Here is a 56013-nt window from a genome sequence, read left to right as displayed (position 1 = left end):
CAACCTCGGCCGCGATGCCGTACACACCATTGGGTGCGTTGGCATATATCGGGCTGCTATGCCGACTGCGGCTATGAAGAGTGTACTGCGGACCAGTGTCGTAGATGACCTTCAGTGTCCATCGCGGGCGCTCCAAACGGGAATCCTTGACAGGGATTGCATAAAGCGAAACGCGATGGCGCTCTTCTTCAAAAAGGATCATGGCAGCTTCTATCGATATGTATTTTGATTTACTGCTTTCTTCGTACAGATCGCTGTATTTCCGGATCGTTGAGTCTACTAGATCGTCAGTTGTGTCCGGATCACGGGAAGAGCGTCGCGTTGAAAAACCTGCGGTTGCAGTTTCCAAATATTGATCGTCATTCATTACACATACACCTCAGGCACACTTGTTAATTTACTCTGACCCAATCGAGCGTGGCGCATCCGTGCGCTTGATGGGCAATCCACGTTCACTCAGATCAGATCGAGGATTGAATGGCACAATCCCGGGCCGTCAAAACTACAAACTAGTTCCCCGAAACGATGAAGAACTGAGATGGTGGAAGACTAGTGCGTTAGAAGAGGGATGCATGAACAATTCGGCGACACAGAGCAAATCAACGCCCATAGCTTCAAAACACGTCACAAGTCCCAAAAAAATTGTGACGATGAAGAACCAAAACCGACTAGATTAAGCCTTTGATTACGATTCACCCGAATCCTTCTGATTCGGATATTGAGTACATTTTGAGTAGCTCAGTTTTTGCCCAATCTGAATTGTGGCGAGAGTACACTAATTAGTTAGTAATTGACAAGTTTTTGACATGAAGTGGAAGCCTTTGTTATACCTATGCGTGCTTTTTGCAGTTTCCGCTTATCACAGAGATTTTCCAGTGTACCCTTGAGATGCGAACAGTATCAAATAAGGGCGCACTCGTTCGGTTCTGAACTGAAGTTTCAAGATGTTTGTGCGTTACTGGAACTAGAAATGCAAAACGTAACTCAACGCCCGATAGTTTTTCCTGGCTTCTTGCGCGAGCAGTTTAGAAACCAGTTTGGCGACCGATTGAAAGACGACTTGCCAAAGCTCTCTGATCTTCAAAGCGATTTCACTTTAGATGAGGTATTCCATTATTTTGATGTAGCAGACCGAAAGATTGGAGAACATTGGCCATTGCTTGCGACCAACTTGTGGCGATACGGCGCGCACCAGCTGTGGACAACCTATACTGAAACCAGTGTAAACATCGTGACAGCGCTTCGAGACCTCTTCTCAAAAGAGACCGCCTACCTTCCAGTTTTCTCTGCCACCTACGAGCCGCTAGCGGAAGGCTTGATTGTGAGAGTTCGACCAACAATCGAATTTAAGGACCGGCACTGGCACATCCTAATGACACTGCTAATACTGGGGGAGACAGCATTCTACAAATGGCATCTTCCAGAAGAGGCCAAGCTAATCACATATAAAACAAGCCTACCCAAACAAAGTTTCTCTGAAACATTTCAAAAACTAACAACTGCTAACATCGAATTTGATTGCCCACCAGATGAAGGGTATGCCCTGTATCCATACTCACTCATTGGGCAAGGTGTTGGCGTTCGGAATGATCGCTTGAACAAAGTGCTGCTAGAAGAAGTTCATCGGACATCGCAACTACCCGCGGCTACTGATCAAGCTCTGCTCAACCTAAGAAAATTGGCTTCCGAATGCCTGCCGGCGGTTCTGTCAATTCATCAAGCGGCATCGAAACTGGGCATCTCACGAAGCACCTTGCTGCGACGCCTAAAGCAACAAAAAATGAGCTTCAGAAAGGTCGTGCTCAATGCGCGTAAGGAATATGTTCTGATCCGGCTATCTAACATGGACTACGGGGAACATTTGGCCGCAGAGCTGGGCTTTACGTCAATGCGCGCGCTAAGCGAATTTTGTCGCAAAAACACCGGATACACGCTTAAACAGCTCGCAAAAAAGTCCGTGTAGCACCCAATCGCGTGAGTTTCTCTGCAGTGGTTGGGGTCGAGTCCGGCTCGGGGCGAAATCGTATCATCTCATGAGCGTTTTTTGGTATTCCCGACACGATGAGACTACCCCGCTGGTGTGGGATGGTCAAAATTTGTAGCCTGTGCATGGCGCTGAAGACGTGCGTGTCGAACCGATGGTTATCATGCTCTCATCCGCGGGTTGGTTACCGCCTTACCTAATACGATGCGGGCTTACCTCTGTCTAAGGCCGGAGATTCATCCGATAGTACGCCGAGGGTTCCCCTATCAGTGGCCGCCGTCTCCAGCGTTCTGCACAGGCAGATGATGAGTCAGCCCAGGCGGGTAACGGTGTTCTCCGCGCAATATCCCAGATGAACCCGGCCAGTTCGCGAGCGATGGCCGACAACACCCGTGGTTGTGGTTTGCCTGCTCGACTGAGATGGCGGAACCGTTTGCATAGGCGGGTCTGAGCTTTCCAGCCGATGTCCCTGATCTCTTGTGGCAGATGGGCCGAGCGTTTCAGATAAGGATGCCCCTCATTCGGTGGGTGCCGGTAGGACCATCCTGCTTCGACCAGCATCGTGCGCGCCAGGGCGTTGCCGGTTTTCGTCAACCGGCCGCGCCTTGTGGTCGAGCCACTGGAATGTTCACTTGGAACCAAACCCAGCCAGGCCATCAGTTGACGCGGGTTGTCAAAGCGGGTGATATCGCCGATCTCGGCCACGACGGTTGCGGAGATCGTGGTGTTAACGCCGCGCAGGCCGCGCAAGGCATCAACAACAGGTGCGAAATACCACCCGGAGATTGCGTCTTCTATGGCCTTGTCCAGCGTCGCAACCCGGATTTCACATTGATCGATTGTGCGCTTCAGCTCTTCGAAAGCCAGTTGTTGATGCGGATAGGGAAATCGGCGCAACTCGGCCAGCCAGCGGCGGTGACGCATGGTCCAGTATTTACCGTTCTGATAGCGAAGCCCGTGACGTAACAAAAAACTGAGCAATTGTTGCTTGGCCACCTTCACTGCATCCTTGGCTTGTTTGCGTGTGCGGATCAGATCTCGCATCGCCTCCTGTTCCTCATCCGGCGTCCAGATTGTGGTCAATTCCCCCGCCCGCCAGAGCCGAGCCAGCATGATGGCATCGCGTCGGTCGGTCTTGATCCGATCTCCGGTCTTGCGTGGGATCATCGATGGCGCGACAACAGCGCATTCAAACCCGAGCTTTGTCAGCAACCGATGCAACCCATATCCGCAGGGACCGGCTTCATAGCAGAAACTGGGTGTCTTCCCGGTCTCAGTCAGGGTATTGGTCAACCGCCACCTCAATCGTGTCCTTATGCACGTCCAGACCCACGTAAAGCTCTTGGTTGTGTCGCAAACTTTTCGGCAGTCCAGAGGCTGCAATACACCGGACACACTTATCCTGCGATCTGAGCAAATAGTTGAAAGCCTGAGGTCGTAGGGCCGGGGAATTGGCGCTTTCGGATCATGTTAGCGACCTCGATGCCATCCAGAGTGGCCGAGGCGGATCTGAACGATTTGAACCCGCACATGTGCCGGACGCGACGCTTTATGAACCGATGGTCCTGCTCAATCATGTTATTCAAATACTTTGACCTGACCGTTTGGATTTTGGCTGGGCAGCCAAATCGATTGAGGATTTTGTTCACTTCTCGAATGCCCGCCGCGTTGGCTCCACTTTTGTCAATGACGATCTTGTTTGGAATTCCATTGGAAGACAGTGCTTTGGCGAAGAACCTGGATGCTGCTGGTCGATTTCTCCGCTCAGACAGCATGAAATCAAGGGTGTTCCCAACTTTGTCGACAGCCCGATAGAGGTACATCCACTTGCCGCGAACACGAACATATGTCTCGTCCATGCGCCAGGAACTCAGTGTTGAGCGCTTCTTCGATTGCGCTGTCGCAGCAATTATTGGCGAATACTTCACGACCCACCTGTTGAGAGTAGCGTGATCCACCTGCACGCCTCGTTCGGCCATGATCTCTTCCAAGTCCCGATACGACACTGTGTACCGCAAATAGAAGTACACAGCGTACAAAACTGCATCCTTGGGGAAATGGCAGCCCTTTAACGAGATCATGCTCAAATAACCTGTTCGAAATTTTTCGACCAGTACAAACCTCAGATCACGCAGGCTCGTCAACTAGACCCCATAGTTTGCGACACATCCCAAGCGTGAACCAGCCAAGTGCGGGCAATATTACCCTTCGCTGCAATTTCGCCAATGACCGGTTTCAACGGGGAGTTCTGATTGAGCCCATAAAAACGAAAAGGCGAGTCGATGGAGATATCGGGATCTCTAGCAAAAAAGCTAGCCCGAACAGATTTAACTGGAAAGGCTACGTTCCTTTGATAACCCCAATTGGACTCGGATGGTTGGATCTAGCCAAGCTCTCAGTGACTCAAGAATGTTCGCTATAGCTGCTCCAAACGCAGTTGTTTGGGGGTTATTCCAAACAGTGATTTGAATTGGGCTATGAAGTGGGACGTGCTTTCATATCCGATCTCAAAGCCTATTTCCGTGATCGATGTATCGGTTGATAACACGGCATCGTGGGCGCGCGTCAGGCGTTGTTCGATCAACCATTTGCTCGGGGCAACGCCATATTGTCGTTTGAATTCCCGGTTGAATGCCGACACGGACCGCCCTGACAAATGCGCATAGTCATATACGCTAAGGTTATAGGCGCAGTGTTCTCGCATCAGGTGGCGAATATTGCGTTTTCCACTGTCAGAACAATTTTCATGTAGAAATGATCTAAGGCGTTTGGGGTCATCTTCTGCTGCGATCAGGAACAGCACTTCCATCAGCTTGGTATGCAGCAATTCCCGCGTTCCATCGATGGATTTATAGATGTCAATCATCGAGCGCATGAATCCGCGAAAACTGTCATGTTGTTCAATCTTGTAAGCGCCAATACGAGACGTGGGATGAGTGGCCCGACCTGAGCTTTGCCGCTCAAACTCGCGGATCACGGCATCGTCAAAGAAGAACAACAACGCTTCCAACGGTCCATCCGTGCTTGAAAAATTGGACACCATGAATACGTCCCTCGGCAGCAAAACCATCTCACCGGCATGAACCGTGATCTCTTCACCTGCGGGGGTGAAAAACACCTCTTTGCCTTTGATGACATACCCCAGGCATGGGCAGCTGTTGTAAAACTCCACACCAAAGGCGTTGGACAGAATGCGTTTGTGAAAAATCGCCTTTTGCCCATGTTCCATGACAACTTGCGCATCTGCAAAATCATGTAATCCTTGTGGAATGACAAGGGCTTGCGTGCCATCCAGCCCAAGATTTGCCAATGTTTGATGTGTTCTGGATGCCATGCAGAGCTCGCTTATTTTTTACTTGCATGCCAATTTCTTGTCTATCACACCAGACGACAGATTGCCCCATATTGCGCGCGATTTCCGGCATTTTTGTGGTGTGGGGTGTATTTCCGAATTTTGTGTCGCCGTAAGAAACACGCACACAACGAAGGAGATCAACGTGAGTATTTGGGTAACATTGGAACTGGTCGTTCAGGACAACGCCTATGCCGATCTGCAGGTGTTTCTGGAGGAGAAGCTACCCGCAGTACGGGGATTCGAGGGGGCATTGTCTGTGTCGATCCTGTTTGATGAGGAGACCAATAAGCTGTTGATCCTTGAAGAATGGAAATCTCGTGCGCACCATCAGGCCTATATTGCGTCCATCACTGAGAATGGTGTCATGGAACAGCTTTTATCCTTCATGGCCGGCCCACCTGATGTGCAATATTACGACCGGGTTGCGATATGAAGACGCAGGAAAATTCTTTGCCCACTCGCCGGGATGCACTGACCATGATCGCAGCAAGCGCTGTGGTTTTGGTCACGCCGATTCAGGCGTTGGCGAAACCAGAAACCAAGATCGTCGTGACCGTGACCCGGTTTGGGGGTCACCTAACTGATCAACGCATAAAAACCATCACCGCGCGGCGCGCGCAACAAGGTTTCTTGTCACAAAAAGTTCTAGGGAACGAAGACAGCGTTGTATTGATCGAGGAGTGGCGCAAACCGATGGTACGGGGCACTGAGACCTACAGCCGCAAGGAAATCTGAGATGAAAAAAATCCAACTTGTCACTGGCATTGGTGCAGCGGCCCTTGCGGCGTTGCATACGTTTGTTGGCACGCCTGAGGTCGCGGATCCGCTTTTGGCCTCGGCGCTGGAGGCGCGCGCGAAGTACCTAAACTTCTTCTGCTGGCACATCGTGACCATTGTGCTGTGGGCCGTCGCTGCGGGCTATCTGTGGTCGGCAATTGTCAGACACTCGACCGAGCTGGTCGTTTTCCTAACAATCATGATGGCATGTATCGGGATCTGGGGTGTTCTCCTACCGCCAAGCGTTGGCTTGTCCTATGTGACCATGCCCCAGGGCTGGCTGTTTTTCCCAATCGTGGCACTCGCTATCTTTGGCCTGCGAAATGGAAAACAGAGGGCGGTTGAGGCAAGTGCCTAGGGTCTTGCAGATGCTGGGCAGATTCGGACAAACACTCTGGCCCAGCATTCCTGTTCACAGAAATCAGTGGCCGAACCCCACATAACATGCTTGAACAGTTCTTTCGAGCGCGTCACAGCACTAAGGGTTGCGCTGGAAGTCGGTTTTCCCAATGTCCTTCTCGATCGGCTGTAGTTGCACAAACCTCACCAAAAAAACACAGCTTATGAAACAGCCTCCCGAACGACACCCCGGAAAATAACTGGCATGGCAAACCCCAATGGTCCTGCCTGGCAAGTGCTTGTGCCAAACTCCGCGCAAGACGTTTTTGATGTAGAAGCAAGGAAGGTGTTCCGAATTCGAGCCCTTGATCTTCTGGGATAATCGAAAACCAATGCGACGGACGATGAGGAGGTGCGTATGCTCGCAACTTCAAATGGGATGGGTGTCGGTTCACACTCGGCAAGCGCCCTGCTCGCCGTACTCCTGGAATTTATCATCGCCTTTGCCCCGGTATTGGCTCCTCCGTCAAAGGATAAATGAATGCGTATCGCAATCGTGCTTTACACCGGTCTTACCGCATTGGACGCCCTTGGTCCGTATGAACTGCTGAAGTACCTGCCAAATGTGGATATTCGTTTTGTCGCACATCAGGTAGGACCGGTCCCTAATGATCGTGGTCTTCTGCTTATCGGGGCAACACATACCTTCGCAGAAACACCCGATGCGGATATTGTCCTTGTGCCCGGATCAGAGGCCAACACGCTGATTGCTGCTGCCGATAAGACGCTGACAGATTGGCTCCGGCAAGTCCATGCTGGCAGTAGGTTCACGACCTCTGTGTGTTCTGGGGCAGTCATCCTAGGGGCCGCTGGGCTTTTGAAAGGAAAATCCGCCACGACTCATTGGTCCGCGATGAACGGCATTAAACAACTTGGCGCAACGCCATGTCCAAGTGACCGGATTGTCCAAGATGGCAAGATCTGGACGGCAGCGGGTGTCTCAGCCGGGCTGGACCTTGCACTCGCTTTAATCGAGAAAATCGAAGGGCGTCCGACCGCCGAAAAAATCCAGCTGTTGATCGAATATGACCCGCAACCCACACTGGATGCTGGGCATATGTCAAAAGCAAGTGAGGCGGTCTCAAAGGCCGCGAAAGAAGATATAAAGCGCTTGTCGCGCAACCCAATGACCCCAATTGCTCTGTTCAAGTTGATCTGGCGCAAGGCGCTGTTAAGAGCACGCTCGAATAGCTGAGAGGGAACAGTAAGATTGTCCGGACGGTTCACGTCGAGGATTGGGCGGGCGCTCTACACCAATTGGGCGCCCATTAATGGCAACGTGCCGGGCGGGGCCGCGCCTTTCAACGACATTGCGGATGATCTGCTTAGCGACGCTCAGCGTGCCAGGGCACTGGGACTTGCCGAAAGACCGCTAGGCCCGGGCAAACTAGACTGGGTCACGGCGCGGGATGTCTATACCGCTGTTCTGGGTCAGGCCCCGACCCGGTGCGCATGCAGATGTCATTCGACGGCAACCTGCTGGCGGCACAACCGGGCACAGCGCGCGCCAAGGCTGCCTTGGAACAACTTGAATCCACGCGCGCACCGACTTTTTTCTGAATGAAACAGCAAAAATTCCAATATCGTTCTGCCCGCGCAACGTCCTGGGAGCGTTCGGAGCTCAGAACCGGCTTCGATGCCAGTCTTGAAGGGATGCGCCGCATCCAGCTTCGCCCCCAGCGAGCGCCCCGGTTGGAGAGGCCGGCGGTGACACAGAAATTGCACTGGTACTGGCGCAGCACCTTGGGTTGTTCGACGTGATATTTGACAGTGATGCGGACAAAAGCCACGCGCAAATTCTCGCGCCGTCAGGTTTAACACTGGATGAGCAAGAAGCCCAATGCGTTATGCAGTAAGTCGTCGTTCACGCCGCGGCGGTTTCAACGAGAGAGCCCCAAGCCGGAGAACCAGATGCTGCAACAGTCATGAAGATCGGTTTCGTAAGCGATCCGTACAACCGGCTCAAAGCGAAGCCATTCACGGAATCGGTTTTCTATGGCCTGTGGAACATCATGGCGTTTTATCTGCCGCCTATGTTGCGCCATCGTGTTTGGCAGTCAGCTTCGGGTTTGCAACTTGGGTGAAGTCCGAGCTCCACGCGTAAAGTTGTGAGAGAATGGAACATAAAGCCTGACCTTTCACCGTTAGCGAATAGCCAACCCGCCGCCTGGTCTCCGGTTTCTCGATACGCACAATCAAACCGCTTTGTTCGAAGTCCAACAATTGGGCGGCTAACACCTTTCGGCTGACGGTCATAAGCGTACGGTGCAACTCCAGAAAGTGCATCTCTCCGCTCATCAGGCAGTGAAGCACTTTTGGGCCATGCTTGCCCTTGAGGAGGCGCAACGTATCCGCCACGGGGCATTCATCCGTCTCAGGTGTGGCCCAAGGCCTGTCAGGTGGTGTCATGTGCTTATTCGGGAACCTCTGGTTACAAAAAAGTACCTAATTGCAGCCTAGTTAAACAGTCGTCATTCACAAGCTTGTTCCCCTACTGGATCTTTGAAAATGACAACAACATCCATCGAAATCATTCCTGTTTTGCCATTTGGCATGCTGAACGCCTATCTTATCGTTACGGGCGACAGTGCGGTGTTGGTTGATACGGGTCTGCCTAATTCGTGCGAGAAGGTTGAAAATGCGCTGTGGAAATACGAATTGGACTGGTCCAATCTTCGGTTGGTTGTCCTGACACATGCACATATCGATCACGCCGGGTCTGCGGTTGACATTCAAGCCCTCTCATCCGCACCAGTTCTCGCGCACAAAGCAGAAGTTCCTTATTGTCAGGGGAGGGCACCGCTGTTGCGGCCAAGTGGGATATTTGGTCGTGTGTTCAGAACGACCCGCGCAATTCAGCAGCCTTTTACATATTTTACACCGGACATCATCATGGGTAGTCAAGAAGTCGATCTTGAAACCTATGGGATCCCGGCACGCGTAACATATACGCCGGGTCACACGCCCGGATCGATTTCGGTTATCCTGAAGGATGGTCGCGTGATTGCCGGCGATTTGCTGGCCTCGGGTATTTTGCTTGGAGGCATAGCTTTTCGCAATAGACCGAAGCAACCTCCTTTTGAAGAAGATACACACGAAGTTGCAAGATCATTGGAAGGTTTGCTGAAAAGCAACTGCCATCATTTCTTTCTCGGGCACGGTGGTCCGCTCTTCGCCCCTATCGTTAAAAAGCATGTTCAGAAGCTTCGCAGCCTTTGATGAGCAGAAGTTAAGATAAAGCGCTAGAAATTCTGATGTTTGCCCGTCCAAACCTAGATGGCTCCAATTGGAGTTGCATTTGAAAGAAGAGACGTGATCGCGGGCCCTAATCTCGAGCGAATGGTTCTTTCGTTTCTTCATATTGGGTCGCCTCGCTCATCAGTCGACCCACCTTAACAACTGGTCCGAAATCCCGCGACCATCTCTGTTCTTCGCTAAAACGGCTTTTCTTCATCGCCTGCCTCCTTGTTGGAGAACAGACCACTCAAAACACCGGACTTTTTAGGGGAGCAGGTCATTTGAAGTGCAGAAGCAGAGCCCGGTCCACTGAATGGGCGTTGCAACCAGGTTAATGTCGGTTCAATGGATTTGCGTGTGCCCGTTTTGAAAAACCTAATGATCCCAACATCTCAGCTCGTGACATTCGGTTGTGCGGTGTGTCTATGTGACTTGAAATTTCTTCGACAAACCCCGTTCGGGGATACCTGCTTAGAACACTGTCGACTGTAAATGGCGACAAACGGTTATAGTGTGCTCCGACCACGTCCAAGTGAGCCCCGTGCGCCAGCATCTGTGCTTCGGCAAAAAACTCTGAGGACCGAACGTCCAAATTCAGATGCAAACTAATGGTCTCGAAAACCCGATCCGCCTTTTCCGGGGCCCATCCATGGGCCAATACAAAGGATTTGGCTTGGTGCGCCCCGGTTACAGCAAAACACGCGCAATCTGTCTTTTTAATATGTGGCTCAACCAGCCCTAAGTCGTGCAGCAGGCTCGCTACATAAAACAATTCGGGATCGAATTTGAGCCCCGCGTGTTTACCAAGCATAACGCCCCAAACATAGGTGCGGACGCAATGCAAGTGCAGCGCTTCCGAAGACACATCGCGCACCAATTCATCGGCTTGTTTGGCAATCGCGCTGTCAGGAAAAGTGACACTCTCAATATTTGTCAATAGAGGCGGTTTACCAACGACCCCCTTCTTCGCGAGCCATGCCTGAAACTCCTTTAATTGTAGTCTCAGCAGTTGAAAGTGAAGACTTAAGTACTCTGCCCGGGTCAAAATACCTTGATTCTTATGCGCCCATTGAGCAGTTCCAACTTTTACCAACTTTCTCTCCAATCCAAAAAATCATCCAAGGCCTGCGGGTGCGAATTTCAAAAACCCTCACCTGATAATTTTATTTTACTCAGCGACCAAGATTGGTTCGGGTGGCTCTTCGATAGGGTCAATTTGCAAGCCGGCAGTCTGATCAAACTTCATAACCGGTCGTTGCGGGTTGTTATTAAACAACAAACGCGTGACGTCAGGGCGCGCGTAATGTCCTGCCGGGTCTGCCGCGGCTTTGGCATAGGCGATCATTCCAAGATCAATATCCGCCAGAACCAATCCTTCTGCGTCATGGTCAATATTTGAACCAATCGATTGCCCATCCGGCGCGTATATCTTGCTGTATCCACCGCCGGTTGGGCAAAGAGCCATACGCTCGGGGTTTTCTTGACACAGGATATCTTGCTGTTCTTTGCTGACCAACGCACAAGGAGCAACAACAAAGCATCCACCTTCGACGGCGTAGACTTGACTGGCGGCATTGTTCACTTGATGCCCTAAGGCATAGGCCGTGCTTTCGTAGAGCGCGAGGTTGGGCCAAGCTGCACAGTGAATTTGTTCGTTCTGAGAATACATTGCGTATTTGGTCAGCGGCTGAATATGTTCCCAACAACACAGTTGGCCGATACTGCCTAAAGACGTATCGGCAACGTGCAAATCTGAACCATCACCATTGCCAAAAACCGTGCGTTCAACATGTGTCGGTTTCAATTTTCGTCGCCGCTTGATGATCTCGCCATCCTGATCATAGTGCCATTGCGCGATGTACAATGACCCTCCAGCACGCTCACTTAGTCCCATCGACACCTGGATATGGTTGTCTCGGGCAGCCTCCGCCAGCGCTTTGTCTTCCTCCGATCCGGCAACAAGTGAATTCTCAAAGTAGCGGCCAACAAACTGCATCTGCCAGGCAACAGGGCCAAGCCAGATGTGATTAGGGTACCCTGGCAACCAGGTTTCTGGAAACACCACTAATTTGGCCCCACTGGCAGCGGCCTGTTCGATAAAATGAATAGCCTTGTCGATTCCGGCCTTTAGGTCCAGAAAACAAGGGGCGGCCTGAACCGCGGCGACTGAAAATTGTTGTGACATGTTTGCCTCCCGAATGATGGATAGTTATGATCCAGCCTCGGATGACCTGCTTTGCAAATTGGGCAGAAAAACTTGTGTTTTTGAGTTGGCTGCACGGAACTGACCGAAAGTGAACCTAAATTGGAGGGGTTCCATTGCGATACAACACATCAGGCTTGACTTCAGCAGATCGCTTTGCCTACTGGCATGACGCTATTTGTGAGACCTACGTGCGATTGGGTTGCGACGCTCAAAATCGAGGGGACTTCAATGGATCGATCGAAATTGAACGGCATTCTTCGATCGAGATTTCGCGCATAACTGGAGCGACCCATTCAGTTATGCGGCGAAAACGGGACATTCAGTCCAGCTCCGATGAAGCATTTCTGTTCAGCCTTCAAACCGCAAAACATGCGCGGATCGGACAGCTCGGTAATGTTGCGCTCTTAGCGCCAGGCGACATGGCGCTTTACCTGACATCCGCTACTTACCAGTTGGACCTTACGGATCAGTTCTCGCAGCTTGTTGTGCGGGTTCCCGTTGGAAAATTGCTAGCGCGCCTGCCCAATGCGAGGGCGCTCTGTGGTAAACGTATTGATGGTCAAGCTCAAATAGGCCGGCTGATTGGGCAAAATTTACTCGCCTTCACAGAGCAATTCACGCCAAATAACTTGACGTTGAATGCGACGTTGCAGGACACAATGATTGATATGGTTGCCGCTGGCTTGGCCAGCCTGACCACGCAGAAAGTCGAGTTGTCTTCTCCAGAACAGATGACTCTGATCCGTGCAAAAAGCTTCATCCGTGAAAATTTAGACAATATTAACTTAAACCGGACTATTGTAGCAGGGGAGATCGGGCTGTCGGTTCGGAGGTTGGGCGAAATATTCAGCAAGGAAGACCAGTCAATTTCCGGTTTCATTCGAGCGCAGCGATTATCACAAGTTGCTGCAAACTTGCAGGACGTGCGGTTTTCCTCACTGACGATCAGCGAAATTGCGCTCCGCAATGGCTTCCAGAACTTTCAGCATTTCTCCACGCTGTTTCGCAAGGAATTTGGCCTTTCGCCCAGGGAATATCGCGCCAACAAGGTTCAGTCGCAAAGTTCTTAAAGGCCAAGCAGAAGGAGCCACTGGATGCAATTAAGCTGCGAGTGCAGCAAACTGCTTGAATGACGAAACGCATAGTTGGGCGTAAGGCTGCCTCTACGATGTCCTCAGCGTCAGGTGCATTGTTCTTTTGTCTTTTGATAAACGGCTTCACATAGGTGGGTGCAATCAATCGTACCGTATAGCCCAGATTCTCGATCTCGCGACCCCAGCATGAAGAAGAAAAGTAACAATTTGCGGCCAGCCAACAATCAAACTCCCTGCAGAATCATGGTGCTCCCTTGCCCAACCCCAACACACATTGATGCCAACCCATAATCTGAAGCGTTCTGAAGATCCATCGCGATGCTTCCAACTAGGCGCGCCCCGGACATGCCCAACGGGTGGCCAAGGGCAATAGCGCCGCCGTGGGGATTGATCCGTGGATCCTTTGCAGAAAGCTCAAGGCCCTGCAAACAAGCCAATGCCTGCGCTGCAAACGCTTCGTTAATTTCGATCCGTGCAAATTTGTCCAGCTCCAACCCCCGTCGTGCCAGGATTGTTTGAATGGCAGGGACTGGGCCATAGCCCATGACGCGCGGTGCCACGCCCATTGCCAATGCACTGTCAACACGCGCAATTGGAGTCAAACGATGGGTCTTTACGGCGGAGCTACTAGCCAGCAATAGCGCTGCGGCGCCGTCATTAACCCCAGAGCTATTGCCCGCTGTGACCGACCCGTCGGCGCGCACAACGCCCTTTAGCTTGCCAAGAGAAACCATAGTTACATCTGGCCGAGGATGTTCGTCTACCTCAACCAAATGGGTTCCGCGCCGCCCATCTGGTGCCGTTACTGGTGTGACTTCACGTGCCAGACGCCCACATGCGGCGGCCAAGTCTGCACGGGTTTGTGATTGCGCGGCAAATGCATCCTGATCGACGCGCGAAACACCATACTCTGCGGCAACATTTTCCGCGGTTTCTGGCATCGACTCTGTACCCCAAGCGGCGTGAAATTTTGGATTCACAAACCGCCAACCAATGGTCGTGTCATAAATTTTCGAACCGCGATCAAAGGCGCGACCGGCCTTGCCCATAACGAACGGTGCCCGCGACATCGATTCGACGCCGCCAGCAATCGCGACATCAATATCTCCACTTTTGATTGCACGCGCCGCAGCCGAAACAGCATCCAGCCCCGAGGCACATAAACGGTTAACGGTTATCCCTGGAACTGTCTCAGGAAGGCCGGCCAGCAAAGCAGCCATTCGGGCAACGTTGCGGTTATCTTCACCCGCTTGATTTGCACAGCCAAGGACAACTTCGTCGATCGCGGTCGGGTCGAAATCCGGCAATGAGTTTAGCAAGCCGACGATGGGTGCTGCCGCCAAATCATCTGTCCGCATGTGAGCCAACGCCCCGCCAAAACGGCCAATGGGTGTTCGTGTATAAGCGCAAATAAAGGCTTCAGGCACTATGAATTCTCCTGTTGGGCGTCGTAGTCTGCAAAGCGGATGTTTGCATCGATTAACTGACGCAATAGTGGCGGAATGGGTTGACCCATGGTACGTAAATCATCGCCGATTTTTGACAGGCCTACTGCGTCAGATGCGAATAGCGGACCGCCACGCCAGCGCGGAAACCCATAGCCATGAATAAGCACCAGATCGATATGCGCAGCGCGTTTGGCAATACCCTCGGCCAAAATGTCAGAGGCCTCTGCCGTGATAGCGGCAAGGGCACGCGCAACAATTACGTCGCTGGTCAACAACGGCCCCGAAGGCAGCATGCCGCGCACGAAGGATGATGGTTGCGGTGGTTTCTGCGCATAGTCATACCAGCCTTCGCCGGTCTTTCGGCCAAGATGCCCCACTGCAACAAGGTCATCGCCCAAGCATGGAGGCGCTTCTTGTGCCCGCCCAACAGATCGCAACCGTTCGCGATTGGCGAAACTAATGTCTAACCCTGACAAATCCTGCACCGCAAACGGCCCCAACGCGAATCCGAATTCCTGCAAAGCGGTATCGATGGCCCACGGTGTTGTTTGGTCAGTTATGATGGCTTCCATTGCGCTGCGATAACGTTTCAAAATACGGTTGCCAATGAAACCATCACAGATGCCTGTCCGGACTGGGATTTTGCCTAAACGTTTGGCAAGCCCGTAGGCTTTATGCACAACCTGACCCGAACTTTCTGGTGGCACGACCACCTCAAGAAGTTTCATGCGATGGGCGGGGGCAAAAAAATGCAGGCCGATAAACCGGTCGCGGTGTTTCAGGTTTTCCGACATTTGGGACAGGTTCAAATACGACGTGTTGGTCGCCAGAATTGCATCTGTCGGCAAGGCTGCTTCCAGCCGTTCAAGCACCGCGCGTTTGGCATCCATGTTTTCGTAGATCGCCTCAATGGCTAAACCAATGGCACTGGGGTTTTTGATTGTTTCAGCGACGTGAATTGCCGCAATCGCATCGGTGGCTTTGTCGACATCAAACCGCCCACTACGGGCCTCTGTTTGGGCGATTTCTTGTAGCTTTAGCCGCGCGCGCGCCACGGCATCCCCGTCAGTTTCGAGAATTTGAACCGGAATGCCCGCAGCAAAAAGCGTCCACGCAATGCCCACCCCCATAGTGCCACCGCCGATAACCAAAGCCGCCCGAAGGTTTGGTTTTTGAGAGGTCTTAACAGCCCGGCGTTCGGCAAAGAAAACATGCCGCAACGCTGTGGTTTCAGGTGAGGATTTTAGCTGCAAGAAAACCTCGCGCTCGGCCTGTAGCCCCTCAGCAAGAGGCAGCGAAAGGGCCCTTTCAACCAGATGAAGCGCCTTGAGAGGGGCCGCACCGGTATAGCGCCTTGCAAGTTTTTCCTTGATCTCAGACAAGGCTACCTCTGCGTTATCTGCTTCGGGGTTTTGGGCAGCGCGCGCAACGCCTTTTTGGGCCTTTATCCATGTTATTGCCTGCGAGACTGGATCGCTGGAAATAGCATCAATCAGGCCAATATTTTGGGCGCGGGTTGCATCAATTGGCTGACCACTGGTGATTATTTCAGCGGCCAGTGGTCGGCCAATCAAGCGCGGCAAAAGCTGCGTACCGCCAGCACCGGGAATAAGGCCCAGAGTGACCTCTGGCAAACCCACGCGTGCAGTTGCGGTAGCTATGCGCGCAGTACAGGCAAGCGCCAGTTCACATCCCCCACCTAATGCAAGACCATTCAGCGCCGCAACACTGGGTATGGGCAGATCACAGAGAGATTTGACAACATCGGGCAAGGTTGGTTGGACGTCGGGTTTGCCAAATTCACTTACATCGGCGCCCGCCACAAAGGTGTCGCCACTTGCGGTTAGGATCAGGCCGTCGACCGACAGGTCCGTCAGTATGGCAAGGCATGCTAAAACGTCCTGACGCAAGGTTGCAGAAATCAGATTTAGGCGGCCATTAGATAACGTTAGAATGGCGACATTCTGGTGAACAGTTAGCGAGGCTGTTTTGCCGGGGGCAACAAACACACCTTCCTCGTCCGCCACATCGGCTGTTTCCATTTGGATCATGATGGGGCTCATTTATTGTGGTGCCACAGGGTGTTAATCAAGAAACGTTGTATACTCACTGACGGGTAGTTTTCGCGCTATTGGGCCGTTCTCCGCGCCCTCAGGATCAGCAAATCCCAACGACAGGCCACACGCCAACAGCTCAGTATCGGCCATTGGCAGGTGCTTTCGGATCGTATTGTGATACCAACAAAAGACCGCCTGCCCGCAGGTATCTAGCCCCTCACTACGCGCTCCGATTAGGATGTTTTGAATGAACATGCCGATATCCATATAGGTTCCCGTGGACAGGCGACGATCAAACGTGACGAACATACCAATAGGCGCGCCAAAGAAGTCAAAGTTCTTGCGCATCTGCGCATCACGCCCTGCCTTGTCTTCGCGGGTAATACCAAGTGATTCATACAGCGCATAGCCAACCGCGCGACGGCGCCCCAGATATGGTTCGATCCATTCAGATGGATAATAATCAAATTCAGGTTGATGTTCTTCTGGGTCGCCATTTTTGACCACGTCAACGATATTGGCGGTCAGATTAGCCTTCGATTGCCCCGATACGACATACAATTTCCAGGGCTGGATATTATGCCCGGATGGCGCCCTACCCGCCCCTTCGATGATCCGCATGAGCGCGTCTTTGGGCACAGGTTTATCAAGATAACGACGCACCGAACGGCGGGTCATTATGGCAGAATGGGCATCGGTTACTGGGGGTTTCACTTCCATGGGAAAGATTCCTATCTTAGCATATTTGGTAAGCCGGTAGCGATTTGTGGCCAAAAAACAAGCAATCCAAGAACGAACAGCTCAAGAGCAAGAAACGGCAGGGCAGCCCGGTAAACCGCGCCAAGGGGCGTACCCTTTGGAGCCACGCCTTTCATAACAAACAGCAACAATCCAAACGGCGGGGTAAGTAGACTGATCTCCATTGCCAGTAACATGATGACCATCAACCAAAGCAAATCTATGCCGTTGGCCATCGCAAGTGGGACAAAAAATGGCAGTGTCAGAAGCATCATCGACACTTGGTCCATAAAAGCGCCAAACACCAAAAGGATGGCGATCATGATTAAAAGGGCCGTGATTGTTGTTAAATCCCATCCATCGAGCAAGCGCAGAAAGCCGGTTGTCGCCCCTGATATTTGCAGGACCTGGCTAAAAGTGTACGAACCCGAAATCACAAACAGGATCATCACCGTAACGCGCGCGGTTTCGCGCAGTGCAACAAGGAATGTCCGCACTTCGAACTGGCGATAGAATATGCAAGCAACAACAGAGGCGATACATCCAAGGGCTGCAGCCTCTTCCGGGGTGGCAATCCGGCCAATGATCGAGCCGACAACAACAACGAAAATGGACAAAAGCGGCAGAACATCGCGAATGACAGCACGCCAGGGGGATGGCCCTCCGGCAACGATAATGTCATCTTCGGGTGACGTAGGAGCCAGTTCAGGTGAAACCCAACACCGGATCACGATGTAGCCTGCGAAAGAAATTGCCATAAGAATGCCGGGGACAATGCCAGCCAACAGCAAATCTTTGATCGACCCCTCTGCGAGGCTGGCCAACAACACGGCCAAGGCTGACGGCGGGATCAACATGGCAATCCCCCCCACGGCCATAATTGGCCCCATTGAGATTGTTGGGTGGTATTTACGGCGCTGCATTTCCGGCAACATCACGCTGCCCATGATGGCCGTGTTGGCGATGGTTGAGCCGGTCAGTGCGGAAAACACAGTGCCGGATGCGATTGATACCACCGACAGGCGGCCGGGTACATTTTTGATCACAGGTTCAATCGCTTTGATCGCTCGTGCGGCCATTCCGGATTGAAACAATATCTCGCCCATAAGGATAAAAAGCGCGACGGGCACAAAACTAAACTTTGCGACGGAGTAGACAAACTCGATGGACATCGTGCTGAGGCCAATATCCCCTCGCAGAAAGACATAAACCCCCACAAGGTTTGCTGCAAAAAAAGCAAATGCAACGTAGGTACCTATCAGTAAAAGAACCATGACCAGACCGATCAACAGCCCAAACGCCAGATACCATTCGATCATAACCATCAGTTCATTCCTTGATCTGGGGTGTTGACCGGTCCAGGTCGGTGTTCTTGTCCGGTCAACAACATGCGCAGAAATTCAAATGCACAAAGCGTCATGCCGATCACAAAAATTGCTAACAACGACCATTCGTAAATGACAAAATATTGTCGTTGTGCCGAGTTGAGGACATAGCTGTCGATCAGGTTTCGAGACCCGTAATAGACAAGCGCAAGCGTTACAGTGAGGCCAATACCGCTTAGGAAACGTGCGAATTTTTTGCGCGCTCTTAGTGGCAGTATACCCGCAAGTATTTCGATGCGAATGTGCCCCCCAGTTCGCAGCACCCAAGGGGCACCCAAAAACACACATGCGAACAAGGTATACTCAACGACTTCCTGCACACCACCAATTGACCCGATGTTGAACCGGCGCAACCCAAGATCCGTAGATATCGCCAATGCAATTAAAGCAATCACAAGCCCGAGAAACGTGCCGAGACTGTGATAGAAACAATCAAGGAAAGTGGAAATTCGATTAGACGCTGGCATGTGCCCCCCTAGCTGTTTGGTTGGGTGCGCCAAGGCATTGCGGCCCTGATGCACATTTCCATCACTCGCTGGCGAATGTTTCACGCAAACGTTTGGCATGCTCGGGATCGATTTCCGAGATACCTGCCCAACCTGCGTTACGAGCCCCTGCAAGCCAATTTTCGGCTTTGTCGTCGCCAAGAGTAATGACTTCAAAGCCAAACCCTTCTTGCGCCCTTAAGGAGGCATCAATATCAACCGCGTCCAATCCGGCAGCTTCCCCTTCAAGTTCCAGCGCGATTTCCTCTAACAGAGTGCGTGCATCATCTGGCAAACCGTCCCATACTCTGGCATTCGCCACGATCTGGATATCAACATCGTAAAAACCCGGATCAACCCGATACTTGGTGACGGATTCCCAACCAGGGCGAAGGCCCGTGATCGGCCAACCGTACCCATCAATTGTACCGTTTTCCATCAGCGGAAAAATCTCGTTCGAGCTGGTCTGCTGGGTTGTGGCACCTTGCTCAAGGAAGAAATTCGTGTAAATCGGAACAACTCGCAACTTTAGCCCACTTAGGTCAGGGCTATCAATTGTGTGCCCGTCAGCCAGATAGAGATGGAAGGGAATTCCGGTATGCATACGTGCAACCGGCAGCAAGTTCACTTCACGGTGAAGGTCGACCATATAGTCCCATCCGCCATTGGCCCGCACTTCGGTCATGTCAACTTCGAGCAATTTGAATGCGTCCGCAATTGGCAATGTATTGAGGTAATATGCTCCGGAACATGATCCAATATCAAACGCACCACGAGAAATTCTTTGGCCCACTGTGAAGGGATCACCGATGGCCGGCGCTCCGCCCAGGTATTGGATTTTAACGACACCGTCTCCGCGATCATTTACGCGCCTGACAAACTCTTCAAACCTAGTTGAAAAATAAGTATTTTCCGGTAAGCAGCTAACACCTGTCAAGCTTGCTTCTGCGGACGCTTGGCCTGCGAAGTTGGCGGTGGCCATCGCGATAGCCATAATTGAGTTTTTCATCGTGCTCCTCCCATTGGGCTTTTAGAGCGTTGCATACATTCAATTTTATGTCAATATATTGCCATAAAATTAATTGTTGCACGACTCCGTCAGCTTGACTACCCAAGTATGTAAAGCTGCATGTGCAGCAAGGAGGGCAGTATTATGGGCCATGTTCACAATCCGAGTGAAGATATCGAAGCAGTGTTCTTACTTCGAAACCGTCTGCTCTTTCGGCTATTTAAGACAACGAACCTGATGCACCGTGTCGGCACGGCATGGACCGCCGACATTGATCTCACAACACAGCAATGGTCTGTTCTTGGGGGGTTGGCGCGATCGTCATCCAAAGATGGCTTGACCGTAAAAGAACTGATTAAGTTCCTCGAAATGACCCGGCAAAACGCAAATGGCGTCATTGAGCGGTTAGAGCGTGAAGGTTTAGTTGAACGAGTAAAAGACACAAGAGACGGACGTGCCCGATTGGTGCGCCTCACCGACAAAGGTTGGACCGTTTGGAGTGATCTAAAGCTACGTATTTCTGAATTTTATGGCGCGGCGCTTGCGGGTTTTTCAGAGGAAGAAACGACCCAGTTTCAACATTTACTGGACCGTCTCAGAAAGAACCTGATTGCTGCTGGCTAGCCAGCCCTCTGCTCAGGCGATAACATCTTTGCCATTTCCCGCAATTCGAACTTTTGGATTTTGCCCGTGGCCGTCATTGGCATCGTATCAACGATTTCCAGCCGCTCAGGCAAGAAGGATTTCGAAACGCCTAGGTTCAACAAGAACTTTTGAACATCCTGAAGGGTCAATTTATCCTTTGTGGCTAGTGTAGCAAACGCACATCCCCGTTCCCCAAGACGCGCATCGGGCATTGCCACAATCCCAACTTGGTGGATATTGGGGTGCTTGAACAAAAGGCCTTCTATCTCAACCACCGGGATATTTTCACCGCCCCGAATGATGATATCCTTACTGCGCCCGGTGATGCGGATGTAGCTGTCTTTGTCCATCCGCGCCAGATCGCCGGTATCAAACCACCCATCCTTTGGCGTGAAAAGCGCAGGCCGCTTTAGGTAACCGACACAAATTGTCGGTCCGCGCGCCTCAAGTCTGCCCTCAGCCCCGGTTGGAACAAGCGCCCCTTCGGAGTCGACAATCCGAATCTCCGCATGGCGCGTTGCGGCACCATCTGACCCCGACGCTTTTTCGTTTGGATCATCAAGGCGAACGGTTGTAATCGCCAAAACTTCGGTCATGCCCCAAACAGAAATGACCTTGGCGGCAAGATTCTCAACCCCATCTTCAACCAAAGCCGATGGAATTGGCGCGCCCCCTGAAACAAAGAGGCGAAAGGCGTCAATATCATGCGATTCAAGATCAGAATGCGTGGCAAGATCGGCAAGGAAAGGAGTTGCACCAACGCAAATTGTAGCCCGCTCTTTTTCGATAATTTCAAGAGCCTGATCTTTGCGCCACGCCTCTTGGAAAACAACCTGTGCACCCGAAAGACACGGCAAAAGAACACCAAAAAGAAAGCCCAATTGATGCGCCACCGGGGTTGGGCAATGAATGACATCTTGTTCATCAACCTCAAATCGACGTTGAAGTTGGACCACATTTGCCAACAGGGTGTTGGCCGTGTGCATGACCCCCTTTGGTTCGCCCGTGGTTCCCGATGTAAACATGATTTGGAAAAGTTCGTTGGGATCAGGAATCAGAGCGTTCCAATCCGGGTTCGTATTGTCGACGCCCGTGATGTCCACCTCAAACCCATGGGTGTTGAGGGTTTGTACATGTTTTAAGGTTGGAACATCACCTACAATTTCATGCGCCATCTTCGCAAAACCAAAGCCCCTAAATTCATTGGGTACATAAAGAATCGACGCCTCGGTTAGCTTTAGAATATGATCCAATTCGCGCTGGCGCAAAACCGGCATCAAAGGGTTAACCACCGCACCGATCCGCGCACAGGCAATACAAATCGCCAATGCTTCGTGTCGATTGGGCAATTGCATAGAAACGATGTCGCCCAAACCGATGCCTTTGGCAGTCAGATCACGGGCAATGTCCATCGACATCAATTGTAACTCGTGAAAGGTCAGCGAACGTCGCTTATTGTTTGACGAATCCGAATATGACACCACCGCAACGCGGTCGGGTGCTTTTTCAACCTGAACATCAAACACCTCTGCAAGTGTCTTGTTTAACCAAGCACCATCCGCGTTTGTCCGCTCAATGCGGTCCTGCGATAAGAAAACCGACCGTCCAGTATGCGACTTCATTTCTGTCTCCTCCCCTAGTTTTCTCTGATGTCAGACGGCTATGCGGCGCATGGCTTCGCGTGCTATAACAAGCTGCTGAATTTGTGTGGTTCCCTCGTAAATTCGAAATAGACGCACATCGCGATAAAACCTCTCAACCGCGTATTCCGAAATGTACCCAGCACCGCCATGCACCTGAACGGCTCGGTCCGCGACGCGCCCCACCATTTCGCTGGCGAACATCTTCGCCGCGGCGGCTTCGAGTTTGATATCTTTGCCGTCATCATAGTCACGCGCCACAGACAACATAAGCGCCTCGGCCGCCAGAGATTCAGTGATGGAATCGGAAATCAACGCCTGAACCAGTTGATGACCAATGATCGGCTTGCCAAATTGCTTGCGGTCGCTGCTGTAGTTCAGCGATTCCTGGATCAGCCGTTTGGCAACCCCGATACATACCGCCGAAATATGGATGCGCCCGCGGTCCAACACTTTCATCGCGGTTTTGAACCCCATACCCTCAACGCCCCCAATCAAGTTTTCAGTTGGGACAAAACAATCAGAAAAGATCACATCAGACACTTTTGTCCCTTGCTGACCCATCTTTTTTTCGGGCTTGCCAATGGTAATCCCATCACTTTTGGCATCAACGATAAACGCTGACACACCGCTGGCATCTGCAGTATCGGATGCTGTGCGGGCCATCACAGTAAAGGCATCGGCCAGTGGGGCGTTGGTGATGTAGCGTTTTGTGCCGCTGATCAGGTAACCGCCGTCGGTTGGCCGCGCTGCAGTTTTCACCGCCCCCGCGTCTGATCCGACATCCGGTTCCGTCAGTGCAAAAGAGCCAATTGTCTCGCCCGAGGCAAAGCGCGGCAACCAATAGGCCTTTTGTTCGGGCGTGCCATCAATCGAAATCGCTTGTGATCCGATCCCGACATTGGTGCCAAACACCGACCGGAAGGCAGGTGCAGTATGGCCAAATTCCATGGCGATGCGCACTTCTTCCTCAAGGGTAAACCCAAGCCCGCTATGTTCTTCGGCGATAGATATGCCAAAAAGCCCCATCTCTTTCATCTCGGTGACGACCTCGGCGGGGATCTGATCCTCATTGGACACCTGCTCTTCTAGCGGCACAAGCCGTTCGCGCACGTAACGGCGAACAGCATCGGTAAATTGGTCAAGCATTTCTGCATCGCGGATCATTTTGGTTTCTCCCTAAATCGCAAGTGCGGCGCGCACGCCCTGTTCAATTGCACGCATGGCATCAAGTTCAGCGGCCTTCTCAGCGCCGCCAATGATTTCGTGTTCGACACCGGCCAACGTCAGAGCATCAACCAAACCGCGTTCGGGAGATTGACCGGCGCATAAAATGACAGTGTCCGCCGCGATCACCTGGGTTTCACCTGCACGCGTAATATGAACGCCATCATCATTAATTTTGCGGTAATCTACCCCATCGAGCATCCGCACACCTGCCCGGTTCAACGTGTCGCGTTTGATCCAACTCGTGGTGATTGAAAGGGTTCGCCCCATGCGTCCCCCGCTGCGTTGCATCAGAGTTATGTCGTGATCGTTTTGCAGGTGCGGCGTGGCGGTGTTGTCGATACCTCCCTGCGCCTTGGGATCAGTTGACAACCCATAATGCGCCCGGAACGTTGCAATATCTGAGAACCGCGCATGGGCATCGACCAGAAACTCAGCGGCATCAAAACCAATGCCGCCTGCCCCAATAATGGCAACGCGTTGACCGGCTGTGCGCCGACGCGACAGGATATCCTCGTAGGTCACAACGGTGGAATGATTGATGCCATCAATTGCGGGTAATCGTGGCCGTACACCGGTTGCGATTATGACGTGATCATAGCCACTAACCAGGTCGACGGTGGCACGCGTGTTCAATTTGACGTTCACGCCGGCAGCCGCCGCGCGGGCTTTCATCGACGAAAGCAGAGTTTCAAATTCGCCTTTACCCGGGATCTGACTGGCCAAGTTCAGCAGTCCACCAAGGGATGATGACGCCTCATAAAGAGTAACATCATGACCGTTTGCAGCGGCCTCTATCGCTGCGGTCAACCCCGCCGCGCCGCCGCCAACAACAGCCACAGTTTTCGAGGCCGTGGTTTTTGCGGCAGAGAAGTCGATTTCACGCGCAGCGCGTGGATTAACAATGCAAGACGGAGCTTGCGCGACGAATATGCGATCCAAACAGGCCTGATTGCAGGCAACGCATGGTACTACTTGGGCCCCGCGCCCCTGTGCCGTTTTGCGCACAAAATCCGCATCTGCCAACAAGGGCCGGCACAGAGAAACAAGGTCGGCGGCGCTGCTTGCTAAAATTTCCTCGGCCAATTCAGGGGTGTTGATCCGATTGGACGCCATCACCGGAACTTGCACGGCTTGTTTAAGCTGTATAATCGCATCTGCAAATGCACCGCGTGGTGTAACCTGCGCCACTGTAGGTATCCGGCTTTCGTGCCAACCAATACCAGTGTTGAACACATCAATACCGGCGGCTTGCAAGTCATGCGCAAGGTCGAGAATTTCAACCTGCGTCATACCATGTTCGACAAGTTCCAGCGCAGAAATTCGAAAACTAAGCAGCTTGTTATCGCCGGTAATGCGTTTGACGGCACGCACGATTTCAACGGCAAATCGTTTGCGCCGTGTCCAATCCCCACCCCAAGCATCATCACGTTGGTTGCTTCGCGATGCAAGGAATTGATTGATCAGATAGCCCTCAGAGCCCATGATCTCAACACCGTCATAGCCACACTCAAGAGTTGTTTCGGCGGCCATCGCAAATCCATCAACAAGGCTTTCGACTTCGCTTGACGTTAACCCGCGTGGGGTTCTTTTGTTGATTGGGGCGGCAATCGGGCTTGGTGCAACAAGTTCGGGGATTTTAGCATAGCGCCCTGCATGTAAAAGCTGGGCGATAAACGGGCTGCCGGCATCGCGTACCGCAGTTGTGAGTTCTTTTTGATAGGCATGATCAAGATGTGATGTCGCCAAGGCACCCGGTTCAAACACGCCATCCTCGGATGGGGAAATACCACCTGAGATGATCAGCCCAACACCACCTTCGGCCCGCGACCGATAAAAAGCAATCTCACGCTCCAGCGCGTTGGGCTGTGTTTCCAATCGTGTGTGCATCGCCCCCATTACCACCCGGCTTTGCAATTCGAGCGGCCCAAGCTGAATTGGTGAAAGAAGCATTGGGAATTCTAGGATGGCTTCGGTTTCGGCTATCGCGGCATTCTTCATCAAGTCGGTTTCCCCTGTTGTAAGTAAATAAAATGCAAATATATTGCTATAAGTCAAGCGCGAGAATAAGGGAGACCAAAAAATGACAAATGTTAGGATTGACACGCGTAATGGTGTTGCGTCATTAACGTTGAACCGGCCAGAGAGACTTAACGGATTTACGGATTCACTTGCGCTTGAGTTGTGCGATGCAATCTGTGATGCCAGTGCCTCAGACGATGTACGCGTTTTGACCATCGGTGGATCAGGGCAGGCATTTTCCGCTGGAATGGACCTATCTAATTTGCTGCGAAACGGAATGGAAGCGGTCGATATTGGGCGCACATTGCGCCGTTTTTACAATCCCATTGCACTTGCCTTGACCGACGCGGACTGCACAACCATATGCCGGTTGCACGGCGTTGCCGCGGGCGGTGCTGCCTCGCTCGCATTGTCATGCGACTTTATGGTGGTCACAAAAGACGCACGTCTGGTTAGCGCATTTTCCCGCATTGGCCTTGTGCCTGACTGTGGCGGAACATGGGCGATGGTGCATAAACTTGGCCTAGTGCGTGCGCAACGGTTCGCGATGTTAGAGGAACAAATTGACGCCGCTGAATTGAAAACAATCGGGTTGGCGATAGAAGTAACAGAAGACCGAACCGAGCTTGATGCCGCGTGTGCGCGGTTGGCGGATCGGTTGATTACAGCGTCACCTGTTGCCGTGGCCAGCACACGACGCGCGCTGGCCGCCGCCGCGCATTCCAGCCTAGCAACGCAGTTGGAACACGAGACGCAGACGCAAATTCATGCTGTGCAATCCGCTGATTTCGCTGAAGGCGTCACCGCCTTTTTTGAGAAACGAAAACCGTCTTTCGAGTAGCCGGGATCAACGACCCATGAGGAACGCAGCGATGCGCGATTGCGTATCAGGGTTGGTCACAAGTTGAATGATTGCATCTGATTCACGCTGGTCATTCTGGCGAGTGTCTGTCTTACGGCAGGATTTGATCTGGGTGATTGCGGCGGTGGATAGCTCCGCAAAACGGGCAAGCAACGTGTCTACATCCGCATCATCGCTTGCAAGATAATCGACCAAACCAATATTGTAGGCCGCAGCTGAGGTTAGTTCATCGCCCGTCAAAAGTACCCGACGCGCATCGCCGCCCCCGATGGCACGTTCAAGTCGATGGGTGCCACCAGCCGCAGGCAAAAGGCCCAGCTTAACTTCGGGCAAGGCAAACCGCGCTTTGGGTCGTGCAACACGCAGATCAAAGGCAAGGGCCATTTCCAACCCGCCACCAAAGGCCGGCCCAACAACATCGCAAACCGTCAAGAATGGCAGATCTTCGATTTCGTTCAGCAAGCCCTGAAGGTCTTTGATGAAATCAGCAAGTGCCTTTTGCGGCGATGGATCTTGTATAATGGTGCGAATGTGATCGAGGTTTGCACCGGCGCAAAATATTTTCTCCGATGCGCTGCGCACCAAAAGAAATTGCGGATTTGCGCGGCGTGCCTCAGCAAACCCATCACGAAGCGCCTCAATCAACCCCGGTAAAAGAGCGTTTCCACCGGGCGCTGAAAAGGTCAGGCACATACCGTTTGCCAGCTGGGATACCTCAACATGACAAGTAACATCTCGGTGCGCGTTGCTCATTTTTTGTTGTCTCTTGCAGAGCGGAAATCAGGGGCGCGCTTTTCAAGGAATGCTGTGACGCCCTCGCGGGATTCAGCCGTGTCATAATAGAGCGCAAGCGCCTCCATCCCCATCGAAGAAATCCCACGAATATTCTCGGTGTCGGCATTAAATGACCGCTTTGCAAGGGCCAGAGCGGTTGGGCTTTTTTGCACAATTTCAGCACACCACTGAGCAACTTCCTGGTCTAGTTCACTGTCGGGTACGACCTTATTTACAAGGCCCATATCCGCCGCTTCTTGGGCTGTGTAACGGCGACACAAATACCAAATTTCACGTGCCTTTTTATCGCCAACAGACCGCGCGAGCAAAGCAGTGCCAAAGCCGGGATCAACCGACCCCATTTTGGGGCCAACCTGTCCGAGCTGTGCCGATTCCGCTGCGATTGAGAGATCGCAAATCGTCGCCAGAACATTACCACCGCCAATAGCAAAGCCATTGATTCGTGCAATTATCGGCACCGGAACGTCGCGAATCGTGCTTTGCAATTCTTCAATCGCAAGCCCAACCGTGCCACGGCCATCGTATTTTCCATCATGTGATTTTTGGTCCGCACCGACACAGAACGCGCGATCACCGGCACCCGTCAGAACAATAACCCCAACCGAGCGATCCCACCCGGTATCTTTGATGGCTTGGGTAAGCTCGTCAACGGTTTGTGGGCGAAACGCGTTGAGCTTCTTAGGGCGATTGATCATGATAGTGGCGACACCTTGGTCCTTGACGACCAGAAGATCTTCGTAATCCATTTGTTTTTTCCTAGCCTTGCATTGTCAGACCGCCAGACACGCTGATTGTCTGACCGGTGATGAAACTTGCGTCCTCGGATGCGAGGAACGTAACGATACCTGCGATGTCTGTGGGCTGGCCCAAGCGGCGCATAGGAATCGCGCGTTTAAGACCTTCATAGATCTTTTGCCCTGCCTCGCCGCCGCCTAGCTGTGCGTGCAGCAACGGCGTATCGGTCGGGCCGGGGCAAACTGTGTTACAGGTAAATCCGTCTCGCGCCAATTCACGTGCAAGCGTTTTGGCAAATGAAATCATCCCGCCCTTACAAGCCGAATAAACCGCTTCTCCGGATGACCCAACGCGGCCAGCGTCGGACGCAATGTTGATGATCCGCCCGTAACCCGTACTGCGCATTTGCGCGATAACACCGTGGGTCAAATTGACCGGACCGCGCAGGTTGATAGCAATAACTTTGTCCCAAAAATCTGGCGTGGTGTCGGTGAAGGGTATAATTTTGTCCCACCCAACATTGTTCACCAGAATTGAAACCGGCCCGAGCTTCTTTTCGGTCTCAATAAGCGCGGCGGAGGTGCTGGCATCGACGGAGACATCACAGTCAATCGCAATGGCGCATTCCCGGCCCTGAAAAGTGTTTATGTCGTCCACCAAGGCATTGGCGGCCTCCACATCAATGTCACCAATGGCGACGTTGCAACCGGCCGCAGCCATAGACCGCGAAATCTCAGCGCCGATACCTCCGGCACCGCCAGTTACGAAAGCTGTATGAACCATATGCAAACTCCTTGGCATAATTTTAAAACAATATATTGTCATAAAAATTTGCATGCAAGAGATTATTGAAATTGCCCAACTGGGGGTCGGGTGCGGCTGAGTGCCATCCTCAAAATCACAGGAGCAGAGCGGATCATCAACATCATTCAATCCAAATACCTTAACAACATCGGTGAGCAGGATCATCGCTTCATCAAGCGGACTACATGGCCAATGCTCGGCTTCAAGTCGTTCCATTCTGCTACTGCAACATTGGCCGGGATCGATGCGGCGCATATGATCCGCAAAGGCCATCTAGACCAAACCGGGGTCTCACCCTTCAAGCAGTTCGCGAACCTCCCAGCATAATTGTGTCCGCAGAAAATCCTTCTTCAGCTAGGTGAGAACTTTGCGATAGAACTTTCCACCTGTTTCTGTCGCAAACTTTTTGGATTGTTAGGGTCAGGATTGATAACCAGTACATAACGGTTGCCGCGAGTGCGATGGCTAAGAGGAAGACCTTGGGACAACGGTCGTAGCATGTCGCCACGCGCCTCCAATCCTTGAGCCTGCCGAACATGATCTCGATCCGGTTGCGGCGTTTGTACCTGCGCTTGTCGTATTTGACCGGTGTCTTGCGTTGTTTACGGCCTGGGATGGCGTCACAGGCAACGAAGAAGAATATGTTAAAGGAGCGCAGTTCATTGCAAATGCGGGATACGCGCCAGCCGTTGGAATGTTATCACCCGCGGCCTGACACCTTAACACGTCTCGCCCATGGTTATTCATGGGCGAGACAAATGCTCGCTACCGGTAAGCATAGAGATCGCTATTGAGATAGCGCAGGCCAGTATCGATCACCACTGTTACGACAGACTTTCTAGGACCAAGCTGCTTGGCACGCTGTAGTGCGGCCCAGACATTCGCCCCTGATGTGATTCCTCCAAGCACACCCTCCTGATTGGCCAATGCTTGCGCCGTCTCGTAGGCATCTTCATCACGGATGACCATGGTGTCATCAATCAGGTCGCGCCTCAAAATCGAGGGTAGAAACGACAACCCGATGCCCTCCAGTTTATGTGTCCCGCTGGTGTCACCGCCAGAGAGATTTCTAACGTGATAGGGTTCCAGACCGATGATACGTGTTTGAGCGTTTTGTTCTTTCAAAATCTCGGACACCCCCGAGATACATCCGCCCCGCCAACAACCATGACAAACTCATCAACGTCACGGTCTAATTGCTCTAGGATTTCGCGGCCCATTCCATGATACCCAAGCTTGTTGTTTGGGTTGTTTACTTGATCAGGCCAGAAAGTGCTTTCATCCTGTGCGAGCTCTTTGGCGCGCGCGATCATCATGTCGATCACACCCGCTGTCAAAACCCCGTTCTCAGCATGAACAATCTCAACCTCGGCACCATAAGCCCGCATGGTTTGGATCTTCTCTTTTGAAAACCCATTCGAGGAAACGAACTTGGTGCGGTAGCCTCGAGTCGCACAAACCATTGCAAGTGAACTGCCGGTGCTACCGCCTGTGTATTCAACAAGGCTGCCGCCCGGGTTTAACCGCCCTGCCCTCTCTGCGCCCTCGACAATCGACGGCGCCATCCGGTCTTTCATACTGCCGGTTGGGTTAGCCCCCTCCCATTTCACATAAACATCGGCACTGTCTTTTCCTGGGAGTCGAGAGAGCTTGATAAGCGGCGTGTTTCCTACAGCTTGCATGATTTTCTCCAAATCTTTCGCAAGGTTACTTCCATTTTTGAAGTTAGTACTGGATAGACTTCCATTTTTAAAGTGAGTCAAGTATATTTGAGACATGATCTGCTTTAGAGACGGCCAGAAAAGTTGACCGATCATGAATTTCGCTCCAAATGCTCTATCGCCCGGACACTCGAGATCTGTGGTGACAAATGGACCCTGCTTATCGTCCGGGATTTGCTCTGGCACCGGAAGCACACGTTTCAGGAACTTCAGCTGAGTTCCGAAGGCATGCCTGCGAACATCCTGTCGCAAAGGCTGAAAAGGCTCATGGCTTGGGGTTTGGTTATCCGCGAGCCCTATCAAAACAGGCCGACAAGGTACCGTTACGCGCTGACCGAACGAGGCAAGTCGCTTGAGCCTGTGCTTAAATCAATCATGACCTGGGGGCATGCCGAACTTGGCGGAGGTTTCTTCGTACCTGAAGATTTGAGACGTTCCGGTGAAGCTATCAGATCGCCGCACTCTTCCGACCCAAGCACAGCACACTCCTCGCAGAGTCCTGCCCCAAATCGCGCCATGCCTAACTTGAAATGAGGAACCGCTTAGCAAACGAAGCGTTTGCGTGACAGCAGGCCAAACGGCATCCTTGCACCTGTTGGAAGCAACCTGATAGTTTCGTGCCATAAACTCCCGTTTTGCGGCTATTGCGTAAACCTTGATAAGGATCTCTGGACCATTGAGAAAGCTGCCCCCCTTAAATTCTCTCAAGGCTTTTGACGCGGTTTTTCGCCAAGGCAACATGGCGCAGGCGGCCCGTGAACTCTCGGTAAGTGCCTCTGCGGTAAGCCAGCATGTTTCAACACTTGAGGATTGGCTCGCTGCGCCGCTGCTGCTGCGCAACGTAAATTCAACGCAGCTTACTCAACGAGGGCAGGAGCTTGGTCGAGATCTCTCCGAGATTTTTGATACTCTGGAACAGGTAGTCCATTCCGCTTCGAAAGACCGAAGAAAAAACAATCTTGATGTAACTGTTGTGCCATCTCTAGCGGCGCGGTGGTTGCTGAAGCGTCTTGTCGGGTTCTCAAGCAATCATAGCGAGTATCAGATTTCGATCGAGGCGTCCTTTGATAAACTTGACGTTCACAATAGAACATTTGATTTGGCTATCCGTTCGGGTCACGGTAAATATGCGGACGCTCGATCTCTCAAACTTTTTAATGAGTATGTCAGTCCAGTTTGCAGCCCCCAATATTTGGAAAGAGTAAATGTATCTCTGGAACGAATTGAAGACAACGTGCTCCTTGGAGATGAGACCTTTGGAAACGATTCAACAAATCTAAACTGGAATGTGTGGATGGCCCGACAGGGTATCAAAACCACACGCGCTTTGCAGCCCACACATCATTTCACGGACAGTAATCTAACCATTCAAGCCGCGGTCAATGGAGAAGGCATTATGCTGGGTCGGAGCATTCTGATCGCAGATGAAATAGAAGATGGATCGTTGATCTACCCGTTTAAAGAGCGTCAAATCTCTGACTGGCCCTATTTTATCGTATACCCAGAAAAGAAGCACCCGCCGAGAAAAGAAATTTCAAAGTTTATTGATTGGTTGTTGGCAGAAGCTTCAAGAACGAATGGTGCCGTGGCCCCTAAGTCGTCCCACCTATAACCTGAGTCATCAGCAAGAGGTGGCGCGCGCGGCGCTGATGTATTGCTCAGCGCTCCGCCAAAAGCTGTAACTCAGGTTTTTGGCGGAACGCTTTGATTTCGAGGGACCACAATAGTGTCAGAGGTGTTATTGCATTCCAGATACTGCAATCTTGCCAATCATTTTCCCGCTCTCGATAAGAGTGTGAGCCTCTGACAGAGTCTTGGTTGTCATCGCACCAAACTGTTTCGTCATAACATGATGCACTTTACCCGATGAGATCATGTCGGACAAACGGCTGAGTACGGCACCTTGAAGATGCATGGTTTCTGTCTGAAATAGAGAGCGTGTAAACATCAACTCGTAGTTAATCCTAACGCTTTTCTTCATAAACAGATCCAAATCCAACTTGGCCTTGGTACTTGAAACAAGACAGATCGAACCTTCGGGAGTGACAATTTCGCTCATCGTTTCCCAATAGGGAATGTTATTGCTGCAGTTCAGAATGTATGGAACGGTCTCAAATCCGATGTCTTTGATCTGAGCACACAAATCACCTGAGTGGTCAATGATATGGTGAGCCCCCAGCTCAAGACACCATGCTCGCGTTTCAGGTCGAGACGCTGTCGCAATTACAGTGCAGTCGGAGAATTGCCGCGCAAATTGAATCGCCATAGAGCCCAAGCCTCCCGCCGCGCCGATAATCAAGATTGCAGAAGATGTTTCAGACCCCGCAGCTGGAATCTCCAGTCTGTCGTATAGCGCCTCCCAGGCGGCCAAGGACGTCAATGGTAGAGTTGCAGCCTGTCGATCTGTCAATCCCGGAGGTTTCATCGCCGAAATCCGTTCGTCTACGAGTTGATACTCGGCATAGGATCCCTGCCGTGAGATATCGCCAGCTGAGATAACCTTATCACCCACCTTGAATTGCGACACCTTCTCGCCGGTCGCGATAACCTCTCCACACATATCCCAGCCCAGGATAAGTGGTGTGTCCCGCCTTCCGGCAATTTCCAAACGATCTTTTGCATCTGTTGGATTTACCGATATCGCATCAATGCGGACCAAAAGATCGTGACCCGATGCGACAGGTCGTTCTCGCTGAATTTCAACAAAGCAATCCGGGTCACTGCTGGGTAGCGCTTCAAACACTGCGAGAGCTTTCATCGTGGGCATATCTAACCTCCGGTTAAGGTGCGTGGGTGGGTGACGGTATGGGTCTGTGTGCCAAGGCCCGCTATGCCGAGATGTATATTGTCATTCTCAGTCATAAACTGAGGTGGTTTCAAACCTATGCCAACGCCTGCCGGTGTCCCGGTGGCGATGATATCCCCCGGCTGGAGGCTCATAAACTGGCTGCAATATGAAACGAGAAACGGCACCTTGAATGCCATCAGGCTGGTGTTGGACTCTTGGTATCGTGCCCCATTGACCTCGAGCCAAATCGATAGATCATGAACGCAATCTATCTCGTCCTTGGTAACCAACCATGGTCCAATTGGACCAAAGGAATCCAAACCTTTCCCTTTGTCCCAGTTACCGCCTCGTTTCAGTTGGAAGTCTCGTTCAGAGATATCATTGACAAGGCAATATCCTGCGATGGCCTCCATTGCGTCGTTTTCTGCGATGTTAGACCCTCCGTCGCCAATCACGACGCCAAGCTCAACCTCCCAGTCCGTCGCGATTGAACCTGATGGGATGAGAGTGTCGTCATCTGGGCCAGTGATCGAAGATGTCCATTTACTGAAAATTATGGGTTCCGGAGGAATGCGCTGGCCGACCTCTTCGGCGTGATCCAAGTAGTTAAGACCAATACCTACAAATTTCCCGACGTTACCCACGCAAGGGCCCAATCGAAAGTCAACCTGCGGGATGCCATCTATTTTTAAGAGTTTTTGAACATCAACTTGTTTTAGAAGATCAAGCTGATCAGCGGCTAGTGTATTGCCGTTAATGTCATCAACCCAACCGGTTAGATCGCGAACATAGCCATCCCGATCTAAAATGCCGGGTTTTTCCTTCCCCGGCGCACCATAGCGAACAAGTTTCATTCCGAGACTCCCAAATTTGACCTGGAGTGTGTTTCTTCAACAGGGTTCATGTGGATGCCAGAACTCGCGAATTGGTGAAGTCAGCAATCAAAGACGTGGCGGCTGTCAGGGCACCGCTCTCATGCGGAATATCGAGCGCCTTCAAGCCCGCATCAATCGCCCCTATAACCCCAAGTATCATATGGCCATTTACATGCCCCATGTGTCCAATACGGAAAAAATTCTCGCATTCCGGGTCGGCTATGCCAGCCATGCCAAGCCCACGTCCAAGCGTGAGCCCCAAATGTTCTTTGACCCATCTTTGCAGTCTGATGCCACCGCCATTGACAGCTTCAACGGAGGTGACAGCATGGCTGCGCGTTGTGGGGTCCGCAGCCGTCATCCTTAGCCCGTCTGGATGAGACCACATGTCAATCGCAGCCCATACGGCTTTGGCTAGTACTTCATGGCGCCGTAGCGCCATATCTAATCCTTCATCAAACAGCAACATATCAAGGGCTGCTCTTAGTCCAAAAACCTGCTGCGTTGGGGGTGTTCCAAAGAAACTTGGATAAATCTGGTCACTCATGGCTCTGGTGCGCCAGTCCCAATGTGCGTTGACCTGGCCGAGTGCACCACGGGCTTCATCAGCTTTTTTGTTGAAGAACAGAACCCCAATCCCAGCTGGTGTCATTAGGCCCTTTTGACAGGCTGCCACCGCCACATCGACGCCCCACTCATCCAACTCAACCAGATCACATCCCAGGCTCGCGATGATATCTGCACATAAAATGGCAGGATGACCAAGCTCATCAAGAACACAACGCAGCGCTGCAATGTCATTTCGAATTGAAGTCGCTGTATCGACATGAGGCGCCAATACCGCTTTGATTTTATGGCCTTTGTCACCTTTCAGAGAACTGCGTACCTTATGGGTGTCAATTGTCGCTCGATTTCCAAAGTCTAGTATTTGGACATTCACCCCCTGGCTTTTGGCAAGTTCCGCCCAATGCAAGGCAAATTGTCCTGTCGCTAGGACAAGAACTTTCTCGTCGCGGGCCGCGATGTTACCTAGCGCTGCGTCCCAAACTCCATGGCCATTTGTGGCATATAGCGCCACATCTCCTGATGTTCCTGCGATTGTCTTCAGGTCCATTTTCACAGAGTGAATAGTCTCGGCAAAGGGTCCTTCATAAATGTTGGGAGAGGGCTGATGCATCGCTTGACGAACCTTGTCGGGAATAACAGACGGGCCAGGGATTGCCAGATATTCACGACCAAATGAGAGCGACATTTTGGACTTCTTTCTCGACAGTTCACCACCCCAAATACTTCCACTTTCGGAAATACAGTTTGTCTGTCAGGCAGCTTCTTTGCTAAATATTTGCCAATCTTGGAGTGAGAAAAACCTATTGAAAAGCCACGTAAAATATACGGTAGCATTAGAAAAACTTGTTATGAAATGAAGCGTGGCAAAAGTTACTTGCATCGTCCGACCATGCTCTCAACATCTAAGTGAGGTCCGATCTGTAGTTTCAATTCTCCTGATCGAGCTGCCATTTCGGGCCCGTGCTAAGGCCCGTAAAGGTTACGAAAGTACCGTGCTCTGACGGTAGCCTAGCACATCCCACAGTCTTTGATGAGAATACCGGCGCAGCTACCGCGCGCATGAATCCGATTGCCAGGCATGCCCCTCGAAACACCGGTACTGTCCAAAAGCAGATGCGCGAGGTATCACCCGTGGACAGGACGAGGATGCGCGTTATTTTGCGCGCTCCATCCGCAAGACGAAGGCCTACAAGGTCAGCCATGACAAGTACCCGTCTTGATTAAGTAGGTTTAGCCGCCCATTTCCGACTGGTTTTGACAAGTGCGTTAGCGAATTCGAGAAACTTGCGCACTATAGCGGTCAGGGCTACCTTATTCGGTTTCAGGTGTGCACACATGTCTTTGTATTTTGCGGTCATGCCTTGGTTGAATCTGACAGCGAACAAGTCAGGTAATAACGCGCATCGCACAGGAACTCGCACCCGCCCTGAATGAACGCTTGACCACACCATTGGCCAGATTGCCGGGTCATCGGCCCAACGCCTGCCAAGCTGGCAATTTGTTTGCGCCCTAAAGCGTTTTGGGGAAAACTTGAATCGGGGGATTCCCATGTAGGTCAGTTTGTGATTCATCCTATTTGGGAGGATGGATTATGTCAGCACCTTTGCCATCAGCGCTTCGGGCACGGTTTCAGCGATATATTGAAGAAGGGCTTAGCGGGCGCGCGGCGGCGTTGCGTCTAAAGGTTTCGCCTGCGACGGGTGCCCGCTGGGCGCGGCAGGTCAAAACCCGAGGGGATGCCGAACCCGCGCCGCAAGGCCGCCCTCATAACACAGGCAAGCTGGCCCCATACCGGGCTTTCTTCGAAGAGCTGGTGAGGCCAGACCCAGACATCACACTCTTTGAACTGAGGGATGCCCTGGCCGATGCGGAAAGAGTGCAGGTGCATCATTCCTCCATCGCCGATCTGCTGTCCCGCCTCGGGTTCACGTACAAAAAAAGTCGTTGGTTGCCACCAAACGCCACCGCGCCAAGGTGAAACAGCAGCGCTCGGACTAGCTCGCACATCGCGCACCTGCCATCGCGGCTTTACCTGAACGCGTTGTCTTTATTGATGAAACCGCAGTGAAAACAAACCTCACCCGCCTGCGTGGTTGGGCCACGTGCGGCGAACGGCTGACGATGGACGCCCCTTTTGGAAGCTGGGGAACGCAAACCCTGATCGCGGGCCTGACCCAAGATGCACTGATCGCTCCGTGGGTCATCAAGGGCGCAATGGACGGTCCTGCCTTCGCCGCCTACATCCGCCAGGTGCTGATCCCTGAGATCGCGCCAGGCAGCGTGGTCATCCTCGACAATCTCGCCACGCATCGGAACAAAGAGGCGGCCCACGCCCTGCGCGAACACGGCTGCTGGTTCCTCTACCTGCCACCGTACTCACCCGACCTCAACCCAATCGAACAGGCCTTCTCAAAGCTCAAGGCTCACCTTCGACGGATCGGAGCGAGGACCTTCACTGAAGTGTTCGAAGCAATCGGCGAAATCTGCAATCTCTACGACCCCACCGAGTGCTGGAACTACTTCAAGGCTGCCGGGTATCCATTCAGGTCCTTTGCGAAGACGATGAGCGATCATACTCTAAAACGGTCCTGCGTGACCATGCGAATGATGATCCGACCACCGCCTCAGCACGCGATGATTGGCGTGGCGCCCTGAGCCCCTACATTCGCAGAGAGCCGCGGAAAGTCATATGATAAGCGGTTTGCGTTTAATTGGTTACATAGCCTGAAGCTTTGAAGAAGTTAAAGAACTCCGAAAAACTCCAACTATGAACAGGTTGCCCACTGTGCGATGGCAGCGTGGCCAGCAATTGTGCAACAAAGTTCTAGTCCCGTTCAATAGCATATCATAACAGACGACCGCTGGAGCGCCTGAACCACTACTGTCTGGCGTCGGTAGGATCGGCGATGTGGTTTTCGAGGTATTGCAGAACGATGTCCTCTGTGATTGCGCCGTTGGTGGTAGCGAAATATCCCCTGCCCCAGAACCGGCGCCCCCAATAGCACCTGCGCAGCGCGGGAAATTCCCGTCGCACCTTGTGTGACGAACGGCCCTTCATCCCGCGCACCAGATCGGAGATGGCAATCTTCGGCGGCACCGACACGAACATGTGCACGTGGTCGCTCGACAACACCCCGCGCAGAATGTCGACCTTGTTTTACCCGCAGATCTGACGGATGATTTCACGCACCCGCAGGCGCACCTCGCCGGTCAGCACCTTATAGCGATACTTCGTCGACCAGACGATATGGTAGAGATGATAGAAAACGCAGTGCTTGCCGGTGTCATACTGCATGACCTTATCCTCTGGAAAATAAGCCTTCCGACCGGCTTCGGCTCATTTTCCAGAGGGTAAGGTCATAGTACGATTCTTCGTGCTGAAGCAGGTCCGATTGGAAGTCGGAGGGTTTGCTCCAAGGCGTGGAAGCTAAAGATCAATGATGCATTGGATCAAGTTTGGGTGGTTTTCCCCGCGTTCCTCTGCAATTTGGAGATGAATCTCGCCGCAATGATGATAGCGCGTTTGTGCGTCCCTTTCCCGATTAAACCTGTTTCATCGCTTGCAGCGACTCTGAAGGCTAAGCTGCGACCTTCGACGGAATCGAGCTCAACCTGCACAGTTACTTCCGTACCTGGAAGTGTCGCGGCGATATGGCTAACGTCAATATGAGTACCCACGGAATGTTCGTCATCATGCAAATGAGGCGCAATCAATTCAATGCAGGTTGCTTCAATAAAGCCAACCATAAAAGCCGTTGCAAAAACGGGGGGCATATCCGCAAACGCGTTCAGTTTTGCCGATACGTTCGGAACGATTAAGCTGTCGTCCACGAAGAGCGTTGCCTCGTGCTTCAGGCCTTGCACCAGTGAGTCTTTCATATTTTTCCTTCTTCAGGTTTGGTTTATGGGTATGCGGTGCAACGCCGATTCCACTGATGCATTGCAGTTTTTTCATCTCTGTACCCACGTAGCCTTGACGCTCAATATACTTCTTCATATTCCTTTCCTGTATCGAACTTTCTGTCGTGCAGAGTACTCCCAATCTATAGGAACACTACTGTTCGCGTATCTCAGGCTGCGTGATCACCGCCGCCTCTTCGCTGTAGATGACCGCAAGAAACTTCGCGGGTTCGGTCTTGCTGGGATTCACAGTTAGGCTGTGCAGCGCATGGGCTGGTTCGGTCCAACTCTCCCCTGCTGTGTATTCGACAGGCTCTTCGCCGTCCATCTGGCTGACGATCCGCCCTTCGAGCAGATAGACATATACAAATCCGCCATGCCTGTGCGGACCAACTGCCACGCCGGGCGCCAACTCGACCGTGAGAGCGGTAACAATGTATCCAGGCAGGTCGGGCAATGGCGACCGGTTCAGCAACTCACGGTGTACTCCTGGCGCGCCTTGCGGCGCGTCATGTGCATAACCTGCGACGGGTGCAACTGCCCAAGTGCCTGCAGCAAACAGAATGGCATAGACCAGCACAGACGGATCCCATCTGATGACAGGGCCGCGATCTCTCAAGTCCGGTCGGTAACCGCGCTCTTTGGGTAAAATCATTGTATGGTCCTCTCGCCTCAAAGCCCGTTCAGGCCGTCATATTGGCGCCGACACCGACGCGATTCCACAGGTTCATGGTGCCTACGGCAATCGTCAGCGCCGCTAACTCCTGTTCGGTAAACTCTTCGCGCGCGCTCTCAAAATCTTCGTCGGAGACGCCAGATCCAGCAAGCGAAGTCAGTGTTTCCGCCCAGGAAAGAGCCGTTCGCTCGCGGGGGCTGAAAGCTTTGGCTTCACGCCAGACAGGCAGCATATTCAGGACGCTTTGCTCCACGCCATCTTCTAACGCTTCATTGGTATGCATGTTTACGCAGAATGCGCAGCCGTTGATTTGCGATACCCGAATTTTGATGAGGTGGATAAGACGCGTATCCGCACCTGACTTGGCAATGGCCGCATTCAGCGCCAGAAGGGATTTGTAGAGCTCGGGGGTGTCTGTAGCTATGTTAAAACGTGGGATCATTGTTCAGTTCCTTGTATTGTGCTCGTGAGTGGTGGTTGAAATCGAGTCGTGGATACAATATATCCACGATTATCGTTCTGCAACCGCAAAACCGATGATGCACGAAGGATTTGGAGGGAATGGGATGCGGCGATTGGGGGATGGGGTAGAGGCAGCGTTGCACTGCGCCCTTGTTCTGGCGGCTTTGCCAGCGAAAAAGGTTATGTCCGGAAAAGATCTTGCCCGGCTGCACGGGCTATCGGAAAGCTACCTGCTGAAACATCTTCGCGCCCTGACGGCGGCGGCTATCTCCGAGGCAGTGCCGGGCCCAAGAGGCGGCTACCGCCTGACGCGCCCGGCAGGGCAGGTCACGATGCTGGAAGTGGTTGAAGCTATTGATGGTGTGGGTCCGGCATACGTCTGTCGCGAAATCCGCCAGAAGGGAGATGTCACCACAAAAGTGAAATGCGCCTACAAAAAGGATTGCTTTATCAAGCGTCGGATGTTGGCTGCGGAACAGCTTTGGCGCGAGGCGTTGCGCGAACAAACGTTGCAGGATTTACTAGACGATGGCGAGGTTGAAATTGGTGACGAAAACAAAAGGACCGTCGGGCAATTCATCTCCGAAAACCAAAGATAAAGCATGGGCCAGTTTCACAATCTTACTAGACAAAAACATCACCGCTGGATCAGATGCTAACACCAAGCATCTTCACATAATTTTGGAAGAAATCGCCCGACGGTTCAGCCATAAGTTAGTGCAAATCCGGTGGCAACGGGAAAGGCTGACTTTCAACCATGACGGATAGCCCAAGACTAGCGGCAATTGCCGTCGTCATCCGGGATGACAAAGTACTCCTAGTGAAACGCAGAAATGAACCGGATGCCGGTCTTTGGGGGTTTCCGGGTGGTCATGTGAACCTGGGCGAGACTGCAAAAGAAGCCGCCGTGAGAGAGTTGTGCGAGGAAACTGGCATCGCGGCGAAATCTCTGACATATCTGACCAATGTGGATGTTATCGTCAGAGACAAAAACTGCGATGTTCGGCATCATTTCCTGCTCGCGGTCGTGCTGTGTGAGTATTTGTCCGGCGAACCAATCGCGGCAGACGACGTCAACGCAGCCGAATGGCGACCGATCACCGATCTGCTTTCTGGTAGAATCCTCTGTAGCGAACACGTAGATACCGTAGTCAAGATTGCTGTCCGGAAGAGCCGCAGTCTTGCTTTGTGAACTCAAACCAGATTATCGTAAATCCGAAAACACCGCTTGCGACGTCAAGCCGCCGCAGCCTAAGTTCAAACAAGGCTCTGCTACGAAATAGAGTTCGCCCTCTAAGAGCACCGACGACGGATGCGGAGTGTCACAAAATCCGAGCCTAGGGATTGCTAAGTTTGTGAATAGTATTGTTGGCAGCATATTCGGAGACAATCGGTATCTCTGAGTATGTTTTTTGGAAGGGACAACTTGAGAATTCCGTTGCAAGAGAAGTGACCAGACACAGCCGATATTGAAGAACTTCTGGGAGTGCTTGCTACCACCTTGCAGAGTGTTCACGAGAAAAGAAGACCGATCCCAGAGCATGTTCCGTTCGCAACCAGGCCGCATTCCATTGGTGGAGCCCTTGAAGCACTTAAACATGTATGGATGGAGTGTTTGCTGGAGCGGCTCTGTTAGGATCCCCTTGGATGTCAGGACATATGGATACCGCTCCTCATTCTTATGCTTTCCTATCCTAGGCACTGGTTGCTGCATTGAACAACAATTTGCTCTTTCGTGAGCTGTCCCCTTTACTCGTCCGGTCACTGTCCTTCTTCATGTCTTCTTCGTTTGAGTCTTGCGCCTTAGTTGGCTCAAGCTAGTGTTCACGGTTGAATCAATGAGCCGCCCTTCTTGTAAGAGGACCTGGTTGCGCACGAGTTTTTGTCTCGTCTCAACTCACGGGAACGGAGCCTGCTGGCGCGGCGAGGGAAAACCCAAGAACCCTAAAGATTTGGCTATGAACAAGGAGCTCCCTCGCCGTTCGCAGCACACTAATTTGGTAGGGCAATGCCCTACCGAGTTAGAAAGCGTCTTGTGCCACCAATCGAACGGTTTCAGCGACCTGCTTTGCAAAACGGGGGCTGGTTAGGACACCGAAATGATCTGCCCCCTCAATCACAGTAGCGGAACCTGAGGACGATAAGGAGGCCAGTTCATTTTGCATGGCGGACCATGAGGCAGGCGAAACTGAAAACTACCCCACGGTTGAGTTAAAGATATCTGTTGAGCGGGACTTGGGCATTCTTTCAAGAGTAATGGATGCCATCATCTATGCTCATCACTACGAAGAACCCGTGATTTTTGTCAGAGAGGATTGGGCAAGGCGACGGATCAGGTGTCGCGCAGCGCCACCGTCGATGGCTTGCCAGAGGTTCGACGCAAAAGATGGCAACAGCGATACGGCTATCGCCTGATCCAGTCCGATCACTGCTGTCAGCACAGCCACCGATATTGTCGGAAGGCCGATTCCAACTGTGCCCTTCACCACTCCTGCGCTCAGAAAGACCAAGCCAATGATTAGGGGCTCGATCACAGGTTTCGTCCTTGCAAAACAGCGGCCCTCTCTTGATTTTACATTAGTGCTAATGTAATCAATTGGCATGATCCAGTCCACGACCACAGGGCTTGGTGAGGTGCTGAGGCACCTGACCGATCTGCTCGACAGAGGTTCTCAGGAAGCCTACCGCAATGCTGGACTGTCCTACCGGCCAAGATGTACACCCATCATGCGGGCTCTCGACGGCCAGCCGGTGTCTGTCTCGGAGCTTTGCAACCGCCTCCACATCACACAGGGCGCGATCAGCCAGACGGTTAAACGGATGGAAGCTGATGGTCTTATCGACCGAATTCCGACCGATGACAGCAGGTCCCGCGCGATCATACTCACGCCGGACGGGTCTGCGTTGCGTGAGGCCTTAGTCGCGCAATGGCAACTTCGGCTCGCCGCGGTTTCCGAACTGGAGACGGAAATCGGTGCCCCGCTACGCACGATTCTGAAAGATGCGATATGCGCACTCGAACACGAAGGATTTGCCGAACGTCTGGCTCGGCTGTCAACAGGGACGGCGGATGATTGATGCCGGACAAGGTGGCAACAATCATTTTCTCACGGGCGGAGCGGCATATGCGTCCAGCCGACCGACCTACCCAGTATCGCTGGCCGATGCCCTTGCGGAACGGTGCGGCGAAACGCAGCACGCCCTCTATGTCGGATGTGGCAGTGGGCAGCTTTCGGTTTTGCTGGCTGATCGGTTCGGGCGGGTAACAGCAACGGACCCGAGTGAGGGCCAGCTCGAGAACGCCACCGCACATCCCCGTGTGACCTACCATCCCGAACCGGCAGAGCGGATCGGACTGCCAGAAGCGTCTGTCGATCTCGTGACGGCGGCACAGGCTGCGCACTGGTTCGACCTCGATGCGTTCTATGCCGAAGTGCGACGGGTTGCCCGTCCCGACGCGCTTCTGGCGCTGATCTCCTACGGCGTTCCAACGATGGATGGCGCAATCGGGGAACGTCTGGCTAGATTCTACTGGCAGGACTTACACGCACACTGGCCCCAAGGGCGGCGACATGTCGAGGAGGGCTACCGAACGCTCGCTTTCCCCTTTTTAGAAGAAGCTTTTCCAACCCTTTTGATCACCCGCGAATGGTACCTCGGACAATTCATCGCATATGTCTGCACATGGTCTGCCGCGAAACGGGCGCTCGCCGCCGGTGACGGTGCAGTTGTCGATGGATTCGTGCGTGATCTCGGACCGCTCTGGGGGAACCCTGAGGAGAAGAAGGCTGTAACTTGGCCTGTCGTGGGGCGCATAGCTCCGGTGCATGCTTAACTACATAGTCGCACGACTATATGGACTGATGCCTAAGAATAATGTGATCCGGGCATTGGGGAGCGAAAAACGCCAACAGGTGTTGGAGTGGTTACGCGATCCGCACGCGCTTTTCCACCTCAACAAAACAGGATTGACAATCGGCTGGGGCGATGTCCGGAAGAGTTTGCATAACTGTGCCCTTCGCCATCTGTCCCAAAATCCCTGACGACGGACATTTCTAGAGATCGATATCTAATCTGTAGCAGTGTTTAGTTGTAAGCGGTGGCTGAAGGCCGTCTGGTTTTAGTTTGACGGCTTGAAGTTCCACGGGAGTAGATCGTCGATCTGGTTTTTGGGGTGTCCGGCTGCGATGGCTTCGAGAGTGGCCCTGAGATAGGCGTAGGGTTCGACGCTGTTGATTTTCGCGGTTTCGATCAACGAGGCGATACGGCCCCAGGCTTTGCCGCCCTCGTCGTGACCTGCAAATAGTGCATTTTTGCGATTCAGGGCAATTGGGCGGATCAGATTTTCGACCTGGTTGCTGTCGATCTCGACGCGTCCGTCGTTGAGGAAGGTTTGCAACCCCTCCCAGTGGTTGGCGATATAGGCGAGCTTTTCTCCAAGTCGGGACTTGGCCGAAACACGGGTGCGTTGAGTTTGCAGCCACTCGCCGAAGGCGGCGACCATCCGCCGCCACGACGAGACATGGTTCGGCTTCAAGCCATATTTGGCAGCAACATCATTCACTGTCGCACCCGGCAGCAGCGTCTCCGCCACAATCCGCGCCTTCACATCATCCGGCCAACGCCGCCTCCCATCAGCTGAGAAGATAACACCAAGCCCAATGAGAAACTCTCTTGTACTCTCCATGGAGAAACTCACCTCAAGAAATCACTCCAAGGCGGAATCTCAGATCAGGGACAGGGATGGAAGGTGACCTGCACGCAACGCTTACGTTTAGTTTGAACTTGGGCCGCAACGGTTTGTCTTCACAAGTGCTGTTTTTGGGATCGTCCACTTTGTGGTGTCTGGAGGTATCGAGGCTCCAATTCCTCAAGAGCACTGTGAGGAAGAGCATCGGCAGACCGAAAGGCGCTTCCGAGTTAGAAAGCGTTTTGCGCCAACAACCGAATGGCTTCAGCGACCTGCTTTGCAAAACGGGGTCTGGTTAGGACACCGAAATGATCTGCCCCCTCAATTACAGTGACGGAACCTGAGGACGATAGGGAGGCCAGTTCATTTTGCATAGCGGACCATGAGGGCATCATGGTTTCCGGCCAGCCATCTACCATGATCACGACCAGAGGGAGGTCAGCAAGCCCACGTCCGGCCACTTCACGTGCGAGCTGCGCGGAATGTGTCCAGCCCTCGGCCTCGGCGGCTGACCCCGCCATATGGGGAACGGATTCATAGAGGTAAGTGGCGCGTGTTTTCGCACCCTCCTCGAGGCCGGGGGCAAACATCTCCGGGACACCCATCATTCGCGCTCCACCGAAATGGTTTGCCGTGCGCAGAATGGAAAACCCATCCAACATATCGCGGAAACCTTGGCGTTCTTCCGGTGGAAATCGTTCAGCCATATCTTCATGAGAGGAATCAACCAAAACCAACCCAGCGGTTGTGTCTGGAAAACGATCAGCAAAAACTCGGGCTATCAATGCGCCATATGAGTGACCAACCACAAGGACCGGGTCGGTGATGCCAACTTGTTCGATCAGTTGCGCTAGAGTTTCAGCACTATGTCCTGCATCTACGGCTTCGGCGTGGTCTTGGCTGAAACCGATTCCTGACCGGTCATAGGCGCAAGCGAGGAAATCCTCCGCCAGATCGCTCTGGATCCAGTCCCAGTTTTCAGAGGCAAGCCCCATACCGTTTTCAAGGATGATTGCGGGGTTCGCTCGATCACCCTGACAATTCACATAGAGGTCACCATGTGCGGTGGTGATCATTGTGCCGGGAAGCTCAAACTCGCTTGCGATACGGTTGTTGCGAAGCGTTTGAAATCCAAAGGCGCCAAAGGCAGTTAGGACTAGAAGCGCAACGAACGAACCAATCGCTATCAGCGTCCACTTCTTCAAACGACCGCGTCTTTTTGTTTGATCAGGGATAGCTTCTGCGGAGTTGCTAAGACGTGTCATTACAGTGCCCGCCTTCCAGTCAAGGTGAATTGCAGGAAGCCGCAAATGCCGACAAAAACCGCGACTGCAATGGTCCAGGCAATTCCTGGACCATTTGTGATCCATGTTCCGGTAACAACGAGGACAATGGAGAGTAGAACCCAGATCCCATCCCCGATAGCAAAGCTGCGCACACTTTCTGCTCGTGGGGTGTCGCGTCGTGCCTCCATCGCCAAGAATACTGCATTAACAAGAAGTCCTGCTCCGATGACATATAGGAGAACTGTCGGCGGTGATCCGAGGAAGTCAGAGACAGTGGGCCCCTTCAGGACAAAGATCAAACCGAACAGCGCGCATGATGCTGCATTGGCAACTAAGACGGATTTCAACATGGTAAAGACCCTCTAATATTGTTAACTTGGTGGACAAGATAGTTGGGGATAGAGTAATGTCAACCAAGTTAACAAGAAAATCGCCGCGCGCGGGGTACGAGATGCTTGAAAGCAGGTCGCTGTCGCTTCTCTATGAAATGGACTCTTTTCAAGAGCGAATACTTGACCGTTTGGTAGAGCGTCTTTGTTCAGAGGGATTTGCGGGTATCAAACGCAGCCAGATCACCTTTCTTGCAGCTCTGGATTGCGATGCTAACCATGCGGCGAATGTTGCTAGGAGATTGAACATCTCACGGCAGGCCGTTCACAAAACCGTTCGCGAACTAGAAGCAGCTGGATGGCTAGAGACCTTTCAGAATCCGAACTTGCAGAACCAGAAAGCCATACATTTCACTGTGGAGGGCGAGCGTATGGTGTCGTTTGCGCGACGCTTCTTCTTTGATCTCGATAATGAGTTATGCGCTGCGATAGGAGACGACACTTTGCGGGCGATCGAAGCTCTCCTAAACTACTCAGTCAAAGTAGATTAGGAAGGCCAGTGTTTTGGCTCGTCGACTGGTCGGGTGCTCTGAGCATCAACCTGCTTAGTTGGAATCCTTGGTCTCAAGTTGAGCTTTTCTTAGACACATAAGATGAATAACCAGTGCTACGCTCGCTGATATGAAAAAGCACCAAGCTAAAGGCATGGCTGTTGACCTAGTTAGCTCACCAGTCAGGACCGCGATCGGAATAGAGACTAGTGTTGATAGAGCTCCGACAAACGCGGCGCCTGTGCCTGCGTAATGTGCGAGGCTTTGCATCGCAAGCGCGTTGATATTCACGATCAAAAAACCAAGACAGAAGAGAAACAAAGAGGCATATCCGACAAATATCGAGATCGGGATATTTCCCGAACAATAGCGCATGCCTCCTAACACAAACACAGATCCTAGAATGAGCAATAGGGTCGCAACTGTTACTATCAGTGCTGGGCTTGTCCTTGTGACCAGCCACCCGTTCACCAGTGATGCCACTCCAAGCCAAAGCGACAGCATTGCAAACAGAAGCGGGTAGAACGTGCTAAGATCATACTGGAACTCAAAAATCTGCTGCGACAAGTTGAGATAGGCAACAAACGGACCAGTGATGATCCCCAATGCCAGGGCATAGCTAAGTGCCTGTTGGTTCTTAGCTATCGTTTGGTAGGTTTTAACAACTGAAGCAAAGTTAAAGGCGCGGCGCAAACTGGGATGCATCGTTTCTTGAAGGCGCTGCCTAACAATGCCCAGCAGCACGAGGCCGAAGATCACGTAAACCGCAAAGACAAATCGCCACCCGAGTTTTATGACAATTTCTTGTCCAAGCGATGGAGCAAAGGTTGGCGCAATCACAAATATCGTCATCACCAGTGACATCGCTCGCACCATGCGAGGACCCGAATAGCGATCACGGAAAATTGCGATGGTGAGGACACGAGGGGCCCCCAAACCGAATCCAAGGATGAGCTGACCTATCAACAAAGTTTCAAAGGTGGGTGATACCCCTGATACTACGCTTCCAAACACGAAGATCAGCAGACCTGCGGAGAGCGTGCTTCGACGTCCGATAGTATCTGACAAGGGTCCCAATATAGTTTGCCCAGCTGCAAGCCCAACATAAAGGGTCCCAAGCGCAAGTCCAACACGTGTCGCTGTGGGAAGCGCAAATTCTAAAGAAATCTGATCGAACGCCGGCAAGATCATATTAATGGCCAGCACCGTGCTCGACATCAATAGTGCAACAATGACAAGAAACTCGCGGTCCTGCCATGAACCCGAGGCAATCGCATTTGGGCTCATATCGCAGTACCCTCTTTTCTATCTGCAAAATCCACTTGCACGGGCAGACCCTCAAAAAGGGAACGTGGATCATTGCCGCGTCGAAAGTGCATCTGACGACGCTCAAGATCCATGGCGATCGAGCAGTCCGTCCCGAGCTTTCCGCGGAAGGCTGGGATCTCTCTATAGGGCGCAAGAATGGGGTTCTTCTGGTCTGAGGTGTCGGAAAGTAGTGTTTTTAGCTGCTTTAGACCAAGATCTTCGAGGTTTTCCACAAGCACCCTCGCTCTGTTGAGTCGTGCATTGGAATTCTCGAACAACACTTCAGCAACTGGGATTTCGGATGCGAGATAGTGGTTTGTATGCGCAGTCGCCTTTGGTCCAGCTTCATATGTTCGCGCGTTCAATCCATCAAACTCGATGTTTAAGCTTCTGCCTGTTTCGTCGGCGATGAGTAGATTGGCCGATCTCCCACTACCAGCACGACCGACGATGACTTGTAGTTCGGACCAAGTTCTCGCTGATAGGAGATGACGCAACAATATGTGTGTAGGAACGCCAAGGGTTGGATTTGAGGTCGGCAGGAAGTTGAGGCAGACACCAATCCCAGCAGAATTCAGACCTATTTTTCCAACGATTCCCGGCTCAGTTAGCATCAACGTTGTGTGGCCAGTGGTGTCGGTTATCCGCTGTAACATCATCAGTTCTTCGAGCGGCTCCAGCCAGTCCCAATTTTGGCCCAGGAAAGGTGTCTCGGTGAAATGGACAGAAGTACATTCGCCGACCGCAAGCGCGGAAAGAAGTTCGCTGCGCGCATTTAAGGTAAATAGCCAACGGCGATCTACCTTTGCGGCCTCAGCCATGGCCGAGATTTCTTCGGACAAACTGGGGGCAAAACGCTCAATCTGAACCCGAAAATGCTCTGCAGCGCGGAAAATCTCGTCCTTGGGTCTCGCAAATATCTCTGCATATAGATCAATCGTCGCGGAGATTTGGTCGCGGCTTTGTTCACCGATACTGTAACCGATTGCGGCCGGAGTTCCGGCCGCCTCGATCAAGGGAACATCTTGAATTTCCACCATGTTCAACGGCTTTTCAAATTCGATACGGCGTCGGAGCAGGTCACGAATTCAGCTTGGCCGCTATCTTTGATTGTTTTAATCAGCCGCTCCAGAACCTGCATCCTTGAGTAACGCCCGGTGATCTGTGGGTGCATTGTCAGATTGAACAGGCCTGAAATTTCAGCCGCTCCCCTGTACTCACTTTCCCAAATACGCAGGACTTTATCTGGGTCGCTCATGCCAGCCAGATAAACCGGCATAAATGCAAAGAGGTAGTATGGCGCATCATCTAGTTCGTATGAAACCGGCAATTCGGTGATACCTGTTCCGTCGCCTCCTGCATCTTCCAGCTCGTAAATCCGAAAGTCATCGGCCATTAAGCTGCTGTCCCACTCAAACTCGAATTCTTTCAGCAAACCCAGCGTATTTTCACTGAAGTCCCAGGATGGAGACCGATAGCCATTCGGTCGTTTCCCGGTGACATCTACCAGTGCTTCTATCCCCCGCGCCATACACTTTCTTTCCTCATCGATCGCGAGAGTTGCCGGGGCCTCGTGGACGTCTCCGTGATGTCCAATTTCATGGCCGGCGTCGACGATTGCACGTACTTTGTCTGGGTGACGACGCGCTGTTTCTCCCGGCACAAAGAACGTTGCGGGGATGGATTCACGTTCAAGCAGGGACAAGATGCGCTCGATTCCAACCTGTGCGCCATATTTCCCGCGCGACATAGGCTGGGGAGACATTTGCCCCAAAGACATCCAGAGGGATTCTGCGTCAAAATCAAAGGTAAGTGTAGCTTGGGTTTTTGTTTCAGACATTAAGGTCTCCACAGTGTGAGTGATTCTACTACTAACGTGACACTATGTTGTGTTTTAATAGATGACAACCCGTCACGTTTTTGTCAATCTCTTACAGCAACACCTTGAGAGATTGCGTGCCGAATGAAGAAAGATGATCAAACTGAAACCTATTATCGGCGGAAACCGACACAATCGCGTAGTATTCAACGAGTTGATCAAGTGCTGGACGCAACTCGGCAGGGCATTCTGGAAGGCGGATATGAGAACCTAACTATGAACGAAATCGCGCACCGCGCTGGGATGAAGCGGAGCGCAATCTACCGATACTTCTCAGGAAAATCGGCGATCATGGTCTCCCTGATAGAACTTCACCACGAAGACATTCACCGACTTGTCCAACAATTGTTCAGCTCGGTGGAAAGTCAGAGTGACTTGATGGCCGCAGTGCAAACACTGGTAAGCAAGTACTTTCAGTTGTTTTTGGATGATCCAGTTTTGCCTGCTGTCTGGATGGGTGCCCGGAGCTCGCCGGAGCTGTCTGAACTTTGCAACCAGGAAAACGAAAAGATTGGCCGATTCATTGGTCATTCATTAAAACGGGCGCGTCCTTCAATATCCATAAACCCCACGATAGTGGCAATTTTGTTGCTAGAGTTGATAGGTGCATCCGCCAGGCTAGCCTTGCAGGGCCAAGGGGCAGCCTCGCGTGATGAGATTGAGATAGCAACCCAGGTTTCTGCGGTTGCACTCGCTTTTGCTGAAAACTGATCCAGATCGTTTGCGGGCTGATGAACGCTTAGGTCATGTTGACAAATGGCGGACCCAGAGGCGGATTGATGTTATGTCGATGAAGCCGAGATAGCTTTCTGCGGTTTTGTCGTAGCGGGTGGCAACGCGGCGGGCGTTTTTGAGCTTGTTGAAGCAGCGCTCGACCATGTTTCGAAGACGGTAAAGCCCGTGATCCACACCGACGCGTATCTTGCGGGTTTTGCGCATCGGAATTTGGGTCAGCACATTGCGCTCATGCATGGTTTTGCGAATACGATCAGCATCATAGCCCCGATCCGCCAATAGCACGCGCGGCTCAGGCAAATTATCATACATCACCAGATCAAACCCCAGATGGTCTGACGTTTGGCCCGGTGTGATGTCCGTTCTCATAGGCAATCCGTGCGCGTTTACGCGGAGGTGGATCTTGGTCGTGAACCCACTTCTTGAACGGCCAAAACCCTGTCTCGGAGCCCCCCTTTTGCGCCTGCTTCCTGGTGGTGAGCGCGGATGACGGTACTGTCGATCATTTGCAGGGCGTCCGGAACTGCCCCGCTATGGTTCAGGGCCTCGAGTATATCCTCCCACAGCCCTGCCAATGTCCAACGCCGGAACTGCCTGTAAACGCTTGACCATTTGCCGAACTCTTCGGGCAGGTCCCGCCAAGGCGATCCGGTGCGCGCAATCCAGAATTCCCCATCCAGAACAAGGCGATGGTTCGAGGGTTTGCGCCCGTTGGGGGCACGAACCGCAAAAATGAAGTGTTCAAACAGCGACCATTCCTCGTCGCTCATCAGGTCTCGGGGCAAGCGGCTCTCCATAGCAGATACCAGCTTGAATCACGCCTGACCCAAATTGTGAATCCCTTTTGTCAACACGACCTAAGTAGTAGTTGATGCTTGGTAGTTGGCAGTACGAAACCTTCAGCAACTGTCCGATAATGTTCGATAGGCAACTTGAAGTCTCAAGCCTGATTCTGATAGTGGACTTCTTCGGTATTTAACTTTCGCGATCGTATCGTTGTGCGCATTTGTTCATGCAAGTTGCGTTCTGCTAGTGCATCTTACTCCGGTCGAACAATCCATGTTTCAAGAAACTGTGCGATACATTCTATACAAAGATCTAAAATCTGACCTAGGAACGCGACCGAGTTCTAAGCCCTTTTCTCAACCTGGTCATATGAAATACCGAGGTGGGTTTTCAACTCTCGCTGCCCAAACGGTGTGACGACCAGAACCCGGCGTTCTTTAGCGCGTGCTATCCAGCCTTTCTCGAGCGCGAGTTTGGCCAGCGCGGCCCCGACAGCACCGGAGACATGATGGCGGCGTTCACTCCAATCCAAGCACTGTTGGGCGAAAACCCGTTTCGATCGTCTCAGATCTGTAGGATTTATACCCCATGACTCAAACAACATTTCACCTTCTGGGGTGAGTTCGTAATCTGTGTCTAATGCGATCAAGGCGCCTTTTTTCAACAAAGCATCTGCAATCGACACCCCCAGACGCCCGGCAATGTGATCATAGCACATTCGTGCACTTTGGATTGGTGTACGTGTAAGGGTTTTTCGAATGGACTTCGCTGCGGAGCCGACGTTTGCTGTTTGTACGGCCAGTTGCTCAAGCGCGCTTGCAATTTCGGGTGAAGCGAGACGGTAGTAGCTATGCCGCCCACTCTTTTCTCGAGTAACCAACCCACCTGCCAACAAAAGACCCAGATGTTCGCTTGCTGTTGCGGGGGAAACACTCGCAACACTGGCGAGCTCGGTGGCCGTTAGCGCCCGGCCATCAAAAAGCTCGGTCAGTATCAATGCGCGTGCCGGGGAACCGATTAGAGCACCCACCCGCGACATGGGAGGTTCGTCATGCATAGTTCGGAAATAACCGAAGTATGCTGCTCGCGTCAACTGCTAGAACCTAGAAAACGAGTAGAGGGAAGCAAATGGTCGGTTTGGCAGAAGTGGATTTGGAAGATGCTTTTCTGGAAAAGGAATGGGTGATGGTCATCCAGACGCCTGTGCAGGGAAAAGAGTCTTTGCTCGAAGCGTTAGGCAAGGGTGTTGACCTGAAGCAGGGACATTATGACTGCTGCTTGCACGTGTCGGCAGCAAGCGAACAGCAGTTTCGCGCTTTGGAAGGGTCGCATGCCGGGGCCGAGCAAACGATTCAGTCCGTGCCTGTTGTAGATATTACAATTTCTATCGCACAGGATACGCAGCGTCTTGAGCAAACACTTTCGATCATCTTCGCAAATCATGTCCATGAAGAGCCGACAATACGCATTAGTGAGTGCTGGGGCACACGGTCCAACTATACCGGCAATAAAGACAATCCGAGCAAGTATTGGAACCGCCCCGATGCGCAGGCCATTCATGGGACGGCTATTTCTGAGAAGGTGCATGAGGAATGATTGAGCAGGCAACACGCTCGCAATACAGGCTGGGCATCATGCTTGTCGTTGTCTCTGCGATTACCTTCAGCACAGCCGGGCTTTTTTCCAAAGGTGTGCAGACGGCACCATGGGATATTATCTTCTGGCGGGGCGTGTTCTCTGCCGGATTCACAACATTGTGGGTTTGGCATCGTGGTCAGATCCATGACAATTTCCCGAAGATGGGGATCAGCGGCGTCGCGGTGGCCGCCGTCGGTGCACTTGGCACCGCGGCTTTCATAGCCGCCTTCAAACTGACCACAATCGCCAACGTATCATTAATTTATGCGGTGGCACCGATGTTGGCGGCGCTGCTGGCGTGGGTGTGGATTGGCGAAAAGGCCTCCAGAACGGTTATTGCCGGTTCGCTGCTCGCACTTGCGGGTGTCGCGATCATAGTCTCGGGGTCATTGGGCCAGATCAACCTTCGCGGTGACCTTCTTGCATTGGGAATGGCCGTTGCCATGGCTATTCTGATGGTAATTTATCGTCGGTTTCCATCTACACCCGGCGCAGGACCATCAGCCCTGTCTTCTTTATTGCTCGTACCAGTTGCGTTTTTTCTGGGCAATCCACTCGGAATCCCGGTTTCCGAAATTCTGATACTCAGTGCGTTTGGTCTGGTCTTCGCCATAGCATCAGTAACACTCGCCGAAGGAGCAAAGCGCGTTCCATCAGGACAGACCGCGCTCTTGAGCACACTTGAGGTTCCTCTGGCACCAGTTCTGGCGTTTCTAATTCTTTCTGAAGTTCCACATATTCGCACCATCGCAGGCGGTGCGCTGGTTCTCATCGCGGTGGTGCTCGCCACGTGTGATCAGAAATGAAGACCGCGCGATCAGAAGACAAGGCGACAAAGCAAACCCATACGAAATAAAAATGGAGATCTCTTGATGGTTGATTTGACAGAGTATAGAGCCCGATCTGGTGCACTCGTTCCCGTGTGGACCGTTGAGGTTCAGACACTGCCGGAAGATACAGATCGTATTTTGGATGAAGTCATGAAAGTTCATTCATTGAGCTTCGGCCGGTATCAACGTAATGCGAGTATTTCAGCTACTGGGAAAGAAACATCGCAGCCCGAGCCTGACTCGACAACGACAGCGCATGTAGAGGGGTTTGAGGCAGGCGAAACTGAAAATTACCCCATGGTTGAGTTAAAGATATCCGTTGAGCGGGACTTGGGCATTCTCTCAAAAGTTATGGATGCCATCATCTACGCTCATCACTACGAAGAACCGGTGATTTTTGTCAGAGAGGATTGGGCAAGCCGCGCTGCCTACGATCCGCAAAGTGAAAACCCGAATCGCTGGTGGAACAACGGTAGGGGACTTCCTGATCGAATATAGCAGCACGTGGATTTTGGGCGACGAGGATAGATGCAAAGATCAGAGAACGGAGGCCTAGCAATTCAAGAGATTGGCCCGAACGTATATCTTGAGGCAACGACATGCCTGACTTCAATGCCGATCTCTTTCACTCTAAGTTGTCTTTTTTCGCTTCGAGCCCTGCTGCGCCTCACCAATCTCGATGATGTGCCCATCAGGATCGCGGAACCGGAAGACCCTCTCTCCCCATGTTTGTTGACACAGCGAATGTATCAAATCAACTTTGGATTCGATCTCTGCAGCTGTTGCCTCGATGTCTTCAACTTGAAAATATAGGACGAAATTCTTCCGACCATAAGGTTTCTCAGCGGCATTGGCGTTTCCAAAGATTGTTTGAAGAAGCGTTGACCCGTCATGGAGCGCAAACCCGTTGCCGAACTGAACGAAATTGCCGTGATCAGCAATCACACTTAGACCAAGAACCTCCCGGTAGAAAACTACTGACCGAGACATGTCCGATACAAAAGGGAGGGGGTTCACAAAACGCATGGTTCGATCCCAAGCTTTCTTAATGCCGCGTCCTATTTGTCACTTCTTGCACCAACGATCGGGAGAAGGAACAGCGCGAGAAGTGAGATGCAAGCGAATAATCCGAAAGTTACTCGAAGCCCATACATCTCGCCCAAGGCCCCTACAGCGGCAGGACTTGCCGTTAGGCTAGCAAAACATATGAAGGACATTGTTGCCACGTCTCGTTCTGGCCTTTCGGATCTCCGGGCCGCTATCGAAAGAGACACTGGGTACACTACTGCAACGCCGATACCGATCACAGCGGCTCCAAAAATAACAAAGAACATGGACTGGGAACTGGCCACAACCAACAAACCGACGCATGCGCAGACAATAGAGCCTGCAAGAACCGTAGGTTCACAAAGGAGATCAAGGATGTGTCCGTCCGGTGAAGCCGATCAGCTGCTATTGGGCGGCGCTTGCCGCATAATTCCAGGGCATAAGTTCATCGATGCGATTGATCTTGTGATCGGCGATGCGTGCCAATACCCAGGTCAGCCAGGCTTGCGGATCGACGCCATTAAGTTTTGCGGTTTCGATCAGGGTGAATGCAATGGCCATGGCTTTGCCGCCGCCTTCTGATCCGGCAAACATCCAGTTCTTGCGTCCGATGGCGACGGGTTTGACGGCGCGCTCGGCTGAGTTGTTGTCGAGTTCCAGGCAGCCACTATCCAGAAAACATCGTGCTATAGGCAGGCGACACAATGCATAGCGGATTGATTTCGCCAGTGGCGATTTGCCGGAGATCCTGGGCAATTGATCGTGCAGCCATTGCTCCAGTTCGTCGAAGACGGGCTTGGCTTTGTGCTGTCGCAAGGCGACACGCTCTTCCGGGAGTTTACCCCGTGCCTCTTTTTCCACGGCATAGAGCTTCGCGATCCTGCGGATGGCTTCTTCGGCGACTGAAGACCCCTGTGCGGAAAAGACATCAACGAATTTGCGGCGGACATGCGCCATGCAGGCCATCTCGCAGGCTTTGCTCTCTCCAAACAACCCGTTGAAGCCGGAATAGCCATCGGCATGAATCCAGCCCTTGTATCC

At 52.3% G+C, this 56013-nt stretch carries 56 protein-coding genes and 9 pseudogenes (1 of these 65 only partly in view); 23 read left to right on the top strand and 42 right to left on the bottom strand.

Annotated features, from left to right (window positions below):
* Positions 1 to 367, bottom strand: the 5' portion of a protein-coding gene (locus D9K61_RS14040) for a hypothetical protein (protein WP_120633841.1). It extends 38 nt beyond the left edge of the window; the window shows 367 of its 405 coding nt (coding positions 1-367); it begins with the start codon at positions 365 to 367; its stop codon lies beyond the left edge, outside the window.
* A gap of 603 nt (positions 368 to 970) precedes the next feature.
* On the opposite strand from D9K61_RS14040, the gene D9K61_RS14035 reads away from it, so the two are divergent.
* Entirely contained in the window at positions 971 to 1963 is a 993-nt protein-coding gene (locus D9K61_RS14035) for an AraC family transcriptional regulator (protein ID WP_162946899.1), read from the top strand.
* 360 nt (positions 1964 to 2323) lie between these two features.
* On the opposite strand, the pseudogene D9K61_RS14025 reads toward D9K61_RS14035, so the two are convergent.
* The 3 genes and pseudogenes from D9K61_RS14025 to D9K61_RS14015 form a co-directional block, all read right to left on the bottom strand.
* A pseudogene (locus D9K61_RS14025) lies at positions 2324 to 3341 on the bottom strand (IS110 family transposase); the annotation flags it as partial.
* 40 nt (positions 3342 to 3381) lie between these two features.
* Complete coding sequence (locus D9K61_RS14020) at positions 3382 to 4065, bottom strand: IS6 family transposase (RefSeq protein WP_120633839.1); 684 nt, start codon at positions 4063 to 4065, stop codon at positions 3382 to 3384.
* A 335-nt stretch (positions 4066 to 4400) separates the two neighbouring features.
* A complete protein-coding gene (locus D9K61_RS14015; RefSeq protein ID WP_120633838.1) occupies positions 4401 to 5318 on the bottom strand; it encodes an AraC family transcriptional regulator in 918 nt (305 codons plus the stop codon).
* 163 nt (positions 5319 to 5481) lie between these two features.
* Here D9K61_RS14015 and D9K61_RS14010 point away from each other — a divergent pair, with 163 nt between their 5' ends.
* The 4 genes from D9K61_RS14010 (at position 5482) to D9K61_RS13995 (ending at position 7710) form a co-directional block, all read left to right on the top strand.
* Positions 5482 to 5772, top strand: coding sequence for a putative quinol monooxygenase (locus tag D9K61_RS14010; protein WP_120633866.1), 291 nt, complete (start codon positions 5482 to 5484; stop codon positions 5770 to 5772).
* Complete coding sequence (locus tag D9K61_RS14005) at positions 5769 to 6074, top strand: hypothetical protein (protein ID WP_120633837.1); 306 nt, start codon at positions 5769 to 5771, stop codon at positions 6072 to 6074. The genes D9K61_RS14010 and D9K61_RS14005 overlap by 4 nt, the downstream gene beginning before the upstream one ends.
* A 1-nt stretch (position 6075) precedes the next feature.
* A complete protein-coding gene (locus D9K61_RS14000; protein ID WP_120633836.1) occupies positions 6076 to 6474 on the top strand; it encodes a hypothetical protein in 399 nt (132 codons plus the stop codon).
* Between the two features lie 522 nt (positions 6475 to 6996).
* Positions 6997 to 7710 carry a DJ-1/PfpI family protein gene (locus D9K61_RS13995; protein WP_120633835.1) on the top strand — a complete coding sequence of 238 codons (714 nt, stop codon included), beginning with the start codon at positions 6997 to 6999 and terminating at the stop codon, positions 7708 to 7710.
* A gap of 836 nt (positions 7711 to 8546) precedes the next feature.
* On the opposite strand, the gene D9K61_RS13990 is transcribed toward D9K61_RS13995, so the two are convergent.
* Positions 8547 to 8924: a helix-turn-helix domain-containing protein gene (locus D9K61_RS13990; RefSeq protein ID WP_120633834.1), complete on the bottom strand. Its 378-nt coding sequence runs from the start codon at positions 8922 to 8924 to the stop codon at positions 8547 to 8549.
* Between the two features lie 99 nt (positions 8925 to 9023).
* On the opposite strand from D9K61_RS13990, the gene D9K61_RS13985 reads away from it, so the two are divergent.
* Positions 9024 to 9734 carry an MBL fold metallo-hydrolase gene (locus tag D9K61_RS13985; RefSeq protein ID WP_120633833.1) on the top strand — a complete coding sequence of 237 codons (711 nt, stop codon included), beginning with the start codon at positions 9024 to 9026 and terminating at the stop codon, positions 9732 to 9734.
* Positions 9735 to 10083: 349 nt separating this feature from the next.
* Here D9K61_RS13985 and D9K61_RS13980 read toward each other — a convergent pair whose 3' ends face one another.
* The gene (locus D9K61_RS13980; RefSeq protein WP_162946897.1) at positions 10084 to 10845 is read right to left on the bottom strand and encodes an HD domain-containing protein; all 762 of its coding nucleotides are present in this window, start codon (positions 10843 to 10845) and stop codon (positions 10084 to 10086) included.
* Between the two features lie 75 nt (positions 10846 to 10920).
* Complete coding sequence (locus tag D9K61_RS13975) at positions 10921 to 11937, bottom strand: carbon-nitrogen hydrolase family protein (protein ID WP_120633831.1); 1017 nt, start codon at positions 11935 to 11937, stop codon at positions 10921 to 10923.
* Positions 11938 to 12071: 134 nt separating this feature from the next.
* On the opposite strand from D9K61_RS13975, the gene D9K61_RS13970 reads away from it, so the two are divergent.
* A complete protein-coding gene (locus tag D9K61_RS13970; protein WP_120633830.1) occupies positions 12072 to 13028 on the top strand; it encodes a helix-turn-helix domain-containing protein in 957 nt (318 codons plus the stop codon).
* Positions 13029 to 13089: 61 nt separating this feature from the next.
* On the opposite strand, the pseudogene D9K61_RS13965 reads toward D9K61_RS13970, so the two are convergent.
* The 7 genes and pseudogenes from D9K61_RS13965 to D9K61_RS13935 form a co-directional block, all read right to left on the bottom strand.
* Positions 13090 to 13239 (bottom strand): annotated as a pseudogene (locus tag D9K61_RS13965) (IS110 family transposase); the annotation flags it as partial.
* A gap of 37 nt (positions 13240 to 13276) precedes the next feature.
* Positions 13277 to 14479, bottom strand: coding sequence for an acetyl-CoA C-acyltransferase (locus D9K61_RS13960; RefSeq protein WP_120633829.1), 1203 nt, complete (start codon positions 14477 to 14479; stop codon positions 13277 to 13279).
* On the bottom strand, positions 14479 to 16551 hold the full coding sequence (locus D9K61_RS13955; protein WP_162946896.1) for a 3-hydroxyacyl-CoA dehydrogenase NAD-binding domain-containing protein: 2073 nt from the start codon (positions 16549 to 16551) through the stop codon (positions 14479 to 14481). Before D9K61_RS13955 ends, D9K61_RS13960 begins: the two co-directional genes overlap by 1 nt.
* Before the next feature lie 33 nt (positions 16552 to 16584).
* Entirely contained in the window at positions 16585 to 17277 is a 693-nt protein-coding gene (locus D9K61_RS13950; protein WP_120633827.1) for a nitroreductase, read from the bottom strand.
* An 11-nt stretch (positions 17278 to 17288) separates the two neighbouring features.
* Positions 17289 to 18620, bottom strand: a complete 1332-nt coding sequence (locus tag D9K61_RS13945) for a TRAP transporter large permease (protein ID WP_254055783.1) — start codon at positions 18618 to 18620, stop codon at positions 17289 to 17291.
* On the bottom strand, positions 18620 to 19147 hold the full coding sequence (locus tag D9K61_RS13940) for a TRAP transporter small permease (RefSeq protein WP_162946895.1): 528 nt from the start codon (positions 19145 to 19147) through the stop codon (positions 18620 to 18622). The genes D9K61_RS13945 and D9K61_RS13940 overlap by 1 nt, the downstream gene beginning before the upstream one ends.
* A 61-nt stretch (positions 19148 to 19208) precedes the next feature.
* On the bottom strand, positions 19209 to 20174 hold the full coding sequence (locus tag D9K61_RS13935; RefSeq protein ID WP_120633825.1) for an ABC transporter substrate-binding protein: 966 nt from the start codon (positions 20172 to 20174) through the stop codon (positions 19209 to 19211).
* Positions 20175 to 20318: 144 nt separating this feature from the next.
* On the opposite strand from D9K61_RS13935, the gene D9K61_RS13930 reads away from it, so the two are divergent.
* Positions 20319 to 20798, top strand: coding sequence for a MarR family winged helix-turn-helix transcriptional regulator (locus D9K61_RS13930; RefSeq protein ID WP_162946894.1), 480 nt, complete (start codon positions 20319 to 20321; stop codon positions 20796 to 20798).
* On the opposite strand, the gene D9K61_RS13925 is transcribed toward D9K61_RS13930, so the two are convergent.
* From D9K61_RS13925 to D9K61_RS13915, 3 genes are read right to left on the bottom strand one after another with little or no spacing between them, the layout of a single operon-like run.
* The gene (locus tag D9K61_RS13925) at positions 20795 to 22441 is read right to left on the bottom strand and encodes an AMP-binding protein (RefSeq protein ID WP_120633823.1); all 1647 of its coding nucleotides are present in this window, start codon (positions 22439 to 22441) and stop codon (positions 20795 to 20797) included. The genes D9K61_RS13930 and D9K61_RS13925 overlap by 4 nt on opposite strands.
* A 30-nt stretch (positions 22442 to 22471) precedes the next feature.
* Positions 22472 to 23626, bottom strand: coding sequence for an acyl-CoA dehydrogenase family protein (locus D9K61_RS13920; RefSeq protein WP_120633822.1), 1155 nt, complete (start codon positions 23624 to 23626; stop codon positions 22472 to 22474).
* A 12-nt stretch (positions 23627 to 23638) separates the two neighbouring features.
* A complete protein-coding gene (locus D9K61_RS13915; RefSeq protein ID WP_174235102.1) occupies positions 23639 to 25687 on the bottom strand; it encodes an FAD-dependent oxidoreductase in 2049 nt (682 codons plus the stop codon).
* Between the two features lie 82 nt (positions 25688 to 25769).
* Between D9K61_RS13915 and D9K61_RS13910 the strand changes: the two genes are divergently transcribed.
* Positions 25770 to 26549: an enoyl-CoA hydratase-related protein gene (locus D9K61_RS13910; protein ID WP_120633821.1), complete on the top strand. Its 780-nt coding sequence runs from the start codon at positions 25770 to 25772 to the stop codon at positions 26547 to 26549.
* A 6-nt stretch (positions 26550 to 26555) separates the two neighbouring features.
* On the opposite strand, the gene D9K61_RS13905 is transcribed toward D9K61_RS13910, so the two are convergent.
* The 3 genes from D9K61_RS13905 to D9K61_RS13895 are packed head-to-tail and all read right to left on the bottom strand — an operon-like array spanning position 26556 to position 28883.
* Positions 26556 to 27323: an enoyl-CoA hydratase/isomerase family protein gene (locus D9K61_RS13905; protein WP_120633820.1), complete on the bottom strand. Its 768-nt coding sequence runs from the start codon at positions 27321 to 27323 to the stop codon at positions 26556 to 26558.
* Positions 27320 to 28111, bottom strand: coding sequence for an enoyl-CoA hydratase-related protein (locus tag D9K61_RS13900; protein ID WP_120633819.1), 792 nt, complete (start codon positions 28109 to 28111; stop codon positions 27320 to 27322). Before D9K61_RS13900 ends, D9K61_RS13905 begins: the two co-directional genes overlap by 4 nt.
* A gap of 10 nt (positions 28112 to 28121) precedes the next feature.
* A complete protein-coding gene (locus tag D9K61_RS13895; protein ID WP_120633818.1) occupies positions 28122 to 28883 on the bottom strand; it encodes an SDR family oxidoreductase in 762 nt (253 codons plus the stop codon).
* Positions 28884 to 29009: 126 nt separating this feature from the next.
* On the opposite strand from D9K61_RS13895, the pseudogene D9K61_RS13890 reads away from it, so the two are divergent.
* Positions 29010 to 29231 (top strand): annotated as a pseudogene (locus D9K61_RS13890) (DDE-type integrase/transposase/recombinase); the annotation flags it as partial.
* A 103-nt stretch (positions 29232 to 29334) separates the two neighbouring features.
* On the opposite strand, the pseudogene D9K61_RS13885 reads toward D9K61_RS13890, so the two are convergent.
* Together D9K61_RS13885 and D9K61_RS13880 are read right to left on the bottom strand one after the other, a co-directional pair.
* Positions 29335 to 29520 (bottom strand): annotated as a pseudogene (locus D9K61_RS13885) (transposase); the annotation flags it as partial.
* Between the two features lie 149 nt (positions 29521 to 29669).
* A pseudogene (locus D9K61_RS13880) lies at positions 29670 to 30586 on the bottom strand (PLP-dependent cysteine synthase family protein).
* Positions 30587 to 30709: 123 nt separating this feature from the next.
* Between D9K61_RS13880 and D9K61_RS13875 the strand changes: the two are divergent.
* Both D9K61_RS13875 and D9K61_RS13870 read left to right on the top strand, forming a co-directional pair.
* Positions 30710 to 31159: a helix-turn-helix domain-containing protein gene (locus D9K61_RS13875; protein WP_120633817.1), complete on the top strand. Its 450-nt coding sequence runs from the start codon at positions 30710 to 30712 to the stop codon at positions 31157 to 31159.
* A 142-nt stretch (positions 31160 to 31301) separates the two neighbouring features.
* Complete coding sequence (locus D9K61_RS13870; RefSeq protein WP_162946893.1) at positions 31302 to 32237, top strand: LysR substrate-binding domain-containing protein; 936 nt, start codon at positions 31302 to 31304, stop codon at positions 32235 to 32237.
* A 126-nt stretch (positions 32238 to 32363) separates the two neighbouring features.
* Here D9K61_RS13870 and D9K61_RS13865 read toward each other — a convergent pair whose 3' ends face one another.
* From D9K61_RS13865 to D9K61_RS13855, 3 genes are read right to left on the bottom strand one after another with little or no spacing between them, the layout of a single operon-like run.
* A complete protein-coding gene (locus D9K61_RS13865) occupies positions 32364 to 33392 on the bottom strand; it encodes a zinc-binding alcohol dehydrogenase family protein (RefSeq protein WP_120633815.1) in 1029 nt (342 codons plus the stop codon).
* 2 nt (positions 33393 to 33394) lie between these two features.
* Complete coding sequence (locus D9K61_RS13860; RefSeq protein ID WP_120633814.1) at positions 33395 to 34267, bottom strand: fumarylacetoacetate hydrolase family protein; 873 nt, start codon at positions 34265 to 34267, stop codon at positions 33395 to 33397.
* Positions 34268 to 34313: 46 nt separating this feature from the next.
* The gene (locus tag D9K61_RS13855; RefSeq protein ID WP_120633813.1) at positions 34314 to 35540 is read right to left on the bottom strand and encodes an alanine--glyoxylate aminotransferase family protein; all 1227 of its coding nucleotides are present in this window, start codon (positions 35538 to 35540) and stop codon (positions 34314 to 34316) included.
* Positions 35541 to 36446: 906 nt separating this feature from the next.
* On the opposite strand from D9K61_RS13855, the gene D9K61_RS27895 reads away from it, so the two are divergent.
* Together D9K61_RS27895 and D9K61_RS27890 are read left to right on the top strand one after the other, a co-directional pair.
* Entirely contained in the window at positions 36447 to 36833 is a 387-nt protein-coding gene (locus D9K61_RS27895) for a transposase (RefSeq protein WP_371688476.1), read from the top strand.
* 41 nt (positions 36834 to 36874) lie between these two features.
* Complete coding sequence (locus tag D9K61_RS27890) at positions 36875 to 37510, top strand: IS630 family transposase (protein ID WP_371688477.1); 636 nt, start codon at positions 36875 to 36877, stop codon at positions 37508 to 37510.
* Positions 37511 to 37733: 223 nt separating this feature from the next.
* Here D9K61_RS27890 and tnpA read toward each other — a convergent pair.
* From tnpA to D9K61_RS13830, 4 genes and pseudogenes are all read right to left on the bottom strand, one after another.
* Positions 37734 to 38150 (bottom strand): annotated as a pseudogene (gene tnpA, locus D9K61_RS13845) (IS200/IS605 family transposase).
* Between the two features lie 155 nt (positions 38151 to 38305).
* A complete protein-coding gene (locus D9K61_RS13840; RefSeq protein ID WP_120633812.1) occupies positions 38306 to 38734 on the bottom strand; it encodes a thioesterase family protein in 429 nt (142 codons plus the stop codon).
* Between the two features lie 175 nt (positions 38735 to 38909).
* Complete coding sequence (locus D9K61_RS13835) at positions 38910 to 39410, bottom strand: cupin domain-containing protein (protein WP_120633811.1); 501 nt, start codon at positions 39408 to 39410, stop codon at positions 38910 to 38912.
* 28 nt (positions 39411 to 39438) lie between these two features.
* On the bottom strand, positions 39439 to 39873 hold the full coding sequence (locus tag D9K61_RS13830) for a carboxymuconolactone decarboxylase family protein (protein ID WP_120633810.1): 435 nt from the start codon (positions 39871 to 39873) through the stop codon (positions 39439 to 39441).
* 97 nt (positions 39874 to 39970) lie between these two features.
* Here D9K61_RS13830 and D9K61_RS13825 point away from each other — a divergent pair, with 97 nt between their 5' ends.
* Both D9K61_RS13825 and D9K61_RS13820 read left to right on the top strand, forming a co-directional pair.
* Positions 39971 to 40492: an Rrf2 family transcriptional regulator gene (locus D9K61_RS13825; protein ID WP_254055782.1), complete on the top strand. Its 522-nt coding sequence runs from the start codon at positions 39971 to 39973 to the stop codon at positions 40490 to 40492.
* A 158-nt stretch (positions 40493 to 40650) separates the two neighbouring features.
* On the top strand, positions 40651 to 41085 hold the full coding sequence (locus D9K61_RS13820) for an NUDIX hydrolase (protein ID WP_120633809.1): 435 nt from the start codon (positions 40651 to 40653) through the stop codon (positions 41083 to 41085).
* 1090 nt (positions 41086 to 42175) lie between these two features.
* Here the strand turns inward: D9K61_RS13820 and D9K61_RS26985 are convergent.
* Positions 42176 to 42427, bottom strand: a complete 252-nt coding sequence (locus D9K61_RS26985) for a hypothetical protein (RefSeq protein WP_162946892.1) — start codon at positions 42425 to 42427, stop codon at positions 42176 to 42178.
* A 67-nt stretch (positions 42428 to 42494) separates the two neighbouring features.
* Here D9K61_RS26985 and D9K61_RS13810 point away from each other — a divergent pair, with 67 nt between their 5' ends.
* Positions 42495 to 42971, top strand: coding sequence for a MarR family winged helix-turn-helix transcriptional regulator (locus D9K61_RS13810; protein ID WP_120633807.1), 477 nt, complete (start codon positions 42495 to 42497; stop codon positions 42969 to 42971).
* Positions 42964 to 43728 carry a class I SAM-dependent methyltransferase gene (locus tag D9K61_RS13805; RefSeq protein WP_120633806.1) on the top strand — a complete coding sequence of 255 codons (765 nt, stop codon included), beginning with the start codon at positions 42964 to 42966 and terminating at the stop codon, positions 43726 to 43728. Before D9K61_RS13810 ends, D9K61_RS13805 begins: the two co-directional genes overlap by 8 nt.
* 285 nt (positions 43729 to 44013) lie before the next feature.
* Here the strand turns inward: D9K61_RS13805 and D9K61_RS13795 are convergent.
* From D9K61_RS13795 to D9K61_RS26980, 4 genes and pseudogenes are all read right to left on the bottom strand, one after another.
* Positions 44014 to 44397: pseudogene (locus tag D9K61_RS13795) on the bottom strand (transposase); the annotation flags it as partial.
* Positions 44398 to 44400: 3 nt separating this feature from the next.
* Positions 44401 to 44580: pseudogene (locus D9K61_RS27170) on the bottom strand (transposase); the annotation flags it as partial.
* 233 nt (positions 44581 to 44813) lie between these two features.
* Positions 44814 to 45848, bottom strand: coding sequence for an alpha/beta fold hydrolase (locus tag D9K61_RS13790; protein ID WP_162946891.1), 1035 nt, complete (start codon positions 45846 to 45848; stop codon positions 44814 to 44816).
* Complete coding sequence (locus D9K61_RS26980) at positions 45848 to 46219, bottom strand: hypothetical protein (protein WP_162946890.1); 372 nt, start codon at positions 46217 to 46219, stop codon at positions 45848 to 45850. Before D9K61_RS26980 ends, D9K61_RS13790 begins: the two co-directional genes overlap by 1 nt.
* A gap of 56 nt (positions 46220 to 46275) precedes the next feature.
* Between D9K61_RS26980 and D9K61_RS13785 the strand changes: the two genes are divergently transcribed.
* Positions 46276 to 46749: a MarR family winged helix-turn-helix transcriptional regulator gene (locus D9K61_RS13785; protein ID WP_162946889.1), complete on the top strand. Its 474-nt coding sequence runs from the start codon at positions 46276 to 46278 to the stop codon at positions 46747 to 46749.
* A 54-nt stretch (positions 46750 to 46803) separates the two neighbouring features.
* Here the strand turns inward: D9K61_RS13785 and D9K61_RS13780 are convergent, their stop codons facing one another.
* The 3 genes from D9K61_RS13780 to D9K61_RS13770 are packed head-to-tail and all read right to left on the bottom strand — an operon-like array spanning position 46804 to position 49897.
* On the bottom strand, positions 46804 to 48036 hold the full coding sequence (locus D9K61_RS13780) for an MFS transporter (RefSeq protein ID WP_120633803.1): 1233 nt from the start codon (positions 48034 to 48036) through the stop codon (positions 46804 to 46806).
* On the bottom strand, positions 48033 to 49097 hold the full coding sequence (locus D9K61_RS13775; protein ID WP_120633802.1) for a C45 family peptidase: 1065 nt from the start codon (positions 49095 to 49097) through the stop codon (positions 48033 to 48035). Before D9K61_RS13775 ends, D9K61_RS13780 begins: the two co-directional genes overlap by 4 nt.
* Positions 49098 to 49099: 2 nt before the next feature.
* On the bottom strand, positions 49100 to 49897 hold the full coding sequence (locus tag D9K61_RS13770) for a polysaccharide deacetylase (RefSeq protein ID WP_120633801.1): 798 nt from the start codon (positions 49895 to 49897) through the stop codon (positions 49100 to 49102).
* A gap of 123 nt (positions 49898 to 50020) precedes the next feature.
* Here D9K61_RS13770 and D9K61_RS13765 point away from each other — a divergent pair, with 123 nt between their 5' ends.
* On the top strand, positions 50021 to 50647 hold the full coding sequence (locus tag D9K61_RS13765; RefSeq protein ID WP_120633800.1) for a TetR/AcrR family transcriptional regulator: 627 nt from the start codon (positions 50021 to 50023) through the stop codon (positions 50645 to 50647).
* 33 nt (positions 50648 to 50680) lie between these two features.
* Here D9K61_RS13765 and D9K61_RS13760 read toward each other — a convergent pair.
* Positions 50681 to 51441 (bottom strand): annotated as a pseudogene (locus D9K61_RS13760) (IS5 family transposase).
* 359 nt (positions 51442 to 51800) lie between these two features.
* Entirely contained in the window at positions 51801 to 52550 is a 750-nt protein-coding gene (locus tag D9K61_RS13755) for a helix-turn-helix transcriptional regulator (RefSeq protein ID WP_216825811.1), read from the bottom strand.
* Between the two features lie 35 nt (positions 52551 to 52585).
* On the opposite strand from D9K61_RS13755, the gene D9K61_RS13750 reads away from it, so the two are divergent.
* The 3 genes from D9K61_RS13750 to D9K61_RS13740 all read left to right on the top strand — a co-directional run bounded on the left by D9K61_RS13750 (position 52586) and on the right by D9K61_RS13740 (position 54423).
* Positions 52586 to 53053 (top strand): hypothetical protein, encoded by a 468-nt coding sequence (locus D9K61_RS13750; RefSeq protein WP_120633797.1) that lies wholly within the window; start codon positions 52586 to 52588, stop codon positions 53051 to 53053.
* Positions 53050 to 53901 carry a DMT family transporter gene (locus D9K61_RS13745; protein ID WP_120633796.1) on the top strand — a complete coding sequence of 284 codons (852 nt, stop codon included), beginning with the start codon at positions 53050 to 53052 and terminating at the stop codon, positions 53899 to 53901. Before D9K61_RS13750 ends, D9K61_RS13745 begins: the two co-directional genes overlap by 4 nt.
* 66 nt (positions 53902 to 53967) lie before the next feature.
* A complete protein-coding gene (locus D9K61_RS13740) occupies positions 53968 to 54423 on the top strand; it encodes a hypothetical protein (RefSeq protein ID WP_216825810.1) in 456 nt (151 codons plus the stop codon).
* A 132-nt stretch (positions 54424 to 54555) separates the two neighbouring features.
* On the opposite strand, the gene D9K61_RS13735 is transcribed toward D9K61_RS13740, so the two are convergent.
* The 3 genes from D9K61_RS13735 to D9K61_RS13725 all read right to left on the bottom strand — a co-directional run.
* The gene (locus D9K61_RS13735) at positions 54556 to 54951 is read right to left on the bottom strand and encodes a VOC family protein (protein WP_120633795.1); all 396 of its coding nucleotides are present in this window, start codon (positions 54949 to 54951) and stop codon (positions 54556 to 54558) included.
* Between the two features lie 32 nt (positions 54952 to 54983).
* Positions 54984 to 55349 (bottom strand): MFS transporter, encoded by a 366-nt coding sequence (locus D9K61_RS27885; RefSeq protein WP_120633794.1) that lies wholly within the window; start codon positions 55347 to 55349, stop codon positions 54984 to 54986.
* Positions 55350 to 55377: 28 nt separating this feature from the next.
* On the bottom strand, positions 55378 to 56013 hold a 636-nt coding region (locus D9K61_RS13725; protein WP_120633793.1), incomplete at its 5' end, for an IS66 family transposase.

This window comes from Ruegeria sp. EL01 (assembly GCF_900313035.1).
Lineage (GTDB): Bacteria > Pseudomonadota > Alphaproteobacteria > Rhodobacterales > Rhodobacteraceae > Ruegeria.
This window is presented reverse-complemented; position numbering and strand designations above follow the sequence as displayed.

Excerpts from the sequence above, each read along its gene's own strand:
- D9K61_RS14035 (WP_162946899.1), top strand. The coding sequence starts at position 971 with ATGCAAAACGTAACTCAACGCCCGATAGTTTTTCCTGGCTTCTTGCGC.
- D9K61_RS14020 (WP_120633839.1), bottom strand. The coding sequence starts at position 4,065 with ATGATCTCGTTAAAGGGCTGCCATTTCCCCAAGGATGCAGTTTTGTAC.
- D9K61_RS14015 (WP_120633838.1), bottom strand. The coding sequence starts at position 5,318 with ATGGCATCCAGAACACATCAAACATTGGCAAATCTTGGGCTGGATGGC.
- D9K61_RS14005 (WP_120633837.1), top strand. The coding sequence starts at position 5,769 with ATGAAGACGCAGGAAAATTCTTTGCCCACTCGCCGGGATGCACTGACC.
- D9K61_RS14000 (WP_120633836.1), top strand. The coding sequence starts at position 6,076 with ATGAAAAAAATCCAACTTGTCACTGGCATTGGTGCAGCGGCCCTTGCG.
- D9K61_RS13995 (WP_120633835.1), top strand. The coding sequence starts at position 6,997 with ATGCGTATCGCAATCGTGCTTTACACCGGTCTTACCGCATTGGACGCC.
- D9K61_RS13990 (WP_120633834.1), bottom strand. The coding sequence starts at position 8,924 with ATGACACCACCTGACAGGCCTTGGGCCACACCTGAGACGGATGAATGC.
- D9K61_RS13985 (WP_120633833.1), top strand. The coding sequence starts at position 9,024 with ATGACAACAACATCCATCGAAATCATTCCTGTTTTGCCATTTGGCATG.
- D9K61_RS13975 (WP_120633831.1), bottom strand. The coding sequence starts at position 11,937 with ATGTCACAACAATTTTCAGTCGCCGCGGTTCAGGCCGCCCCTTGTTTT.
- D9K61_RS13955 (WP_162946896.1), bottom strand. The coding sequence starts at position 16,551 with ATGATCCAAATGGAAACAGCCGATGTGGCGGACGAGGAAGGTGTGTTT.
- D9K61_RS13950 (WP_120633827.1), bottom strand. The coding sequence starts at position 17,277 with ATGGAAGTGAAACCCCCAGTAACCGATGCCCATTCTGCCATAATGACC.
- D9K61_RS13945 (WP_254055783.1), bottom strand. The coding sequence starts at position 18,620 with ATGGTTATGATCGAATGGTATCTGGCGTTTGGGCTGTTGATCGGTCTG.
- D9K61_RS13940 (WP_162946895.1), bottom strand. The coding sequence starts at position 19,147 with ATGCCAGCGTCTAATCGAATTTCCACTTTCCTTGATTGTTTCTATCAC.
- D9K61_RS13935 (WP_120633825.1), bottom strand. The coding sequence starts at position 20,174 with ATGAAAAACTCAATTATGGCTATCGCGATGGCCACCGCCAACTTCGCA.
- D9K61_RS13930 (WP_162946894.1), top strand. The coding sequence starts at position 20,319 with ATGGGCCATGTTCACAATCCGAGTGAAGATATCGAAGCAGTGTTCTTA.
- D9K61_RS13925 (WP_120633823.1), bottom strand. The coding sequence starts at position 22,441 with ATGAAGTCGCATACTGGACGGTCGGTTTTCTTATCGCAGGACCGCATT.
- D9K61_RS13920 (WP_120633822.1), bottom strand. The coding sequence starts at position 23,626 with ATGATCCGCGATGCAGAAATGCTTGACCAATTTACCGATGCTGTTCGC.
- D9K61_RS13915 (WP_174235102.1), bottom strand. The coding sequence starts at position 25,687 with ATGAAGAATGCCGCGATAGCCGAAACCGAAGCCATCCTAGAATTCCCA.
- D9K61_RS13910 (WP_120633821.1), top strand. The coding sequence starts at position 25,770 with ATGACAAATGTTAGGATTGACACGCGTAATGGTGTTGCGTCATTAACG.
- D9K61_RS13905 (WP_120633820.1), bottom strand. The coding sequence starts at position 27,323 with ATGAGCAACGCGCACCGAGATGTTACTTGTCATGTTGAGGTATCCCAG.
- D9K61_RS13900 (WP_120633819.1), bottom strand. The coding sequence starts at position 28,111 with ATGGATTACGAAGATCTTCTGGTCGTCAAGGACCAAGGTGTCGCCACT.
- D9K61_RS13895 (WP_120633818.1), bottom strand. The coding sequence starts at position 28,883 with ATGGTTCATACAGCTTTCGTAACTGGCGGTGCCGGAGGTATCGGCGCT.
- D9K61_RS13865 (WP_120633815.1), bottom strand. The coding sequence starts at position 33,392 with ATGCCCACGATGAAAGCTCTCGCAGTGTTTGAAGCGCTACCCAGCAGT.
- D9K61_RS13860 (WP_120633814.1), bottom strand. The coding sequence starts at position 34,267 with ATGAAACTTGTTCGCTATGGTGCGCCGGGGAAGGAAAAACCCGGCATT.
- D9K61_RS13855 (WP_120633813.1), bottom strand. The coding sequence starts at position 35,540 with ATGTCGCTCTCATTTGGTCGTGAATATCTGGCAATCCCTGGCCCGTCT.
- D9K61_RS27895 (WP_371688476.1), top strand. The coding sequence starts at position 36,447 with ATGTCAGCACCTTTGCCATCAGCGCTTCGGGCACGGTTTCAGCGATAT.
- D9K61_RS13840 (WP_120633812.1), bottom strand. The coding sequence starts at position 38,734 with ATGAAAGACTCACTGGTGCAAGGCCTGAAGCACGAGGCAACGCTCTTC.
- D9K61_RS13835 (WP_120633811.1), bottom strand. The coding sequence starts at position 39,410 with ATGATTTTACCCAAAGAGCGCGGTTACCGACCGGACTTGAGAGATCGC.
- D9K61_RS13830 (WP_120633810.1), bottom strand. The coding sequence starts at position 39,873 with ATGATCCCACGTTTTAACATAGCTACAGACACCCCCGAGCTCTACAAA.
- D9K61_RS13825 (WP_254055782.1), top strand. The coding sequence starts at position 39,971 with ATGCACGAAGGATTTGGAGGGAATGGGATGCGGCGATTGGGGGATGGG.
- D9K61_RS13820 (WP_120633809.1), top strand. The coding sequence starts at position 40,651 with ATGACGGATAGCCCAAGACTAGCGGCAATTGCCGTCGTCATCCGGGAT.
- D9K61_RS13810 (WP_120633807.1), top strand. The coding sequence starts at position 42,495 with ATGATCCAGTCCACGACCACAGGGCTTGGTGAGGTGCTGAGGCACCTG.
- D9K61_RS13805 (WP_120633806.1), top strand. The coding sequence starts at position 42,964 with ATGATTGATGCCGGACAAGGTGGCAACAATCATTTTCTCACGGGCGGA.
- D9K61_RS13790 (WP_162946891.1), bottom strand. The coding sequence starts at position 45,848 with ATGACACGTCTTAGCAACTCCGCAGAAGCTATCCCTGATCAAACAAAA.
- D9K61_RS26980 (WP_162946890.1), bottom strand. The coding sequence starts at position 46,219 with ATGTTGAAATCCGTCTTAGTTGCCAATGCAGCATCATGCGCGCTGTTC.
- D9K61_RS13785 (WP_162946889.1), top strand. The coding sequence starts at position 46,276 with ATGTCAACCAAGTTAACAAGAAAATCGCCGCGCGCGGGGTACGAGATG.
- D9K61_RS13780 (WP_120633803.1), bottom strand. The coding sequence starts at position 48,036 with ATGAGCCCAAATGCGATTGCCTCGGGTTCATGGCAGGACCGCGAGTTT.
- D9K61_RS13775 (WP_120633802.1), bottom strand. The coding sequence starts at position 49,097 with ATGGTGGAAATTCAAGATGTTCCCTTGATCGAGGCGGCCGGAACTCCG.
- D9K61_RS13770 (WP_120633801.1), bottom strand. The coding sequence starts at position 49,897 with ATGTCTGAAACAAAAACCCAAGCTACACTTACCTTTGATTTTGACGCA.
- D9K61_RS13765 (WP_120633800.1), top strand. The coding sequence starts at position 50,021 with ATGAAGAAAGATGATCAAACTGAAACCTATTATCGGCGGAAACCGACA.
- D9K61_RS13750 (WP_120633797.1), top strand. The coding sequence starts at position 52,586 with ATGGTCGGTTTGGCAGAAGTGGATTTGGAAGATGCTTTTCTGGAAAAG.
- D9K61_RS13745 (WP_120633796.1), top strand. The coding sequence starts at position 53,050 with ATGATTGAGCAGGCAACACGCTCGCAATACAGGCTGGGCATCATGCTT.
- D9K61_RS13740 (WP_216825810.1), top strand. The coding sequence starts at position 53,968 with ATGGTTGATTTGACAGAGTATAGAGCCCGATCTGGTGCACTCGTTCCC.
- D9K61_RS13735 (WP_120633795.1), bottom strand. The coding sequence starts at position 54,951 with ATGCGTTTTGTGAACCCCCTCCCTTTTGTATCGGACATGTCTCGGTCA.